The organism is Chryseobacterium sp. SIMBA_028, from assembly GCF_046535285.1.
Taxonomy (GTDB): Bacteria; Bacteroidota; Bacteroidia; order Flavobacteriales; family Weeksellaceae; genus Chryseobacterium.
Genome location: NZ_JAWRWZ010000020.1, coordinates 1 through 53666, shown reverse-complemented (window position 1 = coordinate 53666; position 53666 = coordinate 1). Strand labels below are relative to the sequence as shown.

At 34.8% G+C, this 53666-nt stretch carries 80 protein-coding genes and 1 tRNA gene (1 of these 81 running past the window's edge); 37 read left to right on the top strand and 44 right to left on the bottom strand.

Features of this window, described 5'->3' with window-relative positions; all coding sequences use genetic code 11:
• On the bottom strand, positions 1–441 hold the 5' portion of the coding sequence (locus SCA31_RS21200; protein ID WP_410698988.1) for a DUF4468 domain-containing protein. The gene continues 102 nt to the left of window position 1, outside the view; 441 of the gene's 543 nt are visible here — the first part of the coding sequence; it begins with the start codon at positions 439–441; its stop codon lies off the left edge, out of view.
• Positions 442–660: 219 nt separating this feature from the next.
• Here SCA31_RS21200 and SCA31_RS21195 point away from each other — a divergent pair, with 219 nt between their 5' ends.
• Genes SCA31_RS21195 through SCA31_RS21185 form a run of 3 tightly spaced genes read left to right on the top strand, consistent with a single transcriptional unit; the run spans position 661 to position 1685 of the window.
• The gene (locus SCA31_RS21195) at positions 661–951 is read left to right on the top strand and encodes a hypothetical protein (protein ID WP_410698986.1); all 291 of its coding nucleotides are present in this window, start codon (positions 661–663) and stop codon (positions 949–951) included.
• The gene (locus SCA31_RS21190) at positions 908–1450 is read left to right on the top strand and encodes a hypothetical protein (protein WP_410698984.1); all 543 of its coding nucleotides are present in this window, start codon (positions 908–910) and stop codon (positions 1448–1450) included. Before SCA31_RS21195 ends, SCA31_RS21190 begins: the two co-directional genes overlap by 44 nt.
• A complete protein-coding gene (locus SCA31_RS21185; protein WP_410698983.1) occupies positions 1437–1685 on the top strand; it encodes a hypothetical protein in 249 nt (82 codons plus the stop codon). Before SCA31_RS21190 ends, SCA31_RS21185 begins: the two co-directional genes overlap by 14 nt.
• Here the strand turns inward: SCA31_RS21185 and SCA31_RS21180 are convergent.
• Entirely contained in the window at positions 1678–2115 is a 438-nt protein-coding gene (locus SCA31_RS21180; protein WP_410698982.1) for a hypothetical protein, read from the bottom strand. The two genes, SCA31_RS21185 and SCA31_RS21180, sit on opposite strands and share 8 nt — an antisense overlap.
• Positions 2116–2275: 160 nt before the next feature.
• Between SCA31_RS21180 and SCA31_RS21175 the strand changes: the two genes are divergently transcribed.
• From SCA31_RS21175 to SCA31_RS21105, 15 genes are all read left to right on the top strand, one after another.
• Complete coding sequence (locus tag SCA31_RS21175; RefSeq protein WP_410698981.1) at positions 2276–2548, top strand: hypothetical protein; 273 nt, start codon at positions 2276–2278, stop codon at positions 2546–2548.
• A gap of 20 nt (positions 2549–2568) precedes the next feature.
• A complete protein-coding gene (locus SCA31_RS21170; RefSeq protein WP_410698980.1) occupies positions 2569–2889 on the top strand; it encodes a hypothetical protein in 321 nt (106 codons plus the stop codon).
• Positions 2890–3212: 323 nt separating this feature from the next.
• Positions 3213–3392 carry a hypothetical protein gene (locus SCA31_RS21165; RefSeq protein WP_410698979.1) on the top strand — a complete coding sequence of 60 codons (180 nt, stop codon included), beginning with the start codon at positions 3213–3215 and terminating at the stop codon, positions 3390–3392.
• 15 nt (positions 3393–3407) lie between these two features.
• Positions 3408–3560 carry a hypothetical protein gene (locus tag SCA31_RS21160; RefSeq protein WP_410698978.1) on the top strand — a complete coding sequence of 51 codons (153 nt, stop codon included), beginning with the start codon at positions 3408–3410 and terminating at the stop codon, positions 3558–3560.
• 11 nt (positions 3561–3571) lie between these two features.
• Complete coding sequence (locus SCA31_RS21155; RefSeq protein ID WP_410698977.1) at positions 3572–4153, top strand: hypothetical protein; 582 nt, start codon at positions 3572–3574, stop codon at positions 4151–4153.
• Positions 4150–4914, top strand: a complete 765-nt coding sequence (locus tag SCA31_RS21150; protein WP_410698976.1) for a YqaJ viral recombinase family protein — start codon at positions 4150–4152, stop codon at positions 4912–4914. The genes SCA31_RS21155 and SCA31_RS21150 overlap by 4 nt, the downstream gene beginning before the upstream one ends.
• Positions 4915–5234: 320 nt before the next feature.
• Entirely contained in the window at positions 5235–5690 is a 456-nt protein-coding gene (locus SCA31_RS21145; RefSeq protein WP_410698975.1) for a hypothetical protein, read from the top strand.
• 14 nt (positions 5691–5704) lie between these two features.
• On the top strand, positions 5705–6391 hold the full coding sequence (locus tag SCA31_RS21140) for a hypothetical protein (protein WP_410698974.1): 687 nt from the start codon (positions 5705–5707) through the stop codon (positions 6389–6391).
• 6 nt (positions 6392–6397) lie between these two features.
• Entirely contained in the window at positions 6398–6709 is a 312-nt protein-coding gene (locus SCA31_RS21135; protein WP_410698973.1) for a hypothetical protein, read from the top strand.
• Positions 6710–6723: 14 nt separating this feature from the next.
• Positions 6724–6879: a hypothetical protein gene (locus SCA31_RS21130; protein WP_410698972.1), complete on the top strand. Its 156-nt coding sequence runs from the start codon at positions 6724–6726 to the stop codon at positions 6877–6879.
• A complete protein-coding gene (locus SCA31_RS21125; protein ID WP_410698971.1) occupies positions 6869–7291 on the top strand; it encodes a hypothetical protein in 423 nt (140 codons plus the stop codon). Before SCA31_RS21130 ends, SCA31_RS21125 begins: the two co-directional genes overlap by 11 nt.
• Positions 7292–7550: 259 nt before the next feature.
• The gene (locus SCA31_RS21120; protein WP_410698970.1) at positions 7551–7949 is read left to right on the top strand and encodes an HNH endonuclease; all 399 of its coding nucleotides are present in this window, start codon (positions 7551–7553) and stop codon (positions 7947–7949) included.
• A 4-nt stretch (positions 7950–7953) separates the two neighbouring features.
• Entirely contained in the window at positions 7954–8751 is a 798-nt protein-coding gene (locus SCA31_RS21115; protein WP_410698969.1) for a DUF6291 domain-containing protein, read from the top strand.
• Positions 8699–9613 carry a hypothetical protein gene (locus SCA31_RS21110; RefSeq protein ID WP_410698968.1) on the top strand — a complete coding sequence of 305 codons (915 nt, stop codon included), beginning with the start codon at positions 8699–8701 and terminating at the stop codon, positions 9611–9613. The genes SCA31_RS21115 and SCA31_RS21110 overlap by 53 nt, the downstream gene beginning before the upstream one ends.
• Before the next feature lie 50 nt (positions 9614–9663).
• Positions 9664–10074: a hypothetical protein gene (locus SCA31_RS21105; protein WP_410698967.1), complete on the top strand. Its 411-nt coding sequence runs from the start codon at positions 9664–9666 to the stop codon at positions 10072–10074.
• Here SCA31_RS21105 and SCA31_RS21100 read toward each other — a convergent pair.
• Positions 10046–10306 carry a helix-turn-helix domain-containing protein gene (locus SCA31_RS21100; protein WP_410698966.1) on the bottom strand — a complete coding sequence of 87 codons (261 nt, stop codon included), beginning with the start codon at positions 10304–10306 and terminating at the stop codon, positions 10046–10048. The genes SCA31_RS21105 and SCA31_RS21100 overlap by 29 nt on opposite strands.
• Positions 10307–10564: 258 nt before the next feature.
• On the opposite strand from SCA31_RS21100, the gene SCA31_RS21095 reads away from it, so the two are divergent.
• The 12 genes from SCA31_RS21095 to SCA31_RS21040 all read left to right on the top strand — a co-directional run bounded on the left by SCA31_RS21095 (position 10565) and on the right by SCA31_RS21040 (position 16525).
• On the top strand, positions 10565–11296 hold the full coding sequence (locus SCA31_RS21095; RefSeq protein ID WP_410698965.1) for a hypothetical protein: 732 nt from the start codon (positions 10565–10567) through the stop codon (positions 11294–11296).
• Between the two features lie 240 nt (positions 11297–11536).
• Positions 11537–11842, top strand: a complete 306-nt coding sequence (locus tag SCA31_RS21090; RefSeq protein ID WP_410698964.1) for a hypothetical protein — start codon at positions 11537–11539, stop codon at positions 11840–11842.
• A 2-nt stretch (positions 11843–11844) separates the two neighbouring features.
• Positions 11845–12183, top strand: coding sequence for a hypothetical protein (locus tag SCA31_RS21085; RefSeq protein ID WP_410698963.1), 339 nt, complete (start codon positions 11845–11847; stop codon positions 12181–12183).
• Positions 12180–12473, top strand: coding sequence for a hypothetical protein (locus SCA31_RS21080; RefSeq protein WP_410698962.1), 294 nt, complete (start codon positions 12180–12182; stop codon positions 12471–12473). The genes SCA31_RS21085 and SCA31_RS21080 overlap by 4 nt, the downstream gene beginning before the upstream one ends.
• Positions 12470–13093, top strand: coding sequence for a DNA cytosine methyltransferase (locus SCA31_RS21075; protein ID WP_410698961.1), 624 nt, complete (start codon positions 12470–12472; stop codon positions 13091–13093). Before SCA31_RS21080 ends, SCA31_RS21075 begins: the two co-directional genes overlap by 4 nt.
• Positions 13094–13101: 8 nt before the next feature.
• Positions 13102–13596, top strand: a complete 495-nt coding sequence (locus tag SCA31_RS21070; RefSeq protein WP_410698960.1) for a hypothetical protein — start codon at positions 13102–13104, stop codon at positions 13594–13596.
• 19 nt (positions 13597–13615) lie between these two features.
• Positions 13616–14074, top strand: a complete 459-nt coding sequence (locus SCA31_RS21065; protein WP_410698959.1) for a hypothetical protein — start codon at positions 13616–13618, stop codon at positions 14072–14074.
• Between the two features lie 2 nt (positions 14075–14076).
• The gene (locus tag SCA31_RS21060; protein WP_410698958.1) at positions 14077–14694 is read left to right on the top strand and encodes a hypothetical protein; all 618 of its coding nucleotides are present in this window, start codon (positions 14077–14079) and stop codon (positions 14692–14694) included.
• Between the two features lie 7 nt (positions 14695–14701).
• Positions 14702–15172, top strand: a complete 471-nt coding sequence (locus SCA31_RS21055) for a hypothetical protein (protein WP_410698957.1) — start codon at positions 14702–14704, stop codon at positions 15170–15172.
• A gap of 38 nt (positions 15173–15210) precedes the next feature.
• Complete coding sequence (locus SCA31_RS21050) at positions 15211–15792, top strand: HNH endonuclease (protein ID WP_410698956.1); 582 nt, start codon at positions 15211–15213, stop codon at positions 15790–15792.
• A complete protein-coding gene (locus SCA31_RS21045) occupies positions 15768–16160 on the top strand; it encodes a hypothetical protein (protein WP_410698955.1) in 393 nt (130 codons plus the stop codon). The genes SCA31_RS21050 and SCA31_RS21045 overlap by 25 nt, the downstream gene beginning before the upstream one ends.
• A 155-nt stretch (positions 16161–16315) precedes the next feature.
• The gene (locus SCA31_RS21040; protein ID WP_410698954.1) at positions 16316–16525 is read left to right on the top strand and encodes a hypothetical protein; all 210 of its coding nucleotides are present in this window, start codon (positions 16316–16318) and stop codon (positions 16523–16525) included.
• 28 nt (positions 16526–16553) lie between these two features.
• Here the strand turns inward: SCA31_RS21040 and SCA31_RS21035 are convergent, their stop codons facing one another.
• The 22 genes from SCA31_RS21035 to SCA31_RS20930 form a co-directional block, all read right to left on the bottom strand.
• Positions 16554–16919, bottom strand: coding sequence for a hypothetical protein (locus SCA31_RS21035; RefSeq protein ID WP_410698953.1), 366 nt, complete (start codon positions 16917–16919; stop codon positions 16554–16556).
• Between the two features lies 1 nt (position 16920).
• Complete coding sequence (locus SCA31_RS21030) at positions 16921–17556, bottom strand: SOS response-associated peptidase family protein (protein ID WP_410698952.1); 636 nt, start codon at positions 17554–17556, stop codon at positions 16921–16923.
• A gap of 42 nt (positions 17557–17598) precedes the next feature.
• A complete protein-coding gene (locus tag SCA31_RS21025) occupies positions 17599–18855 on the bottom strand; it encodes a Y-family DNA polymerase (protein WP_410698951.1) in 1257 nt (418 codons plus the stop codon).
• Positions 18852–19325 (bottom strand): LexA family protein, encoded by a 474-nt coding sequence (locus SCA31_RS21020; RefSeq protein WP_410698950.1) that lies wholly within the window; start codon positions 19323–19325, stop codon positions 18852–18854. The genes SCA31_RS21025 and SCA31_RS21020 overlap by 4 nt, the downstream gene beginning before the upstream one ends.
• A 214-nt stretch (positions 19326–19539) precedes the next feature.
• The gene (locus SCA31_RS21015) at positions 19540–20046 is read right to left on the bottom strand and encodes a glycoside hydrolase family 19 protein (RefSeq protein WP_410698949.1); all 507 of its coding nucleotides are present in this window, start codon (positions 20044–20046) and stop codon (positions 19540–19542) included.
• A gap of 18 nt (positions 20047–20064) precedes the next feature.
• Positions 20065–20748: a hypothetical protein gene (locus tag SCA31_RS21010; RefSeq protein WP_410698948.1), complete on the bottom strand. Its 684-nt coding sequence runs from the start codon at positions 20746–20748 to the stop codon at positions 20065–20067.
• Positions 20745–21056: a hypothetical protein gene (locus SCA31_RS21005; protein ID WP_410698947.1), complete on the bottom strand. Its 312-nt coding sequence runs from the start codon at positions 21054–21056 to the stop codon at positions 20745–20747. Before SCA31_RS21005 ends, SCA31_RS21010 begins: the two co-directional genes overlap by 4 nt.
• 48 nt (positions 21057–21104) lie before the next feature.
• Positions 21105–23867 carry a hypothetical protein gene (locus SCA31_RS21000; protein WP_410698946.1) on the bottom strand — a complete coding sequence of 921 codons (2763 nt, stop codon included), beginning with the start codon at positions 23865–23867 and terminating at the stop codon, positions 21105–21107.
• Positions 23868–26114, bottom strand: a complete 2247-nt coding sequence (locus tag SCA31_RS20995) for a hypothetical protein (RefSeq protein WP_410698945.1) — start codon at positions 26112–26114, stop codon at positions 23868–23870.
• A 13-nt stretch (positions 26115–26127) separates the two neighbouring features.
• Positions 26128–27135 carry a hypothetical protein gene (locus SCA31_RS20990; protein WP_410698944.1) on the bottom strand — a complete coding sequence of 336 codons (1008 nt, stop codon included), beginning with the start codon at positions 27133–27135 and terminating at the stop codon, positions 26128–26130.
• On the bottom strand, positions 27132–27620 hold the full coding sequence (locus tag SCA31_RS20985; protein WP_410698943.1) for a hypothetical protein: 489 nt from the start codon (positions 27618–27620) through the stop codon (positions 27132–27134). The genes SCA31_RS20990 and SCA31_RS20985 overlap by 4 nt, the downstream gene beginning before the upstream one ends.
• Positions 27620–32641 carry a tape measure protein gene (locus tag SCA31_RS20980; protein ID WP_410698942.1) on the bottom strand — a complete coding sequence of 1674 codons (5022 nt, stop codon included), beginning with the start codon at positions 32639–32641 and terminating at the stop codon, positions 27620–27622. The genes SCA31_RS20985 and SCA31_RS20980 overlap by 1 nt, the downstream gene beginning before the upstream one ends.
• Positions 32641–32844 (bottom strand): hypothetical protein, encoded by a 204-nt coding sequence (locus tag SCA31_RS20975; RefSeq protein ID WP_410698941.1) that lies wholly within the window; start codon positions 32842–32844, stop codon positions 32641–32643. The genes SCA31_RS20980 and SCA31_RS20975 overlap by 1 nt, the downstream gene beginning before the upstream one ends.
• Positions 32808–33317 (bottom strand): hypothetical protein, encoded by a 510-nt coding sequence (locus SCA31_RS20970; RefSeq protein ID WP_410698940.1) that lies wholly within the window; start codon positions 33315–33317, stop codon positions 32808–32810. Before SCA31_RS20970 ends, SCA31_RS20975 begins: the two co-directional genes overlap by 37 nt.
• 48 nt (positions 33318–33365) lie before the next feature.
• Positions 33366–33872, bottom strand: a complete 507-nt coding sequence (locus SCA31_RS20965) for a hypothetical protein (RefSeq protein ID WP_410698939.1) — start codon at positions 33870–33872, stop codon at positions 33366–33368.
• Between the two features lie 14 nt (positions 33873–33886).
• Positions 33887–34294 carry a hypothetical protein gene (locus SCA31_RS20960; protein WP_410698938.1) on the bottom strand — a complete coding sequence of 136 codons (408 nt, stop codon included), beginning with the start codon at positions 34292–34294 and terminating at the stop codon, positions 33887–33889.
• Positions 34291–34686: a hypothetical protein gene (locus SCA31_RS20955; protein ID WP_410698937.1), complete on the bottom strand. Its 396-nt coding sequence runs from the start codon at positions 34684–34686 to the stop codon at positions 34291–34293. The genes SCA31_RS20960 and SCA31_RS20955 overlap by 4 nt, the downstream gene beginning before the upstream one ends.
• Positions 34687–34700: 14 nt before the next feature.
• Positions 34701–35030 carry a hypothetical protein gene (locus SCA31_RS20950; RefSeq protein ID WP_410698936.1) on the bottom strand — a complete coding sequence of 110 codons (330 nt, stop codon included), beginning with the start codon at positions 35028–35030 and terminating at the stop codon, positions 34701–34703.
• Positions 35021–35341 (bottom strand): DUF6706 family protein, encoded by a 321-nt coding sequence (locus SCA31_RS20945; RefSeq protein WP_410698935.1) that lies wholly within the window; start codon positions 35339–35341, stop codon positions 35021–35023. Before SCA31_RS20945 ends, SCA31_RS20950 begins: the two co-directional genes overlap by 10 nt.
• A gap of 1 nt (position 35342) precedes the next feature.
• A complete protein-coding gene (locus SCA31_RS20940; protein ID WP_410698934.1) occupies positions 35343–36434 on the bottom strand; it encodes a major capsid protein in 1092 nt (363 codons plus the stop codon).
• Positions 36435–36447: 13 nt separating this feature from the next.
• Positions 36448–36819: a hypothetical protein gene (locus SCA31_RS20935; RefSeq protein ID WP_410698933.1), complete on the bottom strand. Its 372-nt coding sequence runs from the start codon at positions 36817–36819 to the stop codon at positions 36448–36450.
• On the bottom strand, positions 36812–37471 hold the full coding sequence (locus tag SCA31_RS20930; RefSeq protein ID WP_410698932.1) for a hypothetical protein: 660 nt from the start codon (positions 37469–37471) through the stop codon (positions 36812–36814). Before SCA31_RS20930 ends, SCA31_RS20935 begins: the two co-directional genes overlap by 8 nt.
• 120 nt (positions 37472–37591) lie before the next feature.
• Here SCA31_RS20930 and SCA31_RS20925 point away from each other — a divergent pair, with 120 nt between their 5' ends.
• The 4 genes from SCA31_RS20925 (at position 37592) to SCA31_RS20910 (ending at position 39041) form a co-directional block, all read left to right on the top strand.
• On the top strand, positions 37592–37897 hold the full coding sequence (locus SCA31_RS20925; RefSeq protein ID WP_410698931.1) for a hypothetical protein: 306 nt from the start codon (positions 37592–37594) through the stop codon (positions 37895–37897).
• A 213-nt stretch (positions 37898–38110) separates the two neighbouring features.
• A complete protein-coding gene (locus tag SCA31_RS20920) occupies positions 38111–38368 on the top strand; it encodes a hypothetical protein (RefSeq protein WP_410698930.1) in 258 nt (85 codons plus the stop codon).
• Between the two features lie 57 nt (positions 38369–38425).
• Positions 38426–38791, top strand: coding sequence for a hypothetical protein (locus tag SCA31_RS20915; RefSeq protein WP_410698929.1), 366 nt, complete (start codon positions 38426–38428; stop codon positions 38789–38791).
• A 10-nt stretch (positions 38792–38801) separates the two neighbouring features.
• On the top strand, positions 38802–39041 hold the full coding sequence (locus SCA31_RS20910; RefSeq protein ID WP_410698928.1) for a hypothetical protein: 240 nt from the start codon (positions 38802–38804) through the stop codon (positions 39039–39041).
• Positions 39042–39052: 11 nt separating this feature from the next.
• On the opposite strand, the gene SCA31_RS20905 is transcribed toward SCA31_RS20910, so the two are convergent.
• The 3 genes from SCA31_RS20905 to SCA31_RS20895 form a co-directional block, all read right to left on the bottom strand.
• Positions 39053–39841, bottom strand: a complete 789-nt coding sequence (locus SCA31_RS20905) for a putative phage abortive infection protein (RefSeq protein WP_410698927.1) — start codon at positions 39839–39841, stop codon at positions 39053–39055.
• Positions 39842–39912: 71 nt separating this feature from the next.
• Positions 39913–40107, bottom strand: coding sequence for a hypothetical protein (locus SCA31_RS20900; RefSeq protein ID WP_410698926.1), 195 nt, complete (start codon positions 40105–40107; stop codon positions 39913–39915).
• Between the two features lie 62 nt (positions 40108–40169).
• A complete protein-coding gene (locus tag SCA31_RS20895; protein ID WP_410698925.1) occupies positions 40170–40580 on the bottom strand; it encodes a hypothetical protein in 411 nt (136 codons plus the stop codon).
• Between the two features lie 335 nt (positions 40581–40915).
• On the opposite strand from SCA31_RS20895, the gene SCA31_RS20890 reads away from it, so the two are divergent.
• Positions 40916–41620, top strand: a complete 705-nt coding sequence (locus tag SCA31_RS20890) for a hypothetical protein (RefSeq protein ID WP_410698924.1) — start codon at positions 40916–40918, stop codon at positions 41618–41620.
• Here the strand turns inward: SCA31_RS20890 and SCA31_RS20885 are convergent.
• From SCA31_RS20885 to SCA31_RS20820, 14 genes are all read right to left on the bottom strand, one after another.
• The gene (locus tag SCA31_RS20885; RefSeq protein WP_410698923.1) at positions 41610–42656 is read right to left on the bottom strand and encodes a hypothetical protein; all 1047 of its coding nucleotides are present in this window, start codon (positions 42654–42656) and stop codon (positions 41610–41612) included. The two genes, SCA31_RS20890 and SCA31_RS20885, sit on opposite strands and share 11 nt — an antisense overlap.
• Complete coding sequence (locus SCA31_RS20880; protein ID WP_410698922.1) at positions 42653–44038, bottom strand: phage portal protein; 1386 nt, start codon at positions 44036–44038, stop codon at positions 42653–42655. Before SCA31_RS20880 ends, SCA31_RS20885 begins: the two co-directional genes overlap by 4 nt.
• On the bottom strand, positions 44038–45378 hold the full coding sequence (locus tag SCA31_RS20875) for a PBSX family phage terminase large subunit (RefSeq protein WP_410698921.1): 1341 nt from the start codon (positions 45376–45378) through the stop codon (positions 44038–44040). The genes SCA31_RS20880 and SCA31_RS20875 overlap by 1 nt, the downstream gene beginning before the upstream one ends.
• A complete protein-coding gene (locus tag SCA31_RS20870) occupies positions 45359–45838 on the bottom strand; it encodes a terminase (protein WP_410698920.1) in 480 nt (159 codons plus the stop codon). Before SCA31_RS20870 ends, SCA31_RS20875 begins: the two co-directional genes overlap by 20 nt.
• Positions 45839–45848: 10 nt before the next feature.
• Positions 45849–46085 (bottom strand): hypothetical protein, encoded by a 237-nt coding sequence (locus tag SCA31_RS20865; RefSeq protein ID WP_410698919.1) that lies wholly within the window; start codon positions 46083–46085, stop codon positions 45849–45851.
• A 179-nt stretch (positions 46086–46264) separates the two neighbouring features.
• Positions 46265–47056 carry a DNA methylase gene (locus SCA31_RS20860; protein ID WP_410698918.1) on the bottom strand — a complete coding sequence of 264 codons (792 nt, stop codon included), beginning with the start codon at positions 47054–47056 and terminating at the stop codon, positions 46265–46267.
• Positions 47040–47753: a phosphoadenosine phosphosulfate reductase family protein gene (locus SCA31_RS20855; RefSeq protein ID WP_410698917.1), complete on the bottom strand. Its 714-nt coding sequence runs from the start codon at positions 47751–47753 to the stop codon at positions 47040–47042. The genes SCA31_RS20860 and SCA31_RS20855 overlap by 17 nt, the downstream gene beginning before the upstream one ends.
• A 4-nt stretch (positions 47754–47757) precedes the next feature.
• Positions 47758–47910, bottom strand: a complete 153-nt coding sequence (locus SCA31_RS20850) for a hypothetical protein (RefSeq protein WP_410698916.1) — start codon at positions 47908–47910, stop codon at positions 47758–47760.
• A 17-nt stretch (positions 47911–47927) separates the two neighbouring features.
• The gene (locus tag SCA31_RS20845) at positions 47928–48272 is read right to left on the bottom strand and encodes a hypothetical protein (RefSeq protein WP_410698915.1); all 345 of its coding nucleotides are present in this window, start codon (positions 48270–48272) and stop codon (positions 47928–47930) included.
• The gene (locus SCA31_RS20840) at positions 48259–48672 is read right to left on the bottom strand and encodes a recombination protein NinG (protein WP_410698914.1); all 414 of its coding nucleotides are present in this window, start codon (positions 48670–48672) and stop codon (positions 48259–48261) included. The genes SCA31_RS20845 and SCA31_RS20840 overlap by 14 nt, the downstream gene beginning before the upstream one ends.
• A gap of 143 nt (positions 48673–48815) precedes the next feature.
• On the bottom strand, positions 48816–49163 hold the full coding sequence (locus SCA31_RS20835; RefSeq protein ID WP_410698913.1) for a hypothetical protein: 348 nt from the start codon (positions 49161–49163) through the stop codon (positions 48816–48818).
• Positions 49160–49660, bottom strand: coding sequence for a hypothetical protein (locus tag SCA31_RS20830; protein ID WP_410698912.1), 501 nt, complete (start codon positions 49658–49660; stop codon positions 49160–49162). Before SCA31_RS20830 ends, SCA31_RS20835 begins: the two co-directional genes overlap by 4 nt.
• 1 nt (position 49661) lies before the next feature.
• On the bottom strand, positions 49662–50075 hold the full coding sequence (locus tag SCA31_RS20825) for an SH3 beta-barrel fold-containing protein (RefSeq protein WP_410698911.1): 414 nt from the start codon (positions 50073–50075) through the stop codon (positions 49662–49664).
• A 36-nt stretch (positions 50076–50111) separates the two neighbouring features.
• Positions 50112–50432: a hypothetical protein gene (locus SCA31_RS20820; protein ID WP_410698910.1), complete on the bottom strand. Its 321-nt coding sequence runs from the start codon at positions 50430–50432 to the stop codon at positions 50112–50114.
• A gap of 162 nt (positions 50433–50594) precedes the next feature.
• On the opposite strand from SCA31_RS20820, the gene SCA31_RS20815 reads away from it, so the two are divergent.
• The gene (locus SCA31_RS20815; protein ID WP_410698909.1) at positions 50595–50840 is read left to right on the top strand and encodes a helix-turn-helix domain-containing protein; all 246 of its coding nucleotides are present in this window, start codon (positions 50595–50597) and stop codon (positions 50838–50840) included.
• A 41-nt stretch (positions 50841–50881) separates the two neighbouring features.
• Here SCA31_RS20815 and SCA31_RS20810 read toward each other — a convergent pair whose 3' ends face one another.
• Together SCA31_RS20810 and SCA31_RS20805 are read right to left on the bottom strand one after the other, a co-directional pair.
• Positions 50882–51997: a tyrosine-type recombinase/integrase gene (locus tag SCA31_RS20810; protein ID WP_410698908.1), complete on the bottom strand. Its 1116-nt coding sequence runs from the start codon at positions 51995–51997 to the stop codon at positions 50882–50884.
• A 92-nt stretch (positions 51998–52089) separates the two neighbouring features.
• A tRNA-Ala gene (locus tag SCA31_RS20805) sits at positions 52090–52163 on the bottom strand.
• Between the two features lie 206 nt (positions 52164–52369).
• On the opposite strand from SCA31_RS20805, the gene SCA31_RS20800 reads away from it, so the two are divergent.
• Complete coding sequence (locus tag SCA31_RS20800) at positions 52370–53416, top strand: hypothetical protein (RefSeq protein WP_410698907.1); 1047 nt, start codon at positions 52370–52372, stop codon at positions 53414–53416.
• Positions 53417–53666: the final 250 nt, after the last annotated feature.

The following is a 53666-nucleotide window of genomic DNA, read 5'->3' as shown; positions in this document are numbered from 1 at the left end:
TGCTTTATCTGTAGGTTTACCCCAGCTTGGTTGTGGAGCCTTTTCATCATTAGTTACTATTCCGTAATCTGTATTTCTACAACCATAACCACCCGATCCTTTGTGATCAAATGAATGGAATATGTATTTATACCTACCACCTTTTAAATAAATACTAAATTTAATTTTAATTGGTCCCTCAACACAAGCTGATCCGAAATAGCTTTTGCGTTTTCTGTAATCTATGATTCCACTAGCACTAATTTCTCCTAAAACTTCATCATCGACATCAATAGAGCTAGTTTTCTTATTAAAGTTTTGTTTAACCCACGTTCTCGCCCTATTATAAAGCTCATTTTTAGTTATGGTTGAATCAACTTTAATCACTTCTTCATATTTTAAATCTTGAGCTGAAATTAAAACTCCAACACTAATTATTAACATTGAAAGTATTTTCTTCATGGAATAATTTTTCCACAAATATAGAAATATTCTAAATACGCTCTTTTATGGATTCCCGTATTTAAACCTATTGCAGGATTAAAATGTTTTATTATAGAAGTAAAATAATTCATTGTTTTTAGATATATAATGTTATATTCGCAATTAAGACAAGGATAAGTATAATAATAGTACTGTAATTATAATTAGTATTTTTGATTTCATTTAAAATCATTAACAATGAAAACAACAAAAATCATTATCATTACTGCAATTGCCGTTACACTACTCTATTCATGTTCTAATGACAGGGACGAAGATGCAAGAAAAGATGCAATTGAACATGTCAAAAACAGTAACCCAGAATTTAAGTTAAACCAATACGGAGGTGCTTCAATTGAAAACATTGAAAGTCCTGTTAAAAGTGATTCAACGCGAATATTTGAATCGTCAGGAACTGTACCCCCTATAATACCCGGATCTGAAGATGGCGGCGATCCTAAAGACGTTCCTAACCCACCTAGGAGATAATGGAGCGATAAAATATTTAAGATTAAAGTTAGGCAAACATAAACTAACTTACTTAAAAATAACTGGCTCGATAATAGTAATATTATCGGGCTTTATACCATTTACAGATAATTTATGGTCATGGTATGACCCTGCTTTTGATCTAATGTTAGATGGAAGAGGGGTTAAATTAAGGTCAGATATTTGGATTGAAAGTCTTTACGTTACAATTATCCTTTGTAGTGTTGGAAGATTTATGAGAGCATACCATATGTGTTATTTTCTTCCTATTTATGCTTCATTATATTCTCTTGCAATGTATGAATTAATGAGATATGGATTTGAAATAGATCCTGATTGGTGGCATCGTTTAGGATTCTTATTAATGCTACTCCCTGTTTTCTATGTTAGTTACAAACTTTATGATTATGTTGGTGATCAGATACTAAAGGACGAAATACAATACAAATCTATAGAACGTAGCGCCAAACAATACAATAAAACCTATGGAAAGAATTAATAGAGAGCAACGGGGTTTTATAAGGCAATTACATCAAAGAAACGAGGCCTTTTTTGACAGTGGTGCAATTGAATATGATGAATATATATTTAATAATCACTTGCTACTAAGACAGGTTAAATACTCTGTTTTGTCAAAAGAACAAAAGATAATATTTTTTGAAACTGTTACAGAAAGTTTCAATTTAAATAAATTTAGATTAGGTATAAAAATAGCTCAATTAGGTTTTAATTAATTGAGCTTTTATTTTCTTTTTTCGTCTTATTATCATCTGCTTTCAATTTGAAATGCCTTAGAATTGGTGCTAATGAAATTTCCATCATAAGGCTTAGATGGTCAACCATATCCTTTAATTCTTCATTTTCTTCACGCAACTCCATATTTTGCTTATGGATGTAATTCAACTTTTCTTCAATAGGAAGTTTTTCAAAAACATATTTTTTAACATCATCGGAGGATACAACACTCTTTTCCCATGTATCTAATTCCGGATAAAGTTTCTTTATCTTTTGTAATGTTTCTTCAGGAATAGGATTTTTACTTATTGCTTGAGAAAAGGCAGATTCACTCTTATACCCAATTTTCAACGCAAAATCCTTTTGATTCTCTACTTTCTGTAACACTTTTAAATGAGAAATAAATCGTTTTATCGAATTTTTATCCATTGTAATAGCAAATTTTCATACTGATTATCAATAATTTAAATCTTAAAGATAAAGTTTCTTTATCTTTTTATTGCTTTAGAATAAAGTTTCTTTATCTTTGTAAAACAATTACAACAATAATATACTGTAATTGAGTACGAAAATACAAATAAAATAAACAATGATAAGAATTAGAGAAACTATTTCACCTGTCTTAAGTGAATTTCTGAAAGAGTTTACGACAAAAGACGATCGTGCAGATGTAATCAATAATGTTTTTGGTGTCGGCACTTCTACTTTGCGAGATTTAGTATACCGTGTAAATCCAGTTACTGATAAAAGCCTACCAGCTTTGAAGTTATTGTTACTAAAAGCAAGTCAAAATGCTGATTCTAAAATTAAGCAGGCCAAAAACTGTAAAAAAGAAGTAAAGAAAGTCATTGACTGTATTTAAATCCAAATAAACCCTCAATCATGCAAACTACTGTCTCAATACCAACACTCGAAAACATTGCTTTTCAAAGACTTGAAAATGAAAATTTCATTACTGGTGAAGTTGATTTCAATCCGACTTATGGGGTTTACACGGGCTATTTGCAGATAACACCGACAATTTGCATCGATTTTACAGATTCAAAGTACTGCTTGGCAGACGAGGGTGAGAAAATCGCAGAAATAAGCTCTGATCTCGAAAATGCTATTGAGAATTACTTAAGAGACAACTACACTATCTCAGATGATGAAAGCGAGTACGATTTTGCAGACATGAGAATTAAACTTCAAAAAGAATATTGATATGAAAACCATCTTAAATCTTTTGATAGCCTCATCAATACTTGTTATGATGAATGATTGCGAAGTAAATGCGGGTAAAACTGCATTAGATTACTCGAATTCAATTTACGCTGCTTTTGGCTTTGTATTATTCGGGTTTTTCAGACTGTATTACAGACAATTCATTGAATTTCTAACTCGGCCACAATGAGACTAAAAAACAGATTTAAGAACCGGTTCATTTCTCATGAAAAATGGATTGAATGGTTTTCGGCCCGTGACTTCAGATCTTCTGTTATCTGTACGCTGGCAAAATTTGAAAAACACAGATTAAAAAAATCAGCATGAAAAGTTTATCAACCAAAATATTAGAGCAAATCCCGATAGAACATATTTATCGATTTCTCGAACAAAAAAACGCTTCCAAAAAGCAAAATGGCGGTGAACGAGTGGGATCGAACACCGCCAGCCGAAAGGCTAAAACAGATGCTCTAACAGCAATGATCAAAGAGTTAGCAAAATAAATAACAATACATATTATGAAAAATTACAAAGAAACTTACAAAGGTTGGGTAATCGTGTCTTACGGCTCTCAGTTCAAATATTATGAAGCTAATAAAAGAACTAAAACAACGATGATCGGTGATGATATTCTAATGATCAGAAAGCAAATTGACCACTTTAACGCTTAAAAACTAAAAGCATGTCAGATATTCAAAAATTACCAACAATAGCAGATTTAACAACCGATTTAGAGGTTGCTTGGAAAAATGATCAGCTGAATTTTCTGCTTAGTCAGAATCCACCTAAAAAATGGATCACTAAACACCCGATCATCAAAAAAGAAGTAATTATAAATGGGCAAAAACAAAAAGTCCCATATGAATACTTACCTATTGACAAGGTAGAACATTTACTTCGAAAGATTTTCAAAGAATATAAAATCGAAATTACTGATCAAGGGTCATCATTCAATGGTGTATGGGTAACGGTGAGAGTGCATTTTAAAAGTCCAATTAATGGTGAATGGTATTTTCATGATGGTATTGGCGCAAGTCAATTACAGACGAAATCCGGCACAAGTCCGGCCGATTTACAAAACATAAATAACAATGCAATATCAATGGCTTTTCCACTAGCTAAAACTTTAGCCGTTAAAGATGCTTGCGATATGTTCGGTAATATCTTCGGGGCAAACCTTAATAGGGCTGATTTAGTTCCATTTATACTTGATACAAATCTTGCAACACCAGGTAAGTCTAACGCTGAAAAAATGGCCTTATGATAAAGTATGCAGTATTTGACACAGAAGAATCATGGTTGGATTTCCGGGCGCCTTATTTTACATCAAGTGAATCATCACTGTTGATGCCAGAACCAAAAAACAAAAGTGAAAAATTATCGGTAGGTGCAAAAACTTACGTGAGAAAATGCGCAGCATCTGTTCTTGCACCACCGCTTTCGCCTCAATACAATCACGCAATGGAGCATGGTAAGAACACAGAACCAGTTGCAGTGATGGGATTAGCAAAGCACTTAGGTAAATCAATAGAAGATGATGATTTCATCTACACTTCAAATAATGGTTTTGTTTTCTTCTATGATGATGAGTTCAATTTAGGTGGAACGCCGGACGTGATAATGAAAGCGCTTAAAATGTCTGCAGAAATTAAATGTCCGAATTCAGATACACACCTTGAACATTTAACCTTGCTTACTCAGGAAGATGTAAAAATCAGTTTACCGAAATACTACGGACAAATGCAAAGTAATATGTACTTGACCCAAACGGATGAGTGTATTTTCATGAGCTATGATAATCGTTTTTACAACGATAAACTACATGAGCATTACATCTACATTCCAAAAGATGAAGAATACATCGAAAGGCTATTAATCAAAGCTAAAGCTGGTAAAGAATACAAAGAACAAATCCTAAAAACCATAAATGAAAAATCATGTCAATCATCCATCATCCGCAAACCTACCAAGCCCCGAAAGTCTACGACAAAGAAGATCACCACAGATTCTGGCTCTGGTATTTAGAAGTAACTCACAGACAGCTCACGAAATCCGAAATGGAAAGCACACGAAAGAATTTCACATACGACATGGATTATTATCTGTCACTCCCGAAACCTAGTAAACACATTGAAATACTATAACCATGAATATTAAGCAGAGAATAACAGAAGTTAGAACTCATATAGACAATCTCCAACTTATAGCAAACAAGCACAAAGAAAATGGCAAGAAACGATGTTTCATTTTGACTTGTGAAGTAATTAAGGACAATAAACAAATCCTGAAAGTCCTTAAAGAAGATCTAAAAAAGCATAACAAAATAATATCCTCCAGAGTTCACCATGTATAGTACAATTAAAGTAAAAACAGGCAAATGTATTGATTGTCCTCGGGATGCTCCTTATCGGCCATTAATAGCTAAAAGATGCCAAAGTCACTACAAGGTTTATCGAGCCAAAGAAAATGCAGAGAAAAACCCTAAGGAAACAAAAGCAAGGAAACCACTTCCAAAGATATCAAAGAAAAAGGCTGTGCAAGATGCAAAGTATATTGCTGCAAAGATTCAATTTATGGGCAAGCCAGAGAACGAGATTTGTCCGGTTACAGGACAACAAACAACTGACGTACATCATAAAAAAGGTCGCGTAGGATTTGCTGATCAGTGGGCAAGAATAAATAACATTACTCTACTACTCGATGAAAGATTTTGGCTCGCTGTTTCCCGAGATGGTCATCGCCAAATTGAAGAAAATCCAAGTTGGGCCAAAGAAAATGGTTACTCACTAAATAGACTTTAACAAATAAAATACACATGGATTTTAACAAAGAAACAAACATCGCACTTGAAAAAGTAATTGCTGAAAAACTACCTCAGATGATTGAGGACAAAACCACAAAAATGATCGAGGATATTGTTTCCGATATTTTTAGATGGGGTAATGTAAAAGACTTAATCAAAAGCAAAATTGAAGAAAGTATCAATGTAAATCTTCAGAAGTTTGATTTAATTGATTACAGCTCTTTGATCGGAAAAGTAATAAACGAAAACTTAGTTAGCCAAGTAAATATACAACCGATCATTGACATGACGCAAAATATTGTCGGATTTGTTGATAAAAAAGAAATTTCTCTTTATGAAATCAACCAAATGTTTATCGAAGCAGCAATGGAGGATCAAGACCAAGATGGAGAAGGTGAAATTACATTTATTGTAGATGATGAAGATGGAAATAGATATAATTGGGTTCGTGTCTATGCTGATATTGAAGCCGATAAAGAAAAAAGACAATGCACTTTTGAATTTACAGTTTCTACAAGAAATGAAGGCGGAAGAATTTTATCAATGTATGTTAATAATTGGCGAGGAAGAAAATCGGCTACACCAGAATTATTATCGCACTTGTATGGTATTGAAGCTAAGATTTTCAGATTGTACTCTGCTCAAGTTAAAATTACTGATTTGGACGGAAGCATGGAAACTTATTGGTCAAGATATTAAAGCACCATGAAAAAATTCAAAAAACGAATCAACATCGATAACGCCACTTCTTTCAAATTAGAATACAGAGATGGCAACGGAGAAATGAAAGAAAAGGAATTTACTTCTTACAAATCAATGGAACAATTTCACAGCCGACAAGAAGCTTTTCTCTATCTGGATTATCACCGCTATGCAATTGTAAATGATAAATGGCATCGGTTCATGAAGCTACGCTCTCCATTTGTTTTCCAAGAAGAATTGGACTTTATAAACAAAACATTCTCAGAAAAGAATGAATCTGAAAATATTCATAATTACAGTATTGAAGAAAATTAAACTCAAAATTAATCATGGATTTAAACAACGGATTTTTCTTAGCAAAAGACAATGAGGGATATTTTATCTACAAAGTAAAGAAGATCGTAAGGCTTACTTCGAAAGATTTTAAGGAGGCCGTAATCGAAGCAAAAATAATCACTAAAAACGAAACGCAAAATGTCAAATAAAGTTATTAAAATAGTTATGGAAGATGGAAGCTCTTTCGATTATGAAGAAAAACCAATTGATCAATTCGGCACCAAAGAAGAAAATTATCCTAAATATAGGTTTTTCAATCAACACAAACATTGGGAAGAAAAAGCACTTTCATACTTCAATTTAGACCTTGAAGAATATGCAAAGGAGAAATTTGATTTAATCGATTCTGACGAGAAAAAAGATCTTGGGGATTTTGATGATGAAGACATAATGGAAGAAGCTGAATCGCGATGCTTGATCACAGAGAATTATCAAATAGAAAATACAAATATCCTAAACGAGGGCTTTATTGAACGGTTTGTAAACATTGTTAACCGTGGAGACATTTCAGAAATAGAAAACATCCTCGAATTGCTTGAATCTAAATACAAAATAGCATGAAATCATTTCCAGCAAACCCAAGAGTAAGAGGTTTTACTTCCTGTGATAATTCTGACAGATATAAGCTACATAAGAAGATTAGAAAGAACGGGATTAATTGTCAAATATTCGCAAGAACGCGAACAGTGATAATTCCTTTAGAAACTGAATCTGTTGACCCGTTATTGATGGAATTATCTTACAAATATGGATATAAAATCCAAACAGAGGCATTTACTTAACCTCTATAATGAAACTTAATCCGGCAAAAATTGAATGAATGTGTAAAAGTCCGGATATTACTTTACAGGCTTACCGTGCCTGGTGTGAATTGCTTTTGAAATTATTAAAAAATGAAGATATGGACATAGTTACTAAAGGATTTAGATTCTATTATGATAAAGATTTGAACTACCTATATAAAGAGGAGCAACAATTTTTACACAATTATTCTGCGTTACGTACTGCTAAACGAAGATTAAGAATGTATGCCAACCTTTTTAACAGAGACATTAGAAAGTTGCTTATTAATGATAATTCTATTTGTGCTAAGTGTTCTTCAAGTCAAAGTTTACAAATTGACCACATTATCCCTGTTGGAAAAGGTGGAAGAAATGAGTTGTCAAACACTCAAATATTATGCTCAAAATGTAATCTATATAAATCTAATAATCCCTAAAACCATGGCAAAGGATAAAAAGTCATTTGTCGCTTACTCAGATTGGAACTCAACTTTTGAAAAGCTGTCAGATGAGGAGGCAGGAAAGTTAGCAAAGATGATGTTTTCTTTTGTAAGCGATTTAAAGCCGGAAGCTCCGGATAGGATTACAGAACTACTCTTCGAACCTATTAAAAATCAATTGGAAAGAGACTTAGAAAAATATAAAGAAGTCAGACAGAAAAGATCTGAAGCAGGACGAAATGGTGGAGTAAAAAGCGGAGAAACGCGAAGCAAAACAGAGCAAAGTGAAGCAAACACAAGCAACAGCAAGCAAATCGAAGCAATTGCTTCAAAAACGAAGCAAAACGAAGCTGTAATTGTTAATGTAAATGATAATGTAATTGTAGATGATAATGTAATTGTAGATGATATTCTTTTAGAAAAAGAATCAAAAGAAACAAAAAGCTTTGATAGAAAAGATTTCAAAAAAAAGCTTTTAACCCTTGGAGTGCTTGAGAAGCATGCAGACGACTGGATACAGGCAAGAAAAAATAAACGAGCTTCTTTCACTGAAAGCGTAATTGATGCAGTAATACGGGAATGTGAAAAATACAACTACTCTTTTCCAGAAGCGATTAGAAACTGTGCTGAAAATAGCTGGCAAGGATTTAAGTATGAATGGCTAAATAATTTAAACAATGGAAAATCAAATAACACTAACCCAAACAACGGCCCTATCAACATCAGAGCGAGTGGAAATAAGGTTGATGGGACAGCCCAATTGCTATCTGGACAAATCCGCTATTTCGAGCCTACCTGAAATTGTCAAAAAACAAGTATTATTCCCATCTGTGAAAGACAAAGAGGTTGGAATCTTCGAAAGAGAGAAAGTTGCTAAGCGATTGATTTCTGCTTTTCAGATGAGCTTTCCAAGACTTGAGGGCGTTATTTACGAAGACGGTATTAATCCGACAGAAGTTGCCATTGCGGAGTTTGGAGCCTATCTCCGGGTATTCCCTTACCATTTAACAGGTGAAGAAGTTCTCGAAGCCTACAGAATGACATCCAGGGGTGAGCTTACGGACTTTCTAGGCAATCGGATTGAATTGTATCCAAACTTAAAGACAGCACAAGCTGGAAAGATCTTAATGGCTTACCAAGATTACAAATGTGAAAGTCAGCAGCATACTTTGGGAATACAAAACCTGAAAAGACTTATAAATCCTGAAACGCCAAGAATTCCAGAAGAAGCCAAGGCCGAAAAACGTAAGAACTGGAAAGCTTTAACACAAGCTGTAAAAGAGAATAAATCATGTGATCATGCCTTTCTATTCTACGAATTAGTGCTAAAAAAAGGTGGGTTAAAAAAGTTTGTTTCAGACCCTATAGCTCAGAAAATAGTCATCAAAAATAAGATGAGAGATATTCTCCAGGCAGAAAGATTAAATAGGAAAGCCGGCCTTTTTAATCAATTCGAAATTAAACACCTTTCAGAGTACTTCAGAGATCCAAAAGAATTTTTACATAAAGACGTAAACTTTGCTTTTGAACGCTTACAAGCAATGGCCACTACCCTTGTCAAAAATGATTTAGTGTATAACTGGATAAAAAAAGAAATCAAGAAAAATGAAACCAGAGTTGAAATGCCTGATACTAACTTATCAGAAGAACCGAATAGATAAATTGACTTACAAACCCAAAAAGAGGAAACTACAACCTAAGATTTATAATCATGAAAACATTAATATTTAAGCTGCTGTTGGCACTTACAATTACTTCTTGTAATCCAGAAAACGATTCTTACGAAAGAGCTTCAAGCTTATTGATTGAGGTTGATTTTAATTCAGGATTTGTAAAAGATGGAGGTTTATTTCTTAATTCCGCAAATGAGTTAGAAGCTGACATTTGTTTTAAAGCTTTAAGAAGCGAAAATCTACCAGATGGGTATTCATCAACAATGCTATGTTTGGGGAGTAATGGAAATATAAGTTACAACTACATTAAAATCATTGGCCCCTCAGGGTCGCAGATCTATTTAGTCACCAGTAGAGAAGAATTAATATTAGTTCATAAAGTAACCTTTTACAATCAAAAAGATTGCCTTAAAAGATGGATTAAAGATTCCTATTTAAAAATCCAATAGACTTGAATTTGCCATTCTCATCCTTAATGAAAAGCTCCTCTCCTTTTTCTTCAACTTCTGCAGGAAAAAGATCACGAACAGGTATTCCAAATGCATCTGCAATTGAATTTAATTTTGCTAAAGTTGGATTTTTCAAATTATCACTTAAAGTGCTTTTTGAAATACCCATTCTTTCTGAAAGTTCGGTTTGAGTCCAACCTCTTTTGCTTAAGTGATTTGTTATATCCAACATAATATTCGACTTTATCGAGACAAAAATATCTATTTATAGATTAATGTTTGATTAAAATAAAATATTTAACAAAATATTAACTATAATAATTTGTTCGATCATAATAAAACATTTTACATTTGCAATACGATCATAGTCGAACTAATTTAAAATTGAGCAGTCCTAGGCAAGTCGAAAAAAGGCCTTTTAAAAATTGAGTTATCAGGCGGTCAGTGGATCGGCCGTCTGATTTTTAAAATTAATCAAAATCAAATTATTATGACAACTGAAGAAATATTACAAAAATGTACAATTGATAACACAGTTGTGAAATTACCAGAAATTCAACTTGAAAGAAACGCATATATGGATGTAAAAAAGAAACTTGAATTGATAGGTGGTAAATGGAAAAGTGGAAAGGTTCAAGGTTTTGTGTTTGAGCAAGATCCAACTGATTTACTTTCTCAAATTCTAAGCGGTGAAAAGAGGAATCTAAAAAAAGAATTCCAATTTTTTGGAACACCGGATAAGTTAGCTGACGAATTGGTGATGTATGCGAATTTACAAAATAACGATACTATCTTAGAACCCTCAGCAGGTCAAGGCGCAATTATTAAGGCAATAAATAAAGTTTGTGATGTAGTGCCAGATTGCTATGAATTAATGGATGTAAATATTTCCATACTACACAAATCAAATTTTGTCTACTCTTTTATAGGTTCTGATTTTTTAAAAAACAATGGCAAATTATATTCAAAAATCATTGCCAATCCACCTTTTACAAAAAATCAAGATATAGATCATTTACAAAAAATGTATAAATGTCTTGCAGATGGAGGTCGATTGGTTTGTATTACTTCTGAAAGCTGGGTAACTGGCTCTCAAAAAAAACAAAGTGATTTTAGAAATTGGCTAAAAGAGAGGGAGGCTAAAGTAATTGATATTCCAAGAGGGGCATTCAAAGAAAGCGGAACAATGGTAGGTGGTAAAATTGTAATTATCAATAAATAAGGCTGACCACCTCTAACGGTCTCATGGTTATTAGTTCCCGGGCTTTCGGGTCGGGGTTTTATTAAAAACAAAAATATTATGGAAACACATATTAAATAGTGGAATAGCTTACCACTTTGGAAAAGAAAGAAATTAGCGTATGATGAACATTGGACGACAATAGAACAAATTACTGATTACCAAATCAAAATGCTTTATGACTATTCACAAAATTACTAAACAACTAAACACACCTTAATTATGAGAACAAAATTTATAAAAGTATCAGTAGAAGAAAGAAAACCAACTATATCAAAAGCGTATCATACGAACTTAGGTATTGTAATGTATGACGATAATATTGGAGTATTTTATAAGCCAGGACACCATAATATACAAATAGATTTTTGGTTAGAAGAGGTCCCAGATATGGAGGATGAAATGATAGAGCTTATGAAAAAACTTGATACTGAATTAGATTATCAAGATAGATGTCGAGAAATGACTGGAGAGCTTTATGAATGTTGGGACGACCTAAAATCTTTACTAACCAAACTAAAACAATAATCATGAACGAATTTAAAGGAACAAAAGGAAAATGGAATATTGACAATTTAACAAGTGAATGTGAGACAAGCATTGTTACAGATGTACACAGAATATGTAATGTTAGTCATTTTGACATTAAAATTGATAAAATTTTAAAAGATACTTCATGGTTAGAGGGAAAGCATAACGCCTTACTAATCTCTAAAGCCCCTGAAATGCTTGAAATGTTAAATCATATATCATGGAAAACAGAACAGATATGTAATGATTCAGGAATGGGATACATAGTTGATTATGATGACATGGATAAGTTGAGAAAATTAATCAAAGAAGCTACAGAACTAAATCCAAAGTCATGAGCCACCAAGAGAAACAAGAGATATTTGACGAAAGATCAAGAAAACAATGGAATTGTAATTTTCAAGAATTTCTGGAAGTTACATTGAGTGAAGTTGAAAACAAAGATATTGGAAGTCAAACGGCAATAAATCAAATAAAAAGCTTGGTTTTCATTGCCTGTGACATGGTCCAAGAGGAACAGCAGAAGAGAATATCGGAGAATGCAGAAATTGGAGGAAATACACATTCACAATGCTGGTGTTTTGTTAACAAAGACTCAATACTTAACCCCGAAAATCTAATCAAATGAAAATACTCAATCTATATGCAGGTGTAGGCGGGAACAGAAAATTGTGGGGAGTTGAACACGAAATAACAGCAGTTGAATTAAAGCCTGATATAGCTGCCATTTACAAAAACTTCTATCCAAATGACAATGTCGTTGTTGGTGATGCTAATGAATACTTGCTTAATCATTATTCAGAATTTGATTTTATTTGGTTGAGTAGGCCTTGCACAAGTCATTCTAGGGCCAACTTCTGGGCTAGTCGGAATAAAGATAACCGTAAAAAAGTAATGCCAGATCTTACGCTTTATAGTGAAATTTTATTCTTACAGAATTGGTACGATGGGCTTTTTGTTGCTGAAAACGTTAAGCCGTACTATAAACCTCTTATAAACCCTACTATTGAATTAGGAAGACATTTATTTTGGTCTAATTTCAAAATATCACAATATCAGGCAATCGACGCTGATATTCACACAGGAAACCAAGAAGAATGGATAAAAACACACGGGATTGATTTGTCAAAGTACAAAATTGAAGGAAGAAAAGATCAATTATACAGAAACCTTGTGCATCCGAAGACTGGTAAACACATAATTGATTGTGCCTTGAAATGTTTTAAGAACAACATTTCACAATTATAGATATTCCAATGAAAGCACTTGAACAACTAACAGCCGATATACGGGAGAAGCTTCCGAGGCTGATGGATCTAACACAAGGCTCAATTATAAAGAGTCTTATTGAGGATAAGCGTAACTACTTAGTTAAAGATTCATTTCTTGAAATTGGCTATAATGAAGATTATACGTGTTTAGTTGACAATCAGCATGTAAATATCAGACAAGTACATCTTGATGGATATACATATAAACTAGAATCATTTGAAATAATAGGCAAAGAACCAATTCTTAATGATGTTCTTGAATGGCATTCAAAGCATCATTCAAAAAACAGCCACTTTGAAGTTTTCAATATTGTAATGAATGATGTAAAGCATCCAGCCGGAGTTTTCCTTGATTATTCAGAAGAAGACACGGCAAGATTTATATGGGACCTCTCGAAGCCTTATCTTAAGGATCAAACCCCTGAACTTATCACTTTTTTACACGGATTGATTAAAAAAGAAAAAATTAGGAAACGATAACCAATAAAAAAACAAAACAATGAAAATACTAGAATTAGAATTAAATAAAAGACTCCTTATTGTGGAGTTTGACGATGTAGAGCATTTTGAAAATGTAATATCATGTGATAAACAAGGGATAAGATTTTGCTCAGATGATGATGAACCGACTAAACTAATTTGCCAATGCTCAGAACTTACTGAGGACATTGCAAAGGTATTTCTGCATCAATCTATTCATACTAAACTATTCGCGCATTATGTCAAAGGTATTCCTGTAAATACATATTGTTATAAATCTTATTTAGACTCATTCATTTCCGCAATAGAGTCGAAAGGCTACCATTGGGGAGATAATCCGATTGAAAAACCAATTAAAGATCAAACCCATTGTGCTAATTGGCAGAAAAAAGCTTTTAATCAAAAGTTTGACAAATATAAAGAAGCCGAATCCCGCACATTCAACCCTGAAAAAACTATAATTTTTGAAATACTTTAACCATGACAAACGAAGATAAATTAAGAATATACGCTGCGTATCTGCCGTATGGGTTGAAAGGAAGAACAATTTACAATATTGATGATGATGAATTAAATGAAGATTGCACACTCGCTTTAAGAGATGGGTTGAATAATGTTGTAGGGATTGATGATTGGTTAAATAGGCGCACATATCCAATTAAACCATGTTTGTATGACCTCTCCTATTTAACCAAGGAGATAGAGCATGAGGGGGAAAGGTTTGTTCCAATGATTAAACTTCTGGAATTACAAGAAACAAATGCTTTCTCTAAAAACCCAATCATTAAAAACGCTAACGCATTCAATCACGATAAGGTTATCGACTGTAAAAGCAAAATATTTAAAATTAGTCCAAATGAAATGACAGAGCACAAGGTTCGATATTTGGTTGAAACGTCAAACATGGGAACGCTTATTTATTCCTTAACCTATGATGAACATTTTGATAGATTTTATCACTATGACGAAACAAGAAACATGGTTTTAGGAGTAGGACATCAAAGACAAATGTTTGAAAAATTATACGAATGGCACTTCAATGTCTTCAACCTCCCTGAATCCGAATACATAAACAAAGCAACTTTAACAAACAAATAATAAAGCAATGGATAACATTTTAAAACAAATACAGGAATTATGTAATGGAATCGAATATTCACGCCACGTACCATATGAGGCTGAAAAATTAGCTAAAGAAAACGGTGTGGTTATCATCGTTGGTGGATCAGATGATCTAATGTATTGCTACGGTGCGGATTGTTATTTGACTAATGAAGTAGAACATGGTGTTGGCTGGGATGGCGAAGATTTAACCGAATATGAGCACGATGCTCAACTTAGAAGTGAAGCAAGGCAATTAGGGCTTAAAATATTCTGGGCTGGGGAAATTTCTAACACTGGTGAAAGAAAAGAAAATTATTCAACAGAAGAAAGCGGAGCATTCTCATATTCTGTCAATCCTGAAATCGAACATTTGGAATTTAAAGTATGTGAGAGTCAAAATGATTTTTCAGACATCTATTGCACTGGTATCATTATTAAACTTCCTGAAAATTTTACACCAGCAAATATTTAACCCCATGCCATCTTAGGGTGGCGCTTTAAAACTAAATTATGGAAACAAAAGAATTTTGTTCAGTTTATGAAATTACACAAAACGGGACCGTAACCAATAAAATAACTGGTAAAGTTTTGAAGCCAGATATTTCAACAGGATACGCAACTTTAGTTTTGTCCAAAAACGGTTTTAAGAAGAAGTATTCAGTTCATCGTCTTGTTGCAGAATTGTACATTATTAACCCAGAAAATAAACCTTGTGTTAATCATAAGAATGGAATCAAAACTGATAATAGTATAGAAAGTTTAGAATGGTGTACCTATGCTGAAAACGAACGTCATTCAATTGATGTATTAGGAAAAAAAAGAATTATCACAGAAACAACAAAGGACCGAATAAGCAAGGCTAATAAAGGGAATGTATTTTCAAAAACTATTAAAAATAAACTATCTTCTTTACGTAAAGGCAAGCCTGCCCATAATAAAGTATCAGTGATTTTAAATAATTCTATTGTATATGAAAGCGTGAGCCATGCAGCAAAGGAAAATAGAATTTCACGGGCTTCTATTACAAATAATATCAACGGCAAAAGTAAAACAACAAAAGTAGGAATATGGAAATATCTTCAAAAGAACTAAAAATAGGAAACTATATGATGGCTGGAAGCTTATTAACCCAAGTAACCACGATCAATAGAAATAATTTTATTGTGACTGAATTAGAAACTTCGGATGGTGAATTTAATTATAACTCCGACCAATGCAATATTAATCCAGTCATTTTAACCGAAGAGTGGCTGATTAAGTTTGGGTTTGAGAAAAGAGAAGTTTATATGCTAGGGGTTAAATATGATGGCTGGTTAAATTTCTCTTTTCATTTAGATATAAATCATATTAAAAATACTTATTTCTATCATTGGATGGGTGGTAATATAGAAGTGAAACACGTCCACCAACTGCAGAACCTTTATTTTGCCCTTACTGGGGAAGAACTTACAGTAAAATAATAGTATGAATTCCGGAAACCCGTAATAACAACCCATTCAACCTAATTAAATTTGAACTATGAAAGAATATGATAAGTTGGAAATAGCAGAGATAATTATGTGGGCTATCGTGGCTATTTACTCAATATATTTGATTTTATAAGTATCTTTACTGCATGGAAGAAATAGAAGAAAAATTCATGGAACTTGTTAAAGAGCAATACGACAAGACTGGAGGCAGTAACGGCTTTAAGCCATATAAAGCAGCGGAAACACTTGAAATTTCAGATGAAGAGCTTTCTACAATGATAAAAAAGTTATTAAATGAAAAGAAAATAGCATATCTGAATCCACTCAACGGAAGAACAATCACTTTACCAAAATAAAGCCCCTGCAAAACAGGGGTTATTTTGTCTAAAATCTGACGCCTTTTTCTTTGAGTAAATATATTTCACGATGTAAAACATTTGCCGTTAAATCTTCATTTTTCACAAGACTCCAAACATAATGTAAAAGATCAAATATATCTTTATTTACTGTTGCTGATAAAAACACATAAAGATTGCCACGGTCTTTATCTTCGAAGTACTCCTGATTGAATGACATTACATTCTCAGCTTCAATCTCCCATTTTGTTCGAAAATACCCATCAAATTCAATTTTCCTTTCTACGGCTTCATAATGAATAATCCCCATAGAGGATTCATAAAAGCTATTTATGTCTTCCGGTGCATCCATCGCTATATTAGCAATAATTGCCATTACATGATTCCTTTCCATATTAAAAAAGTGTTGGTGGTGGTAATTTATGAGGTTCGAGATTAACAGCGACTAGAGCTGGATCATAAGCTGGAAAAACAAACTCTTCAATTGGTTCATCCTTAAGAAATCGATCCGCCATTTTCGCATCCAAGCAAATAGGCATCCTCATTTTTGAATTATGGACTATACTCATTAATTCATTTGCGACGGTCGTAACAATCCCCACTCCTATTTCGTTGTTTTCCCAAACATCATAAAATCCCGCCAAGTATAAGTGATCTGTATTTTTCCATAATACTTCATGTTTTACTTTTGCGGGCGTTTTCTTTCCGGGAATAGAAACATGTTGAAAGTCGTAGAATCCGGATATAGGTACAACGCACCGGTTATGCTCAAACTTCTTATAATAAGTATGAGTGTTTTCGGCAGTTAGGTTCAATCCTTTTGCTGGCTTATCTTTGGGAATCTCAGTGTACAATCCCCAGGTCCCGTGGGTGATTTTACGTCCATTATGTTCTAAAACAATTGGCATTGCCGGTCTTGTGAATGCTGAAACATTTTCCTCCTGAACATAATCACTCTCGTAATTTTCTGCATCCAATTCTTCAGCAATCTTTTTTAGATCGACCTTTTTATTATTGAATGAGTAACACATAGTATAAATTTAATTGAAAAGATACAAAAAGCGTACAAATTATTATGCTTGTAAAATTATAGAGTCGTGAAAGCTTGTTGAGTATCTTTGTGAAAGATGTTTTTGATCCATCTTCCAGGTCTTTTGAACATCCTGTGAAGCAAGCTTTATCTTTTGCTTTCCAAGCCGGTTATTCATTGAATCCATGGCTTCCATAATTGGCGCGTGACGTTCGTGATTATCAACATCAAACATACTTGTCATTCTTTCGTTTTCCGGAACAAATGTACCTGTAATCACGCCTGCCTTACGGTATTTCGGGCCATGAATAAAAATCTTATCAAGGGCTTTTTTAGCATACTTTGAAATCTCAATACTTGAATTGCTTGGGTTTGGGAGTGTTACTGTAAACGAATCGGAATATTGAACTTGATTCTGTTTGAACCGGTCCGTCATGATAAATACGGTTATGTGCCGGCAACAAGACTTTTGCTCCCGGAGCTTTCTGGCACACTCTGATGCAAATGTGGAAACTCGCTCGTGTACATAGTCGTATTCTGCATGACCAGTGTCGAATGTTCTTGTAGTTGATATATTTTTCTTTGGTTCTGAAATAGACATTCCATATTGAGCCTCGCCTAGAAGTTCCTTTTTCATCCTTAGCCCAAGAATCCCCATTTCTTGACGAAGAAAATCATCCGGAAACTGTGTGAAGTCCCAAGCGGTATGGACTCCTTGTGATTTAAGTTTTTCTGAGTATCTGCGTCCCACTCCCCAAATGTCTTCAACTGGAAACCATTTTAACGCTGCTTCGATCTTTTTCCATGAATCGATCATATAAACAGAACCTGTCTTATCTGGAAACTTCTTTGCTATCTTATTGGCCACCTTGGCTAGCGTCTTACTGGGAGCCATTCCGATACTTGTCGGTAAATCTAGCCCTTGAAGAACATCTCTCCGAAGATCAACCATTTTTTGATATTGATCTGAATATCCATCCAAGAAAAGAAATGATTCGTCAATTGAATAAACCTCAATATCATTGCAATATCTACGGGTGATCTGCACCACTCTATTGCTGATGTCTCCGTATAGAACGAAATTAGCTGAACACACCACGAGTCCATGTGTTTTTTCAAGTTGCTTTATTTTGAAATAAGGTTCTCCCATTGGAATACCCAAGGCTTTCGCTTCATTACTCCGGGCTATTGCACAGCCATCATTATTTGACAAAACAACAACCGGACGCCCACGCCACCCGTAATTAAAAATTCTTTCGCAACTTGCATAGAAGTTGTTGCCGTCGATTAAAGCTATCATAATTTCCTCCAGTTTTTAAATGTCCATGTTACGACACCCCACAAGAAGAATTCCGTCTCATCTGTGATGTCAAAATCTGAAAATTCAACATTGGCTGATTGAAGCTTTAGCTCCTTGATTTGATTCTTATCTCCATAACGCGGTCGGAATCGTTTAATGAAAAACTGGTTTTCAATAATAGCAGCTACAAGATCATTTGGCCGAGCTTCTATACCTTTTTGTATCAAACACCAATCTTCGTTTAGAATACCGATGTCCTTTAACGAATCTCCGGAAACTCTTCCTGGAAAAGTCGTCACCGGATCCTTAACCAATAGCTTTAAAAAATCAATCGATTCATCCGGAAAATCAAGCGCAGCACTAGGAAACGCACCATAACCACCAGCGTGTAAACGCTCTTCTAATGGCGTTAACACTACAGGCTCAATGCTTTCCAGTTGATACAATTCTAAACTTCCGCTCGTTTTCATATCGCAAAGTTATGTACATTTTGAACCAAAACATATCAAAACCACGTTAAATTTTCATGAGGCAAAGCAAAAGCCTTTATACGACAGAACTTGACGTGTTAAAAAGTTATCCACAAAAAAAATTATTTTGGAGTGTTATAATGACATTCACATTCCAGACTAAAAAAAATAACGCCATAAAACTTAAATTATCCTTAGTTATTCTAAGGATTTTTCATTTAAAAATAGTTTTGTAGTACTTTAGCTTATTATTCCGGTCCGTAAATCCGTTGGCATCACCATACTGCTCGGTTAACTTACCTTTGTTAATCAAATCTGATATAGAATCTATTCTATCTAAATCAGCATATTTATTTAGTCTATTTCGATTCCAGAACCATAATGCAGATGTCATAGCATCTGCCTCTCTTTCCAACCATTCCGGATTGTTTACATAATCTATACCCGTTTCTTTAGAAAGAATAGTGTAATTGTATCGCCCTGTAATTTGAATGAATCCACGGCCTTTGTATTTAAGCCCGTCACCTTTTTGAGCATTTCCAAGATTCTTCCGGCCCTCATATTTTGCAAAGTAAGAATCATTCCCAACCTCTCTTAATCGAGTAAAGTTCATGCTCTCATGTGCTAATTGAGCAAAAAAATGCGATAACCTCAACGGGGTATTGATTCCGTTTTTATTGAGAAGCGTTTTGTATTTATTTGATAGTTCTAATGCTTTCATTACTTTCTTTTTAAGTATTTATAATCTGATTAAATTGTAGGAAATACCAATTCCAAAACCTGGGTAGAACTGGTTAACACCTGGTATATAGTAATAGCCGGCCTGAATGCCAAAGCCAATCCTTTTAGGCTTTACATCAATTCTTTTTTTGAAATGCTCGACGCCATTGATCTTCATATTTTTATCAGGAGAAGAAATATCAATGAATGTTTTCTCTGCCCCAAATAGCCATTTACGCTCATTATACTTGACAATATCAACTATCGCATCATACTTATAATTTAAAGTGCTATCAGAAGTATTGGATACTATTTTCAAATATTTATTTTCGTAATAAATCCGGTCTTTTTCCCTCTGAATCTTACTCGCTTTTAATTGGCCCTCCAAAGTGAATTTAGCCCGTGTCAACTCGTCAATCTTTTCGGTAGCAATATTAAGCGCCGGCGCAAGAGTATCCTGAACATAGGTGATATAATTTTTAGTAATATGATTTTGTATTACTTCTCCTGGCTTTTCTTCAAATGTCCCGTGCGTTGTACTATCTATCGGATTGATCCATTTGTCAACATAGATAGTATCATGTTTAGCAGATTCGTTTGCTATCCTATCATTTTTACTCAAAGTAAACCATCCGGTAAAAAGGTTTGCAGCTAAAACTATAACCGCCAAAACCAAAATAGCTATAAATGCATTTTTTTTCATTTTGCTTGATTTAAAATTTGTTTAGCCTGCTCTTGCGTTTTCTCCCTTAGAGTGCTGTCTGCCTGCTTAATTGTTTCCCGCTGTATATATCCCGCCTTTGTTAGTAATTGATCTTTCAGAGCATCCTTTTCCCCTCGTTCTTTTTCATACAACTCTTTCCAATATTGTTCTGCGCTGTTATTTTTATTTATGTTTATAAAATACGTTACCCAAAACATTAGAAAGAATACTGCAGCGATAAACGCAACGGGATTCTTTGCAATAAGACTTTGGATTTTACCGATCTCGTTTGTGTTTGGATTCCCCATTTCATTTTTTATGATTATTATAAATATTTTCTTTCATTTAAATTTTATTTATCCTATAAAAAGTCCGTTTTGAAAAAAGCAAATAGTACCTCCAATTGTCTTCTGCCCAGTGAAGCCCTCAAATAGCTGACCTCCTAAAGCTGGAACATAAACTTTGAATCCCTTAAATCCCACTCCCCCTATATTATTTAATAAAACATAACCATCATTAATTGTTAATGCATTATTATTTTCTTGAGGACCAGATGCACTAAGCTCCAAAGCTGTATTGCCTAAGTTGTTACCTGTAGCTGCTATAGACGCCCCTGTATTAATTACATCGCCAGCGTCTTTTGATGAATTTATCATGAAATTTCCTATATACTGGCTGTTAGGATGTACATCATTTGAAATCATTAGTCCGTCAACTAGATCTCCATTGGAGTTTACGGTGCCAAATAATATCTTCCCTGTCGTACTTGTTAAGGTTGATGTAGTGATATACCAACCATTTACACCACCAATTGTTCCGGTTTCAGCCTCAATTACTCCTTTAATATCTGCATTCTCGGCAATCAATTTTCCATTCTGCATCACTTTGAAAACAGCATCATTTTTATGTGCATAGTCTGCACCTGCCCCAAAACGGATACTATCTGAACCGGCATCTGTTACTGAAGAAATAAAGGCGTTTTTTTCTGTGTTGTTCCCGACTTCAATAACTTGCGACATCAATAATCCATTATCAATGGAAGTAAAGCCGTCAGATCCGTCTGTGAATTTGATCTTTCCTTTTATTTCCTGAGTATCCAAGTTGATAGTCATTTGACCATCAAGAGAAGAAATAATTCCAGTCCTGATTAGCCCGCCATTGATAGTAGTTGTTCCTACGGTAATGGAAAGCACACGAACATCATCAACAACTGAGTGAAGAATTCCAATAAGGAAGTAGTAATCATTGGCATCTGAATCGAACTTTATTTGTTCCTGAGAAAATACGATTGATCCGGCTTGATTTGTTTTTGAGCACTTGCCATAAGCATATCTGAATTGATCATCTGGAATTGTTTCTGTATTCTCTGGAATATTCCACTCTTTATCCATCGTTTGAGAATAAATGATCCCCGGATTGACTTTAATCTTATTCTTATTATTTTCAAACATCACGTAGAAAACAACGCTGCAGCTTATCTGCTGGGAACGCGCTCCAACTGAAATCATATTTGTTTCTATCGAATTAGGTCTAATATTCTCCGGATTGAAATAATCATCTGTATCAAACACAAGGTTTTTCAGCTCTTCGGTGGTCTTTACTCCAAGTTTTGAGTAATTTATCTGGTCTAGTTTTGTAATCGAAAGAACATTTTTTATTTCCTTAATTTGCAGAGAAACCTGGGAAGAGTAATCTATTTCATAGGAGTCTGCTATTACAACCTTAATTTTGAAAGGATTATAATCGTACGATTCAATGAAGCTATTAGTAATCTGGTTAACTCTCAAAACTTTGTCAATACCTAATACCTCATCATATACTTGAATGTAATCACCAATATCAAACTTGCCCACTCCTATTTTCTCCATATAGGATGGATCAACATTCAGATCATAGGATACTTTAGCTTTTAAATTCAGATTAAACTGTTCACTTCCTTTGATGAATAATTCATTTTCGGCATTATCAACGTAAGTCTTAGGCATTACAATATCTATCAGAACATATTCGTCGCCCACGGCAAACTGAAAAGCTTCTGTTTTCTCATCTGGGAAGCTTTGACCAGAATCGTTTTTGAACGGGATAATTTCAAAAGTTTTTGTAGAGTGATTGTAACCCCCTTTCTTTATCTCGAATTCATACCCTGCCAAATTACCTGTCTTAACGCTAATCTTCGCTGAAGTTCCGGCAATTAGATATTTAGTTGTGACACCGTCTGCCTCTTTTTCATTCAAATCAAAATCCATGGTGGAGTCAGAAAATTTGAATTTAGTATCTCCTAATGCGGTAATCTTTCCAGTACGATTCGGATAAATGTCATCAAAAGTTATTGAGCCCTCCTTCATACCAAATGCTGCTATTGATCCAGCATCCTCAATGTAGTCAGCATTAGGCAGCTTTAATCGCTTGCTGAAATTTCTATATTCGTTGGGAATATTATTCGTTCCTCCAAAAACATAGAGACGATTTACAATAGCATTATCATCTACATTGTTTCGGTTCCAACCCGTAAGCCCCTTACCTTTTCCATATTCAAATCTTGGAGGAATTTTTTTTCCAAAATCCCCAGTATGTATAACAAAATTTCCATTCTCGTATTTGATCCAGAAATCTGTTTTGAACTCGTTACAAATCTTCTGTAAAGCTGAAAGACAAGTGTCGTTTCCAAATGTCAAAGACTTTGTCTCACCATTAATAAAGTTACCGATCTCCCAGTTTGATGCAAAACGCATCATATTGTTTTTTAAAGCACGTAAGAAAACCTCTATAGTTCCAATCAATGGGAATTCTAGATCTGGACCAAAGCCTGTTGCATCCGCATTGAAATACTTACAACGCTGCATATCGAACATTAACCCCTGAGCAGTAATACTGTACTCATATGACGTGTTACTATTATTTACTAATGCCGGTAATGTATTAATACGATATACAGAATCAAATAAGACAAAATAATCATTAATCAGAATATCAAGCTTTTCCCGGGAATTTAATTTGATCGAAACCGAATCATCCGAAAGCATAACTCTGTTAAGTGTTGCTGATTCTACAGAACGCTTCCCTCGCTCAATCAAATTGAACAAGGGTGATCCGTTTCTGTATAGTGTAATATTATTCATTTAAGCAAAATATTTGATTGCTCCGATATACGCATCTCCTATCTGCTGATAGCCAGGTACGGCCGGATGCACATCATCTGCAGTTACTTTAATAGATTCCGTGTTGTGTGAATCTATATTCTGGGAGTACTTTTGGAAATTATTTTCTCTGTCAATAATTGAAGTTGCCCCAATAAGATATATTTTATTATTCCTCATTTCAGTGTTGTCATATGTTTTTAGCAATTCATTCCACCACGGCACAAGTCCCTTTTTGATGTAGTACTCAAGTGAATACCCTGCGCTATCCAAAAGATTTCCAGTTCCGTCTTGCGACATTGCCGGAGGGATTGTCTGTATAATTCCAATTCTTAGATTACTGTTTACTGATTTGATATTGGCAATCATTTCAGCCAAATATTTTTTTGTGTGAAAAATAAGATCATAGACATTCACAGATCCGTTAAGTAATGCTGCTGAGTATATATCATTTATTCCAAGTTGAATAAATACCCAGTCGTTATTGGATATAGTTTGCGATGTACTGGATAGATAATGACTGAAGCTGAATTGAGACCCGTTCCAAAAAGCGTTACTTTCTCCGTCAAAACTTGCATCATTCATATAGTTTGCAAGCCTCCAACCTGATCGTCCCTCGTGCTTTACACCTTGTGAAGTTCGGGTGCCGATAAATTCGACATGCATATTATCGTTGGCAAAAAAATCACTAATGTATTTAATCGTATGCCCATGCTTTACGGTAGAATCACCAATAACTAATATTTTTCTTGTAATCCCAGCTCCTGAAGTAGTGGATGCAACATTAACCGTGGTTGTTTTTTCAATGAATTGGCTTTTACTTTCTGTTTTTAGCTTAAATGAAAAAGTAGTATCAGGTGAAACCCTATATTTTTCCTGAAGAAACTTACCCTTTTCCGAATACACTGAATTATAGTACGAACTTTTACTTTCTCCTAAGGGCTGGTAAATTGAAGAATCAAAGTAAATGTTCAATTCCATCCCTTGGAGCCAATACATCACGCTAGGAGTGACAATTGTACTTTGAATGTTATTATCAATAATGTTTTCAGGAATCAAATTCTCTATTTGTTTTCCGTACTGGCTTATGAACGGTTCATAATTCGTCTTAACGCTTCCTGATTCAATTTGAAAAATATCAGATAAACCAGTTAACAATGAAGCTCTGCACCATTTAGCGTTACTAGGTACATCAATCGTATCTCCACCATATTCTCTTCCACTTATAAACACCTTGTTAATGTCGTAAAATGCAATATGATAAAGACTCGACAACGTAATTTGAGGCAAATCACCAATAAAACAAAAATCAGATGCAGAATATGACGGGTTATCACCCAACAATCCAGTGAAAGCATTCACATATTTACCTGCAGTTACTTGGGTTTTATCAAATCTGTTTTTACCGTAAACGGTTGAATTAGGATATATAATTTGTTTTTCGTCGATGCTTAAATCCGGGATTGTAATCGCTTCAATTTCATAATATGGCTCATATGCGGTTGCTACTGTTCCATTCTCAATTTGAACTTGATTATTGGAAGCTTCAAGTGATGCTGATAAATAGGCAGCATTACCTGGAGACTTTACAGTTAAACCAGAACCTCCAACATTTGTTCCGGAAATAAAAGTCCCCGTACTGTCATACCACGCAAAATGGCTAACAGCATGCAAATAGTAATCCGTATTACCATCTACTGGAAGCTTTTCAAATGCATTATATCCTGAATTATCATCCAACGTTCCAGTTTCCCAGTTAACGTACTTATTAGCTCGCTTTTTATTAGGATTTGCAATGTTTTTACCAATAGTGACAACCGATTCTGCAAATGATGTTTTATTAGTCGAAACCGATCCGTCCGCAATGATATTTGTTTCAGACTTTAGTTGAGTAAAGTTGGTCCCATCGAAATAAACATAATTGAAAAATCCTGCTGTTGTTGTTACCGGAGTGTTGGATGGTGTAGATTCACCATAATGAATAATGGGAATTAAATTTGCATATATTCCTACTTCTGTTAGTTCATACTTTCCAAACTTCGTTGGTTTAGGATCTGCTATTTTTAATAACCCGACCGTACTGGAACCGACAAGCGACTTAACCTCATCGATTCTCTCAGTGAATTGCTCCTTGGTATAAACATTACCAACTTTGTTGTTTTTATCAACTGTTCCCAAATTGTCTGGCGGAATTGAATCCGTTACTTTGATAATAACTTGATCATTCATTTCTTTATATTTTTTACCAAATTATTTCCGCTGGCGTCTGAAGATTTTTCATGTCCTCGATGTTTCCAGCGATTATTATTATTTTTTCTTTTCCTAACATATCTTGCCATTCTCCCACTATCTCAGTTGTTTCAATACGTGGATTTTCATATTCTATCCCCGGAATCTCATTTCCGTATGTGTCCAAAATTTTATAGATGAATTTTCCGTAGTCAGACATATTAAGTTCATGAATTACTGAGATCATATTTTTACCTGGTAAAACCTCGTAAATACTACTTATTGCTTCATATGTATTGTCCAGTTTCCTACCGATTACATACAGTTTTATGTTTTTCGGAGTTTGTAGAGTTACTTCAACGGAGAATTGGTAAGCGTTAGATTTTTCCGGAACTGAGTACACTTCAAAGTATTCAGCATTTACCGCGCTTACACTTACGAGAGACAATCCGGAATTCTCATAAGACGGTGCCGAGTAGTCTTTCATAAGGTTTACATTTCCTCTGCCGGTCTGCTTAGTTCCATCCCCGAAAAAAATTTCTGTCTCGGAATCTATTTCGTACGAAAGTTTGAATGTGTCCAGAGTGGTTTTAAGAACTTTCTTTATTGGATTAGGTTCGATGAACTTCAGAGAAAAGGTTGCAAACATCTCCCCCGTCGAAAATGTCTTTTCCGGCTTAACCTCATCTTTCATAAACACCTCATATGGCAGTGTTTTGAATCCGAAAGGCTCGACATGAAGACGCTGAGTTCCAGACTTTGAAAACTCACCAATTACAAACTCCATGAAACTATTAAAAAGCTCTTCCCAATCTTCACCACGGATGAAACACTTTAATTCAATAGTTCGCTCTTTAAACTTTGGCTTTCTTAAATTCGGAGCAATACCATGATATTCTGCCCAATCATATTGAGTGATATTTTTTGACTCCAATAAGCCGACAAGCCCGAGAGAATCCGAAACATACACTCCGAAATCTTTGAAAGACTTACCGTTTAAAGAATATTTTACTTCACTCATTTTTTAAAACTTGTTTTTGTGATCCTTACATCACCTGTGCTTTTTATTTTTCCTCCGTATTGGAAAACCTCTACTCTGGCATTTTCGATACATTCTATATCAACCTCAGCGTTATCAAGGATATTGATGATAAGGATTGCGTTTTCAGATACAGAGATCTTTGCTTTACTTTCATGTCTAAGCACTAATTGAGAAACAGAGAATGCGTTGTAAATCATCTTTACATCTGAGTTTCCGAAAAAAGCTGCACGTGTTAGATTATTTGGCATTCCGACATAATCAGTAAATATTCCTTGTACCTCACTTTTGCCTTTGAACTGCCTTAGAACCTCAACCTTTGGAAAATCATATTCCATTGACCAATCATCACCGTCAAAGTACATCTCGCAAAGATTCTTTATTGATAAATCAGAAGTCATCCTTTCATTGCACTTGCGGGAAAGACCTATCTGTTTTGCCTGTATATATATTTCTTGTAAATTCATTATGGTATTCCAGCTAAAGAGTTTTTAATTTTTGAATTCATTGATTTTATCTCGTCATAGATGCCTTTAAGAGGTCTTGTGTTCTGCTCTATCTGAACCTGCACCAATAGTTGGTTACGTAGAATGTCCATACTATCCTTTTGACGTTTAAGTGCTTCAGCCTGCATAATACGCATGGCATTAATCTGTCCCTCCAAAGCACCCGCAGTCTTTTCAGTAATTCCCTTTATATCGCCCTTAAGGCCCTGAGCATTTTCCGCAGACTGACCGAAAAGGCCTTGATATTGCTTGAGGGCTTCCATGTATTTTTTCATGGCATCCTCTCCCATGGCCTTAATCCTCTCCCTTTCTTCTGGGGTTAATCCGTCAAACCCGCCTGCTGATTGAGTCTCTGAAATTTGTTGTTTCAGTGTATTAATTAGCTTTTCTAGCTTTTCTTTTTCAAACCTTGCCTCTATAGCAGCAACACTATCAACAGCAGAATTATTTATTAGGTCAGATAAATACTTATACCTTTCTTCAGTGTTCTTTAGCTGCTTTTCAAAATTTGAAGTATCACCGGTTCCAAATCCCATTGAATTATATAACTCATCAACCATTTTTTGAGCTGTTTCATCTAGGAATTTCATTTTAAGAGCATTTTGAACTGCATTTCGCATAACATCATCTACAACATTGTCAAATGATTTCGCAGCATCCTCGCCTTTCCCAAATGCTTCCACTAATGCTTCAGCCATTTTTTGTGATAAATCCTTAAACTCTGTAGTTGTAATTGATTTTTTAAAATTATCCGCTATTTCAGCTATTTTATCATTGATCTCATTTATTTGCTGTGAATAAGATGCAATTTTATCTGTATCAGAATTCTTTTTTTCGTTCTCTGTTCTTCTCATTTTAACCAATAAGGCTTGTTGCTCCTTAAGGTTTCCAATCAAATCCCTTTGCATTTTCAATTGTGCCTCTCCAGCTGTTTTTTCAATCACCTTATTTAATTGATCATATGAATACTTTAATTCATCTATTGCACGAGACCATTGTTTAATTGTTTTTTCGCGATCAACATCTCCATTCATAGCCTTAGAAATAGCGGTAATCATTTGAAGAATTCCTCCAGCCATTTTTGCATAATCACCAGATAAATATCCAGTAACGGCATCAATGATTCCATTGAATAATTTTTGAGCACTCTTTAAAGCCTCTTGTGATTCTTGTGAAAGAAAGCCTAAAGCATCTCCTAATGCAGAAGAATAATCTATCACAGCATTTGCTGCATCTTGTGCGTTTTTAAAAATATTTGATAAAGCTATTCTAGTTGATTCAAGTTGATCATTATACTCCTTGCTATTTTTTCCATACTTTTTTTCAGCATCAGCAAGCTTCTTTTTTTCTTCAGAATACTTTCTTATTGCAATTCCAATTGCTTCAAAAGGATTTTTGGATTTAACCGTTTCATCAAGTTTATTGTATGCATCCTGTACAATTTTAAGGTCTTCTGGCTTCAATGACTTGGCAGCATCAGAGTCTAAAAATTTTTTAAACTCATCACGCATCTTTCTAATAGTTTTAGGTCCTATTTTTTCAAGATCTCCAAATGCTTTTACCCATAAATCTGTCTTCTGAAATAACTCAACAGACATAGTCGAGATTTCTTTTGCCTGATCTTTGTTGGCTAATTCAGTCTGTCTTGCTTTCTCCTCATCAGATGCTTTAGATTCTTGAATACGCTTTCTTAGCTCATTGTATTTTGCCTCAATTATTAGCTTCCTTTGTTCAAATGTTTCTTTGTCCTTTATGAAAGAATTATGAAAATCTCTTTGCTTGTTAAGTTCATCTTCAAGAGCTTTATTAATTGCTATGTTTTTAGAATTTCTATCTTCTCCGGTTGTCCCGTCTAGGTTTGCCTTTCTGAAATCTTCCAATTTTGCAATAAGCTCATTTCCCTCAAACTTTGCTTTTAATTGGTCTATTTGTTTGTTTACATTTTCGATGAATGTAGCAGACCCTTTATATTCAGAAAGTAATTTTTGAATTTTCGTTAAGTTTTCTGCCGCTTCATTCCCGGAAGTTTTTTCAAGTGATACAATTATTTCATTTAAATATTGTAAAAATGACTTGTCTTTTACTTCAGGGAACATCTTATCTGTAATTTCTTTATTGTATCCTAGCCCAAGTAACTTGTCCCTAACTTCAATTTGGCGTTTTGCTTCATCAATACTATCTTGAAAGGATTTAACCTCAATTAGCTTCTCTCGCTCTGCTCGTTTCTTTCGTAATTCATAAAGCTCATCTTGTACAGCTTTTACACTTCTTATTTCGTTGCTAAATCTCTCTTTCCCATATTTATCAACATATCGCATTCTAACGGTATCTCCTGAAGACTTTCTAAGTGCATCCTCTAATAGACTTATTTTTTGCTCATATCTTGAAACGGAACCTGTTAAATAGCTTTTTTCAGCACCTTTCTCTAATTTAAGGCGTTCTTTTTCGCGTTCTTTTTGTGCTTTGAGTAATTCCTTATCTGAATAATCATATTTTTTCAAAGCCTCTTCTGCTTCTCTATATTTTTTTATATTCTCATTCCATGCAGATGAGTTCATCTGCTTTCCGCTCATTGCGTCATTAGCATCAGTAGCTGCTTTCTTCTGGGCCTCCCAATAAGCTTTGTTTTTATCAACAGATGCACCTGTTTGTGCATTGTTGATCTTCATTATTTCAGACTGTGCTTTATTAAGTTGTGATAGTAGAGGATTAATATTCCAATTAATCAGGCTGATTGAAGTTGATTTAACTAGAGCATGGATATTATTAACTTTATCTAGGGCTTCAGCCTTTTTTGCATTACTTTTTTCTAAAGCCGAAATCTGCTCATTGATTGACTTTACTTGTCCCTCCCAATACTTCTTTTGTTCTGCCAAAGACATAGAGGAAAGCTTTTCGTTTTCTAATCTTTGTCTTAGTTCATTATTATACTTTTCAAGGTTTATTCTTTGGGCTTCGAGATTCTTTTTAGCAATTTCCAATTTGTCAAGATATATACCACTATCTCCATTTCTTTTAGATAAAATTCTGTTCAGCTCCTCAATCTTAGCAGTATACTCTTCAATGCTTTTTTTAGCTTTTTCAATATTAGATCGGATATTCTGAGTGCTGAATTTATCCATTTCAGCATTCAGTTTTTTCTGAGCTTCAGTGGCTCCAAGCTTTTTAAATGTCTCCAAATCCATACTGTTCAAAAGTGCTGGATACATTTTTTGCATAGCCTTGTAGGCTTCTAATTGTTGAAGCTTAGTAGAAGTGTCAGAATTAATTACTGAAGTTAGTTCTTGGGTTTTGGTTTTAAGTTCCTCAATAAGTTTGCTGGATCTTTGTCTTTCATCATTCAACTGTTTTTCTGCAATTGATGCAGCAGTGGAAGTATCTCTTAATTTTAAATAGGCATATGTCAATGCTACAGCAGCTGCAATTACTAAAACGATAGGATTGTTGAGCATGGTAGCATTAAGCAAAGCCTGTGCTGTAGTAGCTAACCTAGTTGCAGCAGTCCTAAGAGTTGTAGCCAGAGTAAGCCTTGTTGTCGCAATTGTATTAGCTGTTTTTGCTGCGGTTTGAGCTGTCTCTGTTGCTGTTTCTACTGTGTTAGCTGAAGCTGACAACGCTGTTGCAGTAGTTTTAAGCTGCACCTGTTTTGTTTGAAATTCTGTAGCTACAGTAAGCGCACCTTTACGAGCGATGGTAGCTTCTTCCTGTGCAGCTATTACAATATTCTGAGCTTTTTCAACATTCTTTGTAGCGATTAACACTTCTCTTGCAGTCCCGTTAGCTGTTACAGCCCTTAATTCAGCTTTTGCCAAAGCTAATTGCACTTGTGCATTGCCTAAAGCTTGAGCCTTTTCCATTGCCAATGCTATAGCTTTTTGCTTTTTAACAGCAAGTGAAGCAACTTCAGCTTGAAGTGTTGCATATTTAGTTTGTAGTCCAGCTCTTTCTGCTTGGGCTTCTGCTAATGTGGCTTCTGCTTGTCTTTTAGTAACCAAAGCGCGGCCAAGCTTCATCTTTTCAGAAATACTTAGTAACGCTATTTCTGACTGGATTGTTCTATTTCCTAAAGCCTGCGCTGCAGATGTTACAATTACAGCTGCTTTATAGGCACCATAGGCAACAACTAGAGTTTCTATAATTTCAAGTACCTTTTGATAATGTTCAATAAGATACGTAAGCCCCTCTATTCCACTATTAAGAATTCCCTCGTTACCCTCGCCAATCTTATTCAACATCTGGTCCCAAGTATCACCAAGGTTGGCAATTTTTCCTGAAAGAGATGCAGACTGTTTCTCCATCAAATTAAAGAACATTCCACCCTCGTTTGTAAGGCCAAATAAAACATCCTGAACATCTTTAAATCCAATCTTTCCGGCGCTTACCATCTCAGATATTTCTGACGTAGTTTTATTGAATTTTTTGGCAAGTTCTGCAACCATTGGAATACCTGCCTCTGTAAACTGTCTTAGATCATCTCCGGCTAATTTACCCTTGGCTTTAACCTGTCCGTAAACAAGGTTAATTCTTGAAAGCGGTACGCCAAGACCGGCCGCGATATTCCCCATTCTTGTAAGGACATCTACAACTTCATTTGCCGGCACTTGAAAAGCGAGCAATTGTTTTGCTCCTGAGGAAACATCCTGTAATCCAAAAGGTGTTTTAGCTGCGAGATCAACCATTTGCCCCATTAAGACCTTTGCCTGATCCGCATTCCCTAACATTGTAGTAAATGCAATCTCTGTTTTCTGGAACTCACCTCTAACATTGATCAACTCCATAACAAAGCTCTTGACTGCTCCAAGAGAGAAAGCTCCTGCAATTCCTAATGAAAGATTTTTGAAAGCAGAGTCCATTTGTTTTGTTTCCGTAACCGTAGTCTGAGTAAGACCTAAAATATCTCTTCTCATAGAGTCGATATCTCTACGAAATTGCGCAGTGTCTATACCTGCTCCGAAATACAAGGCTCCGTTATTGGTGTTCATTATTTGAATTGCTGTAGTTGTGCGATTAAGTCCTCAGAGTTTTGTTCAGTCATCTTTACGGACTTGGTATTGTTTTTTGTGTCTTTTTCGTCTTTCGACTCGTAACTTGGAGCGTCTATCAGCATTCGCTGTACAATTCTCCAATCTATTTCCCAAAGCAGGTAGTCTAAAGTCCATCCGAAGTGGTGGCAGATTTGCCCCATTGCTCCGTAGATGGTTTTAAGTCCGGTTTCTCTATCGGCATCGCTTTGGTCGGACGATTCCCGTTCATTAATACCGTAGAGGTCATAAAATTTTGATAGTTTGAGAATTTCAATAGTTCCAGAGAGAAGTTCATTATCTCTTCGCTATTAAGGGAGTTTAAGAAGTGCCATTTAAGGAACCATTTAGGTAGCTTACTTTCTACAGCTATTGCAACGGCTGAGGCACATAAATGAGCATTGTTCCGTACTGCTTCATATTGTGCAGGTAACTGGACTGAGAGGTCTGTATTTGAAAGCGACTCTTCATCTACTTTGATCTGAATAAAAACCTTAGATAGTCTAAGCATTTTGCCCATGGAAAGCTTTCCTATGTTCCAAATCCTTTTTTTACCTAAAAATGTTGTTTCAAAACTGTATCCTTTTCCAACCAACAATTCTAACTCCTCTTTCTCTAATTCAATATTGTTTTCCATATAGAGTTTTGTTAAAAAAGCCTACCCCGAGATAGGCTTTCGATTGTATTATGGAGTTGTTGGATAATGTGGATTTTCGAAGTTGGCCAAACCGTCTTTTGTTGGTTTTAGAACCGTTGCAGTAACGATGATACCTAAAAGAGAATCTTTACCCATAGCATCCGAAAACCGAGCAGATATTTGAGCTCTCGGCACATCAAACCCATAACCAAATTCGGGGGTAATCTTTAAGGATCTTTCGATTGGAAACAGATTGGTTGGCGGTGTGTATTTACCACTTGTAGCATCTACAGTACCACCCCATACCTGTTTAAATGTTTTTGCATCCGGATTGTGAATCTCAAATTCAAAAGCAAGCGTCCCTTTTTTCTGTCTGATAAAAATAGGATCATCGTGTTCCTCTACTTTGAATTCAGTTTTATCTCCCTCTGCCTGGTTTACTTTGAAAGTTCCCTCTTTCACTTCACCAAGTCTTTCCAGTGTTGTTCCCATACCTCCATCTGTTGCAATGGAGCTTATTTCAATTTTGGCTAAGCCATTGTTAATTGATGACATTGTTTATATTTTTTTTAGTTATATGCTTTTAAATTGATTCTGAAATTGATGTAATTAGCTTTCTCATCCTCTTCCTCGAATGTGTTGTGATTAACTACAGTGAGATTGAATTGAGGTCTGAAAATGTTTTCAAAAATTGGATAAACAGCTTTGCTTATTTCAAGCATACGATTGTTATTAGGCATGTCCTGTGTGATACCATTCATGCTAACCGACTGCATAGGAACATAGCAATTCACATTAAAGACTCCATCCTGAAGAAATGATCCATCCATTGAAATTGAATTGATTACTATATCTTCTTTGGTACTTCCCGAGGGTCTTTTGTCTTTGTAAATATTTCCTGTGATCAGAGATTTAATGGGGCTTTGCAATAACAGTTCTAAAATCCATTGCTTGCCCTCTAAGACTGTCTTTTTCATTTAAGCTGCTTTAATAAGTTTGGAATCATAGTTTTTGCCAGTTGCTCGGCACTCGTAAGAACATTTCTACCACGACTTTCTACTTGTGAAGCGTATTTCATTCCCGCAACTACTACCAAGGCAATATCAGGCTGCCCAGAAGCTACCTGTTGAGCCAAAGATTTACCTTTAGAAACTCCCTCAGCTGCTCCAGTGAAATTTTCTTCAACGATTCGCCCATTTATAATGATGGCATATCCTTTTGAAGCCCTAAGATTCCCTGTGACATCTCGATAAGAACCGTTAGCTCTGGCTTCATTTATGACTGTTTCCCCACAGTATCTCAATACTCGAATGAATTTCTCTTCAATCTCTTTCTGAGCATCTACGAATCGCTGATTTATAGCGTTCATATTTCCTGTAAATCTTAGAGCCATAATCTTGCGTGTAACTGTTCTTTCTTGAATAGCTTATTATCTCCCTCAAGCCTTGTATTTCCGTCTTTGTCTACCACCCTAACCCTTGCGCCTAATTCAACAGGTAAACTGTTTTTTGGTAGGTAAATGACGGCTCCAAAAACATATACTTCTCCATCTGTGGTGACTATCCTGTTTCCTCCTCCATTACCCTCGTCTCTGCACTCTGAAACGACTGCCCATTCTTCCGATCCGAGAGTCCAGCTTCCGTCCGCTTCATTGTAAGTTGATTCAGACTTGTGAAATACCCATAGCGTGTAAGGAAATTGCTTTATGCCCATTTCGCTGTGATGTCTGTGATTGTATTTTCTGTGAGCAAATCAGGCTTTCCAAGTTTTCTTGCTAACATTGAGTAGTATTTCAAAAGAGTGGCTTTATTATACGAGATAGAAAAACCACCCTCAGAAATACTTGTAGGCATAGGAATGAGATCAGGGATTACGTTGTAAAAGAAATTATCAAGGTTTATTTCATTCGTTATGGTTTCGGATGGATTAAGGTTAACGCGAGCTAATTCTGCTGCAACCATTCCATCGGAATACTCAACCGACCAAAGAGAAAATTTTTCTTGTATGTACTCCCCGATAGTCATTTTATGCTAATTTCGTTTTCAGAATTACGTTTTTCTTAGTATCATTCAATACTGGTAAAGCAAAGGCTGTTGCTTTCGTAGAAACCAAAATTGGATCCTGTACCCCAAATGTTTTAACCAGGATAAACCCATCACTTACTGTTTGAGAAGTTGTATTACCAAACGTCATAGAAAATTCAGGTGTAGTAGTATACTGGGTATTCCCTAATACTGGTGATACTGACAATAACACATTACCTGGCTCCCAACCGTTCGTTGCTGTCAAAACACCTGCTTTGCTTTCTGCATTAACAAAAGTTTCCCAGATTCTGATCGTAGGCAGACCGTACAGAGCTAATCTTGTATTGATCATTTCAAGTGTTGGCCTAAACATTTGAGTTGTTCCTCCGTTGTTTGCAACTCCATATACAAACTCCTGCATTGATTTAATCATCGGAATTTGATTTGCAGTTGCTTGATCTACAGTGATTGTAGAAAAACGATATCCTTTACTTAAAGCCTCTGTTTGCAATGCCTGAATGTCTTTTACTGGATCTGCATCAGCAGCCGTAAACCAATCTTTTGCAGCATTTACAATTCTTACTTTAAAATCTACAGAAATATCAGCAACTCCCCCAGCATTATCACTAACAGTTGTCTTATACTTTCCAGTTGAAGCAAGCCTTTTAGCAACATATTCAGCTCTAGCATTTACACCATCAAGCACGAATGTAGAATCACCGTAGATTTTATCAATCATTTGGTTCTTAATCGCTGCATTAGTAGGATTTAACTGTACTGCGTTTCTCAATTGCTGGATCTTAATCAAATCATGTTCGTCAATGTCTCTGGCAATTTCAATCTTTGGTATTTCACCTTTCATAGCAGCGATGAAATCACGTCCTTTTCTTGGTGCTTTAGATCCGATTGCAACAATGTCGGCCATAACTTTGGCAGATGTTGTTGATTCAAGGTTTTGAAAGGTTAAATCAGTCTGATACTGAAGCGGGAAATAGTTTCTATACTGTAAATCTCCCAAAGTGTACGCATTGATAATTGCGTTCATATTGGATGCTGAAAATTCAGGTACAATATTGTTTGCGTTTATGATCATTGTTCGTTATTTATTAGATGAAAGAGATTCTTGGTAAAGCTTTAGCTAATAAGGCTACTCCCGTTTTTTCAAGGTCAGGCAAAGCGTCAATTCTTGCAGTTCCTGCCATGATAATAGATGCTAAAGGGAAATCATCCACTTTAATATCGTGACTTACCAAACCAATAGCTCCTACAAGTAAGGGTGCTGTCAAAGCCACATTTAAGACTTTATATCTTCCATCAGCATCTGGAACAACTACGGTTCCCGCTGGAATTACTTTTAATGGGAATCTTGTCGCTGCATCTGTTTTTGAGATATGGACACCGCCCGGATAGGTAGCGTCAATCTGATCAAATACAACAATTTGTCTTCCTGCTTGAAAGTCATCATTAATATTATTCATTTGCTTTTACTTGTTTTTTAGAATCCAAATAAGCTTGAACATCAGGTGAAACTTCTCCCTCTTTTTTTGACTCACCAAATAATGGTTTAGGCGCTTGACTTAATGCAGCATTTCCGAATTCCTGAGCAATACCATCATAGTTTGCTTTTTGTTCGTTAACAAACGCTTCCATTTCTTCCGGTGTAGCGAAAACTTTATCCATAGGGATAAGCTTCTGAAAAGATTGAGGTATTTTCAACTCTGTGAATTTTGCTTGCAGTGTTTGTGCTGTTGTTTGCTGAGCTTCCTTTGTTTTCATGGCTGTTAAGCTTTCAGAAAGTGTTTTATTGCTTTCAATGATTGCTTTTGCCCATTCTGGAACATCGCTCGCTTCTTTCTTTTCTTCACCCTCCTTTTTTTCTTCTTTCTTCTCTTCGGTTTTAACCTCTCCTGCTTTTTTAAGGTTTGAGATTTCGGTTTGAAGCGTTCTATTTTGATCAGCGAAAGACTGATAGATTTTCATCTGTCCCTCTACCCCTGCAACTGCAGTTTCTACTTCTTCCTCTTTTTCAACCGTCTTGGCTAATGTTTCAGCCATTACTTTCAAAATAGTTTCACTTAACCCCAGATTTGCATATTTGGTTTTAAGTTCTTTTAGGATTTTTTCAAACATTACTTAGATTTAATTATTATGTTCAAAAGTAGCTTAGTTACTATTGCATAACAATAACGTATTTTGTATTTTAGCGATTATTAATTAAAGTTTTACTTTATAACCATATAAATTTTAATTATGGATGATTTACTAAGGAAAAGAACCGCTGATTTACTTGTGATTGATATGATGGAAACGGCATATAGAATAGAGAGAGTAAAGAAAATCACTCTCACATTTGAAGAATTTTGCAGAGTAATTGGGAAAGATAGAAGCTCTATTCATAAACTATTAAAGAATAAACTTCTCCCGGAGAGTATAATCCTTGGGGGTTACGAAAACCGGAAACAAAAAACAAAGGTTCTATTTGACACGGAAAGAGTCCTGGAATGGCTAAGAAACAAAATGGAAACAGAATTCCCCACAAGGAAAATAATAATCTAAAATTCAATCTCCCACTCATAAGGTAATTGAGTGGCTTAAAAAATGAAAGACGATGACCGAAATATTTAACTGCATAATGCAAGGGTTAATTGTTACAATTACAGGTTGCCTTACAATTATATTGATAATCCTAACTATATGCATTGTAGCATACTTTACTGACCTGATACGTTCAATTTTTGCAGATATTAAAACTGAAAGAAAAACTAAATTATGAGCAAATTTAATTTCTACAACTTCCTAGAAGAAAACGGATATCAAAAAGACTCTATTCGGACCGCTAACGGAACTACTTTCTGTACCAACTACCAGAAAGAACTATCAGAGAACATTTGGAACTCCTTAACGGTTCATAAAGACAAAACAATTACCGGAGCATCACCGAAGTCTGGAATTGTATTTAAACAGATATTTCAGCCGGAAACAATTGAAGATGCAAATCTTCGTTTAAAACAAATTCAGGAATTCTAACTTCATATACCATATTTCCAGACTGAAAAATAGTTGTATAATTGTAAAAATTATAACATGGATAGTAAACAATTTAGAATAGGGAATTATATAAACTTCGGAAGTACATTATCTGAAATAACTGGAGTTATGGCCGAGGAAATAATGTTTAAGTATAACACAGGAGGAGAAGACCGATATGCATTGCTTCAAACACCAGGCATTAACTTAATTCCAATAAGCGAAGAGTGGCTTCTAAAATTTGGTTTTCTAAAAGTATTGGATCATCCGGTCTACAGACTTGATGGCATTCAAATAGAATTCAATGGAGTTGATTCAGAATGGGCAGTGGATTTGTTTTCAGGTAAAACAGATGTTGATTATATCCACCAATTGCAAAACATTTTCTTTGCAATTAAAGGAAAAGAGTTAACTTTGAAATAAAATTTTAAATATGAGAATCAGAATTAAAAACGAAACAATTAATCATCTTCTCGAATTTGAAGAACAAGGTGATTATGAAGGGTTTAAGAAAGAAGTTAAAAAGGCTCTTCTTGACGAAAATAATACCCAAACAGTAGTACATAAAAGCGATGGTCACTCTAGGTTGTATCCGGCTTCTTTTCTGAAAAATAGTTATATCGAATTTTTAGACAATCCTCCCATATATGAGATTGAATCCGAATCCAACTAATAAAGCCTCAATTAAGAGGCTTTCCTATTAAATGCTTTTTCAGAGTAAAATTTCTTTATTTCATTAAATAATAGTTGATCATTTACATCTTCAAACAAACTGTATTTTTCTATTATGAATCTAAATCCTGGCATAAATTTACAATGTGCAGAATGGTAAAAAATCATTGCAATTTCGTTATCAGATAGCTGATTCCATAAAATTTCTATATATTTTCTTTTTACTTGAAAATCTTCATTTTCTTGCTTCTCAAATTTTTGATTGTCCACATAGTTTAGTATTTGATATAAATTTTTTAAACAGTGCGCATATTCATATCCATTGTTTTTAAAGAATTCTGAATATTGTGATTCAAACGTATCAATATCATCGTCTATATTGAGTAATAAGTATTCAATATGTTGCTTAAATACCTCTCTTGAAATATAGTACGTGTATATTTTTACTCCATCTTTCGTTGTATAATCTTTCGATCGTAAATCAGATACTATTTGATGATGATTGCTAACTAAATTGAAGAAAATTGTTTCAAACCTCTGCATCATCAGCGTTTTATTCTGATTAACAACTTCTTCCTTTGTTTCTTTCAAGTCTTGCCTCTGAAGTAAAATAGCAATAATAACCCCTACAAAAGAAAGCCCGGTAAATACTGCATTTGATGCCCCAAACATATCCCCGAAAAGCCCTTGATAATCTTTGCCTAGGTTTATGGCGTGCGAATAATTTAACCATAAAACAATGGCCATAAATATTATGGAAACCAACCCTATAATCCAGAAAACCCAGTTATTATTTTTCATGTAAAAGTAGTTTTCTGGCAAATATAACAAAAAAGCTTACTCAAAAGAATAGCCCTTAATTGGGGCTATTCTTATCTAAATTTCTGTGTAATTGTTTTTAAGTGTTCTTCCGTAAGTCCAGGATGTTCTAAAATAAATTTTTCTTTTAATTCCTTAATTTTATTATCAAATATTACTTTTTGACCTGAATTTAGAGAGGCTTTTAATGCCTCTATTCGAGAATTTAAGGATGCAATAGAAATTTCAAAATCTAATAAATCTGCCATAATATTATAATTCCACATTTGGGTGGTTGCTCTAAGATAATAATTAACTTTTAGTCTACAAATTATAAAACTATTAAATACTTCCTAAAACTTCCATTATGAGCTAAAGCTGGATCCTGCAATACCTGATTTCTCCAGTATACAAAATTCACAGCTTTGTATTCCTGATCATTTTCTCTGGCAATTGGTTCTTTTAGGTAAATTAAAAGATTAGCAAATCCGTTTGATAGATTCGGAAACTGACTTGAGTCCATTTCCTTGTATAGTCGTTCTATTCTATAAGATAGTTTCTGGTATAGATGAGAAAGGTAGTTGTCATTGTAAAAGTGAAAGCAGTAATACCTGAGATCTTCTATTTCTTCACCGAAAATAACATCTTCACAATATCCCATAAACAAAGGAGTAAGAGCTATAAAGTTTAGCTCCATTCCGTATGTGAGACGGTCATATTCTGTATATTCTGATGAGATCATATGATAATCCCCATTTATAGTGGGATGCTTTATTATTTATCTTTAAAGATGCTTTGATAAAATTTATTATCATGTACAAATAAATTACCATGCAGCTTCCATCCTTGTCTTAAATAACGACTTACCTCTACTTCTAATGATACTGGTGAATGATTATCTAAAATTTTGTATTCCATTTTTTTTACCTTTTTTATTTTTCGAATATACAAAAGATTATTTACTCAACAGAAAGCACGCTCATGATTATTAGTTTTACACTTGACTACAACAGATTCTTTACTTTAAAATTATAGGATTTCATTATCTTTGAAAAAAAACCAATGCCTCGTTCAAAAATGGAACAATTGAAATCATTTCTAGATAGTAGTATTGCTTTTATTGGTGTAGCCGCCGCTTTAATAGCTGTTGTAAGTTGGTATGCTGGTAAAAAAGTAGATGCGGAAAAGGCCATCGAGGAGGAAAGACTTAAAACACGTATTGCTGAAGCTACCGCTGAATCAGAAACAGCAAGAAAGGAAGCAGCTAAAGCAAACGAAAGTATTGCCAAAACTGATTTAAAAGCTCAAGAACTCGAATTAGAAATTTTAAATCAAAAAGACAAAGCTGATCATCTTTCTTTAGAATTGGAGACGCAAAAAGAAAAAACCGTTAATGCAGAAAAAGAACTACTATTATTACGAAAACAAGTAAAACAAAGAACAATATCTGAATCTACGAAAGACTCTATTGTTCATGAATTGAGTAAACATACTTCTCAGAACATAAAAATAAGTAGTCGCTGGGGAGATGGTGAAGCAAGAACTTATGCAAGCGAAATAGCTAATCTTTTTATAGCTGCAGGATGGAAAACTAACATTAATGGAATTGATGCATCTCCTTTAACAGGATCTGGCATAGTTCTTTTAAATAAAACTTTATTAGATAACCGTATAGAAATTATATCTGATGTTTTTAGTCACAATGAAATTGAGTTTCAATTTCACGAAGATCCAAAGATGGACATGCTTATATTTGTTGGGACTAAAGTTATTACATCGTAAATTGCGTTTTATTTTCCTCTAAGAAATAAGGTTTACTTTTTATCTTCTCCAGACTCTCGCGATTTTCTGAGAGCCATGAGGTAAAATTATCGGGAACACCTGAAACGAAGTTCGATGATGATTCGGGCGATAGGTTTTGACCGTTGTTTATTTCGGTTATGAGTTCCGTGGGTGATTTGAGTATCATAGTTCGGAAGCATTTACACAGAACATGCCAACTACTCCATTGAAAGTCTTTTGGATAGCTCCCTGCCAGTTCATCACAGATATCATAAACCTTGTGCTGAGGGCTTAAATTGATCTTCTGTCCTACTACATCGTTATTTCCCTGAATCCGTAATTGTTCCGCTTGTCTATAGGCTGTATTGATTTCATTAGCTGCTAACCTCATAGCATTTTTATGAGCGGACCTGTAAACTCCTTGTCCGGGATGAAAAGCTTTTGCGTTTTTGCTCAATTGCAGGTTTCCGTGCTTATCCCGAACCCTACGAAACAATGCATCAGGATTATTTAGATTCCCTTTTATTTTGCGTGCAAGGTCCTGAGCAGACATTCCCTCTCTTAAAGCATCATCTATGGCAAATTCAAGGTTTTCCTTTGCTTGCTTGGTAATATTCCAGACTCTTTCCGATACTGTAAATTTGCCGCTCTTTCGTTGTTGAAACGCTTCAAGTGCTGACTTGTTGACTGACTGGGTAGAGATTTCTTTCAATTTAGCTTCATAAGCAGTTCCAGAAACCTTTCCTTTTACTTTTGCCAGGTTCTCTATAAGCAATTCACTTACTTTAGCATTTCCATAGTCCCATTCGTACTGAGTATAGGTTTTGATTGAGGACAGTAGATTGTCATTGTAGTTCTTTAACGCTCTACTTACCTCTTTCGTTATGGTACCATAATCCCTAAATCTAAATAGCTTATCTCCTACTTTTAATCTAACTACTACTAATGCAATTTCTCTTACTAAATCATCATATACCCCATTGATTGCAATGAGATATCTGTTTATTCTCTTTAGATGACGTTCGTCTGGTGTCATAATAGGTCATTACCTGCTTTTTTTTCCATTTCAGAGCTGATTTCTCGTATCTCTTCATCTATATTTTTTACTCCTGCTCTTTCCATCGTCGATTTTTGGCTAAATAGTGGTTGATTTCCATTGACAGTCATTAGCATCTCGTAGAACTTAGCTTCGTTGTTGATTATGAATGGAGTAATAACTGGTTCAGCATCTAAATCACTATTCCGGTAAGAAGTATTCATTAGCTGAAGAAAAGACTTCACGATAGATATTCTTCGCTTAAGTGCCGGTACATAAACAGACATTTTATCCATAACCTTTAGATGTGGTAGCATGAATAGAAAGGCTGCATTTTCTGTAGCAAGCATATTACCGAGTCCCTCCAGAGCTTCAGGAGAGATATTGACAGAATTTGTCATTTTGTAGATGATTGTTTCTAAATCGTCTTTCTCATTTGATAGCGACTCACTTGCATTTGGTGGTTGAACAAAATCAGCCGTTGCATGATCTCCTTTTAGTTGTAAGACCTTACCTGTTTTATCTTTGCTAAAACTTCCTGTAACTTCTCCGGTTAATGCTAAAATAGGTGCTGAGAACTTCTTGTTTACTTCTCCTGCATCGCTCGCAATTTCTTCTAGTCTTTCGATAGCTTTCTGAGCTTTTGACCACTCTACATTTTCAAATTGATACCAGACAATAGGGATTTTACCTATTGAATTAACGGTTTCGGACACAAGCTCAAATCCTGAATTAGCCTCACGTAATATAGCAATCCTATCTGAAGTATATATTTCATAATATTTGACCTTGATACCATTGATACGCTTCTCATATTCTCTTAGGAAAGCAATCATATCACCCTGATCATTAAAATAGGGATACATTTTGTTTTTATTAGGAGAAAGTAAAGACACTTTAATTCGGAACTGAGAATTAAATCCATAGTATTGATTGGGTTCTTCAGCCACCCACCAGAGTTCAGCACACTGTGTAAATCTTCCGTTAATCTTGGCTATTTCTCGGTCAATAAAAATTACTTTTTCCTTATCAAGAATTTTCAAGTATGCATCATACATTGAGGTGTCTTCAATATTATTGGTGTACTTAACCGGATTGCCGTATAGGAAAGTAACAGCGTTACCTACAATCTCCTTTTGATATGCCAAAGGAATACGGTTGAGCTTTTCAATTCGTTTACCCTCTCTTTTCTTACCATCTTCATCAGTATATTCATACTCAACAATCCTATCGGGATAATTATACAGATCAGTCATTATTTTATGCCGGGTTTCATCCCATTCTGCATTAAACTGCTCTATATTCGGCAAGGGAATTCCATTATCTTTAAGATAGGCTATTTTCTCTCCGATGGTCTGTAGTTGGTAATATTTCTCGTCCATTATATTAGTGATGCTATTCTGCTGAGGTTATTGTTTGGTGCTTCTGTAAGTTCTAATACAACATATCTGATTGGATCGATAAGGTGATTCCAGTCGTCAATAGGAGTATTTGACTTTTTATCATGCCACACGTAATTATTTAATTCTTTTTTGAGGTTTTTACTATCCGGATCTACAACCAGAGTATAATCAAGCATTCTGGCTATACCTCCACTTACTGAGCCTGGTCCTTTTTCCGCTGCAATCACATTGTTACCTTTCTTTCTTAATTCTTCAATCAATCTCGGTTCTGCTGAATCTGCAACAATCAATGTTTCTCCGGCTGTTTCTTTATTGAAATCGTAAATCTGGGATGTCGTCATTTTCGGACGGTACAGATACTCTTTCAGATAAATCTTTTTCAGAGATTTTTCAATGCAGACCTTTATCAATGTTGTTGGATCAATTGAGAATCCATAATCTTGACCGAAAATTGCCTTTCCATTGTCTACGAATGTTCCTATCTCCCAATCCTCAAAGATTACTCCTTCTGCTTTGTTGAGCCATCCACCCATGATGGTGTGAAGAAAATACTTTGCTTTCTTTACGATCTTTGGATCCATTTCCGCCTTTTCTTTCGGCGATGCTTCTCTCCATGCTTCGTAAATCAGTCTTAACTCTTCATATTCCTGCCAGGTATCATCTGATATAAATTCACGCTCAATATCTCGATACGTTGAATGGATGTAAAGAACATTTCCGACTATTCCATTGAATCCTGCCTCTACTCCTTTTCCTTCAAATAATTCCTCGTGAATCCAATGTTCTTCCGTTGCCGGGTTTAACGAGAGAATAGATAGATTTCGCACATCTAAGGCTCTCATGGATTTCTTTATCTTATCCCATGTAGTGAAGTCTGGCATTTCCTCCGCTTCATCAAGAATAAATATTGAGAAATTCTTCAGGGATTTTAAAGAAGCGGTTTGATTTCCGGAACCAGTCTTAATCCCTTTGAAAACAATTTTACTATCATTGTGAATACCTTTTATGCTATCTTTTGTTACTTTAAAATCATCGTGACAATTAAGCAATGATAATTTTTCCTCAAATTCTGGAATAATAGAATCTTTTGCTGAGGTTAAAGTGTATCGGGTATAGAGGATCCGGTGATTAAAATCTTTCGTAGCAATACCGGAAAATGTACCAATACCAAAAGACTTCTGAGAATATCTACCTCCTGTGATAACAACTGTATTGACAGAATAAAGTGGATCTCCTTTTTCTGCACTCAACCATTGGAATAAGGGCTCGTACTTATCCGATAAGGTTAACACTTCTTCCTCAGTCTTTTCCTTTAGCACCTTTTGAGAATACAATTGTTGTTTTACCTTTTATTTCTCCTGAATGTTCAGTCTCTGTCTTATCTCTCCATGTAGATGATTGCCTATTTTTCAACCAGAAAATTGTAGCTGTAATATCTGGCGGAAAATATATTTCTTCATCAGCAAATTCTATTGTGTCATACAATTTACCTGTACCTGGATCAACGTGCTTAACCTTAAACGCTTTTCTGTTTTTCTGGGTATGCCCTAATGCTCTTTTGTAAAGAGTGGAAACAACATTAGCATCGGCTTCAAATTTTCCCCTTTTTATGGACTCCGAAAATTCAGGATGCTTTTTCTTCCAGAGGTTTAAAGTTGACTCAGTAATTTCCAAAGCACCTGACATCTGCACATCAGTTAATCCTAGTAATGAATACTTCAAAACTTGCTTAGGATGATAATTAGGATCGTACTTTGTCTTTCTACCTACTGTTGCCATAACTCTATTTTTACCACTCAATTATCCATGCATCTACAAAGCCCATCATATTACCTTTGTAAACCTTAAATCCGTCTTTCATTATACTTAGAATTACTTCTTCTGAAATGTGGCATTCTGGAGGTATAGCATGTTTAAATGTTGGAGTGTTATTACTTCGTGAAATGTTATCATAAACATCTTCTTTTGTCAACGATTTCTTTGTAAGATCTGAGGCTTTTCTCAGAATGAATTTTTCTTTTTCCATACTATTGAAATTTTGATTTATTCTTTTGACTTGTTACATGCCATCCGTGACATTCTTTGCAGTAATAATGTCTCTTTGGGATCTTACTTCTACTGCTGGCTGACTTGCATTTGGTGATGATTTCCTGCGCTTCTCTCTCTGTGGTGTACATGAACTTACTACATGTACTGGCCTGCTTATCAACTCGCATAGACTTCATCTATTTTCTCCTGTAGCTCTTCTCCTTTGATGAACTTATCTTCAGGATTGAACCCCAGGTATTCAAGAAACATCACTTTTGCATCATAATCTGAGAATGAAACCGTGAAATATGGATCGCCGTCTAAAATGGCGCCTTCTTTTACCTTTTCCTTAATCTCTTTTATCTTGGCTTTCTTCTCTTCTGGTGTCAGTTCAGCAACTTCTTTACGCTCCATTTCTGAAATGCTCGTTTCTGGGTGATTTACAGCGTTTGAAAGTTCTTGAGTGATGCTTTTCTCGTATTCAGCATCTATTCTCTTAGATTCCTGTGGCTCGAAACTTTCAATTACGATATCCTGCATATTTGGCATTTCAACTTCAATCATTGAAATATCAACATCATCTAGACCTGATAAAGCTGCATCAATATCTGGGAAGATCTGTGCGAGCTTCTTGTAATCCATTTCACCCTGAACCGCTTTTGAGTTGAAGAAAATATTTAATTCCTTCTCTTTCTTCAGGTCTACATCTATAACCTCTACTTTGATGTCATAATCGTTTCCTGCTTCGTATTTGTTAACTTCGTCAGCAATGCTCAATTTTTGGTGGCCAGATACGAGATTGCCTGTTTGTTTATTCCATACCATTCCACCAATGATACCGTTTTCTTTAATACTCTTTTTAAGTGCTTTCCTTGCATCATCGGTAATAGTTCTGGGATTGTAATCGGCCGGCGTTATCTCTGAACGTTTCAGGATAATGGTTTCGCTCTGTTTAATCTTGTTCTGCATGCTGTTTTAGTTTTTGTGAATGATCGTATTCAAATAGCTTTCTTTCTGTGTCTGGGAACTCTTCAATAATTTTCCTCAGGTCTCCGGCATAATTCTTTCGGCACCAAAGAAGAAAAGAAATATCATTTACATCATTGCCTTGACTTCGGGTGTTTCCGGTATTGCCGTACTTGAGAGGTTCGATTAAACGATTTTTTTTAATATAGGCGATCACCTGCTTGTTATTCCAATCCGCCAAGGGATAAAGCTTTTGCCCTGCTTCGCTCGTCATTGAATCTGGATATGAATTCAGCATCAATCTACGGTTAAGAGAATCGTTTTTCTTGAAACCTAAAACCGACCATTCAATTCCAGTTTGTTCTTTTACCTTGTCATTAATTTTTGAAAGATTCCATTCAGAATATTTAACCTTTTCAGCACCGTTTACTCCATGCTTCTTATTGTTATAGTATGCGTAATGCGGGGTTTGCATAAATCTACAGTTTGGATATTTCTTTTCTGCCCAGTGGATGTACCGGTTCATGTGTTCCAGATCTTTTACCATGTACATGAAAACACAAACGATTTCTTTAAGGTGCGGAGCCATCATGTTTAAAAGGCAAATACTATCCTTTCCCGCGCCTGAATGAAACAGAATAACTCTATCCACTTTCGTGGACAGAGCTTTAATACTGTTTAAAGTAACTGACAAGTCCATAAGATTATGTATTTCTCATAGTCCTTATTGCAGCTCTTCTAGATTGGAAGTTTCTTGCTGTAAAATTTGTACCAACTCCTCTTGATCTCGCTCTAGCCCTTGCAGGGGTAAAACTTCTTCTTGATTTTTCCGTTTGTTTGGAAGCACCTTCAGCCATTGTTTTTGTTTTTAAGGTTAATTATTGAGATTTTCACAATTTATTTTTTCAAGTATCTTGCCCAGGTGAATAGTAAAATTACAATTCTCATATGTGTAGAACTCCGAACCGTCCTCATCTGCGTCTATTGAGATTCCCTCACATTCGACTACCATTTGTGGTGCATTTTTTCGATATCCCATTTGAAAGCGAATTGTTTCGTAATTTTTAGGTTTTGTAAGCTCTCCTTCATCATCTGTATGGAATAATCTGTTTATATAATATTCAACAAAGTCTCGATATTCTTCAATCTTCTCTCCTTTTATAATTTCGAGAAAGTATTTTTTTTGTATAATTAAATACAGTTCTTTAGTATTTTTCATGCTTATATTTTTCTATTTGTTCAATCAAAAAGTCACGGTTAAATTTGAAGTTTTTTAAGGCTGCTTTTTGCTCTAATTGCCGTAAACGATGCTCACCTATCTTTAAAAGTAAATTAGTGCGATATGGTATCAAATTGGCACTTAAATAATGGTTGCACCTTTTGCATTGACCATGAATATTATCTAAATCAAATCGCACTGATTTGTAAAATTCTTTAGCAAAATAATGCCCAGCATCGAGCTGATTTACTGGCTTCAGTTCATCACATGATATGCAGATGAAATAACCGTTTTCGCTGTCTCGCTTACGCACTTTAGCGTTTACAAGCTTCTGAAAAGTCTCAATTAAAGCCTCAATGCTTTTGCCCTTATATTTTCTTCTTATTTCGGCCGTTACCATCTTAATCAAAGATATTTATTACTTTGATTTAATGAAACATATAAATAACAATTAAAGCATTACTTTATATATATTCGTTTTTTAAACCACAAAAAACCACCCTAAAAAATAGAGTGGCTGATTTATGATAAGTTTGCTTTTAACTAGAAATTGATACGCTCGATGATCTTGCCTAAATGAATAGTGAAATCTCGTTTTAATGTAATTTTTTCAATTTCGATCATCATACGCTTTGCGTCGCTATTATAGCCTATTTGAAGTATTGCGGTACGATAATTTTTAAAGGCTGTTTTAGACTTGTTTAGCAGTCTTGATTGATAGAATTCGGTATTGCTTCGATACTCTTCTGTTTTTTCGCCAGATTCTATTTTATCAAACCAAACCTTTTGTATGATCAGAAATAACGGCTTTTCTTGCTCTATTTTTTCAGTAGATAGATTTACTTGTGGTCTTGATACTTTTGTTCGGTGACGTTGGGCGGTGCTTCTCATAGTTTAATTGCTTTATTATCTGTTGCCGAAATATATTCTTCGTGCCAATGACCCAATCTCATTTCACCATTTTTAAATGGTATAATGTATTTTCTAACATAACATTCAACACCTTTTGAAAGAAGAAATCCATGTCTATCAGATCTATTTATACCATCTGAAAAGTCCATCGATATATAATTTGCCTTTAAGGTACCCTGTCTGTCTTTTTTGCAAAAAAACACAATCGTATTAATGCCCGTAAAACAATATATGTAGCCTTTATTTGTCTGTTTAATTTCAATGACATCGTCTTTGTATTCTTCTCTAAAGTGTCTTTCTGTTTCTTTAAGATCTTCTTTAGAGAAATAGAACCAACCTCTACCCGAATGAAAACTAACATTTTTATCAAACGTCGTTTCTACTTTTTGTAAGGTTTTAAATGTGAGAATACCTCTAATTGGATATTTTGATAACATTTCATCTATCAAATCTGGCGTTATTTCATTAAGTTTCATATTATCTAGCTTTTATAAATTTAATTCTTTTTCTAATAAGTTTAGCAGGTGATTTCTTCAATACTTCAACCACTTTTATTTCAGGGGTTTTGGTTTGCTCAACCATGATGAAATTTTCGATTTTAAAGCATCTGAAAGATTTCGCTTCAACATCAAAATAAGTGAATGTAGTAATGTTCGGTTGACTCTGGGTTTTGAACTCGTAATCGATTTTTAAAGTTGCAACTGCTTTACGAATAGAACCATCTTTTTTCTCGAAATAAAACGTTACTTCGCCACAATGAAGCTCTTTGTTCAATCGGTGTAATTGCCAAGATTTTTTAAGGCATACAGACCATTCTTTGCCCGTTACAAACATGATGTGATAAGCCCTTAACATCACCGTTTTTCTGAAAGAAATATTTTGCGTTTTCATATCGTTGATTTTTGCTTTTACCACCAAAAGCGGGCATTACCCCGCTGTTTTAAATTCTCTTACTTTTCTAACCTGTATTCTACCAGCCTCTCTTGATGAATTATAAGAATGAGTAACGTATAATACTTCATAAATGCCCTTACTTGTTGCATAAAACTCACCTTTCATAGGTGGGGTAATGAAACAGTCACTAGCTATTAATTCTTTAGTATCAAGATCTGAGAAGATGAATTCACGTTCTAATCTTACTGCGATTGATTCTTTATAATCATCAAGTAAATCGTGAAGTTCTTGGGCCGTATCTTCTTTTGTTGTTAAACCCAGTAGATCAAGTAATCTTTGTTTGAGTGTTTTCATATCGTTTCGTTTTGATGTAGCAAATGTAAGCACTAAATGCTAATATTACAAATTAATATTATCATTTAATGATAATTTATACTGATTATAAATAAGCATTAAATGATAATATGCTTTGATGTATTAGTATTATATGTTAATTTTGTAAAAAACAGCAACCTTATGCAATTACGGATAAAAGAAGTAGCCAAAAGAAAGGGCCTGACCATGCGCAGCCTTTCTGAAAAGAGCGGTATTGATACAGTGGCATTAAGCAGGTATAACACTGGAGTCGTAGAACCTCCTATAAGTAGGCTTCAAAAAATAGCTGATGTTTTAGATTGTGAAATTGCTGAACTTCTGCCAGTAGGTGAAAATTTCGGTCATTGGGAATTAGATGGCGAATGGTTAGGAATAAGAAAAAAGTAACGACTGGTAAATAAAAGAGGGACTATTTAAAGTCCCTTTTGTTATTTTGATACACTATTAATTTTAATTTGTTTTTGTGCTTCCAGACGCCTTTTTTCGCGTCCTACAGTGTAGATTGATGTGGTTCTGTCGTCTCGGTGTCCAGCCATTATTTGTGCGTTGTAATGAGCTTCCTCTACCTTATCAAGCCATGTATACTTTAATTGGTAAATTGTACCTATTCTTATTTTTTTTTTCCAGAATTTATAAACGTAATCACGAGTTAGCAATGTATCTCCAGGAATAAACCCATAAGAAAAAATGTATTGATCGCCTTTTACTTTTTTCATTTGTCGCTGCCAAAATTCCATAGCATCAGGAACGATAGCTCTCTTTTCTCTAACATACAAATCTCCTTTCTTCAGTAATATGGTATATTCTTGCTTCTCTAAATTAACGTCTTTCGCCTTTAACCCTATCATTTCCGGAACACGGCATCCTGACATATAGAATATTTGAAAGAAATTATAAAATAACGGCACATCTCTAAGTATTCTTTCGGAAATCCTTTCAAGATCTTTATCTGTGAATATTTCTTTCTTTTCTACTATGTGCTTCTTTGGCTTTATTCCAGTACAAGGATTGACTTTTAAACATGATTCATCTACCAAATCCGTGAAAAGCGATGAAAGTACTTTTCTGTTTTGGTTATAACCGTAATTAGAAAGGTTGCAAGCTTCCAGAATTTTTTTAATATGGATAAGCTCAACATCTTTGATTTTAAGATAATCTAATTCCAATTTAATGGTATTAGTTTTAAACCTATTCAATATAAACTCCACCAGCTTCATATGTTCTGGTGTGTAGGTCTTACTCGCTAATGCTTTTTGTAAAGCTTCACAAAGTGATAGATTGGGGTTAAGTTCCTCTTCAAGAAACATGAATTGTTTTGTCCTTGGATTGTAATCTTTTTCATCAAGCAAAGACTTCATTTGCTTAAGAAGTAATTTTGCAATTTTTGTCTTCTCAATTTCATCTTTGAATCGGTTGAGTCTCCTACGGTATGTAAAAGGTTTTTCTCTATCTGGCTCGTAAAAACGACATTGAATAAACCAATCATCCTTTGAATTGGTCACTAGAAAGTCGGATCTTTTGCATCCGAAGTTTAAATTTTTCATACGTATTAATTGTTACTGATTTTGTTACTGATTAATACGCTTCCAAAAAGTCTGAATCTGAAAAAACCCTTGTGGGAAAGGGCTTACTGTAGTGGAGAATACGGGATTCGAACCCGTGACCTTTTGACTGCCAGTCAAACGCGCTAGCCAACTGCGCCAATCCCCCATTTTTAAGTGGTACAAAAGTAAGTATTTAATTGGTATATGCAAATGTTTTGGTGAAATTTTCTTTACAATAAAGATATTCTATGTTTTAGGCTTACTTAAATAACAATACAACAGTCTTTAATTTTACTATATTTGGATTTAATGTTGGTAGTAACATACTTGAAAGTACCAATTTGAATTTCACCAATGATTTAAATAAAGAATATGAAAAAAAGTATACCCTACCCCCTATGTAAACCCATCTCATTTTTAACCCTCATTTTAGTTTGCTGTATGATGATTATTGGCAAAGCACAGGGGAAAAATTTTTATATTGTTACACCATTTGAGGAGGATGATTATTTTACAAAAACCGTTTTTCCATTCAGTCCTACTTTTATGAAGACTCATAAAGTAAAAAGTATTCTGCTTAAAAGTGACGAAAAAATCGGGACGAAATATCTCTACAATTTTAATCCTGACGGCTTTATAGAGAGTATGACTACTATACGCTATGATAAAGTAAAAGCTGACACTGCTTTTTATACCCGATATTACTACAAAACACAGGGGTTAATTGATAAAAAAGCAAGAATAGATTATCGGGATGGCATTGTAAAAGTCAACGTTTACCAATATGATAAGAAAAACAAAATTAATATCATCCGAATCTTTTCATTGAATTCACAAATGCCCAATAGGCTGCAAAACAGTGATTGGCAGGGAGAACCTTTTCCCGGTGTAGACAAAATGATTCTTAAGGGATCTTTGCCGAATGAAAGCCTTTGGAAAAAACTGACAACTGAAAACGAATTTTCTTCCTGGCAGTATCGATATTATACCGAAAATAAATTCGAGGCAGAAGAGCGTACAGAATATTTCAACTTTCGAAAAAAAAACGACAATCCGGAGACTTGTTATCAAAAAAAGACGTATTACTATTTGAATGGTCTTCCGGCAGGTTTATTTCTGCATAATGGCTGTACTGCCAAGAAAACAATTTCCGAGTTATACCAATTTAAGGAAGAACTTCTGATGCAACTCACCGATGCGCCCTCCAGCCCTGAATCTAAAATCGAAAAATATACGTATGACAATAACAAGAACCTTATACGAATGGAAGATATATGGAGTGGGCAAAAAGTAAGTGAGCTGGAAATGACCTACGATGAAAAAGGTTTTCTGATCTCAATACAGCGAAAATCTGAAGCAGCAAACATGATTCAATATTTTCAAGATCGTATTCTAAAAGCAACCTACAGCTTTTACTAAGCCAAACATCACATTACATTTCATTGAGTGAGCGTTTCTCATATTCAGATCCGTCCAGACAGATGACTATAAAAACTTTCTTCGTAGACATGATCATAAAATAGTTCTCAATTTTACTATATTTGAGTTTAATTTTAAAACCAAAATTACATGGAATTAAAAATAGGTGATACCGTTGTAAATCGTCAGCAAAAAGTGTACTGATTTAGGCTTTCACTTAAGGAGTGTTTCATAAGAGATTAATTTTTAA

Bases quoted from the DNA above. Each gene is read 5' to 3' on its own strand.
- SCA31_RS21010 (WP_410698948.1), bottom strand. From the start codon at position 20,748: ATGAAAAAAAATGCATTTATAGCTATTTTGGTTTTGGCGGTTATAGTT.
- SCA31_RS21070 (WP_410698960.1), top strand. From the start codon at position 13,102: ATGAAAGCACTTGAACAACTAACAGCCGATATACGGGAGAAGCTTCCG.
- SCA31_RS20810 (WP_410698908.1), bottom strand. From the start codon at position 51,997: ATGAAAAATTTAAACTTCGGATGCAAAAGATCCGACTTTCTAGTGACC.
- SCA31_RS20865 (WP_410698919.1), bottom strand. From the start codon at position 46,085: ATGGAAAAAGAAAAATTCATTCTGAGAAAAGCCTCAGATCTTACAAAG.
- SCA31_RS20990 (WP_410698944.1), bottom strand. From the start codon at position 27,135: ATGAGTGAAGTAAAATATTCTTTAAACGGTAAGTCTTTCAAAGATTTC.
- SCA31_RS20995 (WP_410698945.1), bottom strand. From the start codon at position 26,114: ATGAATGATCAAGTTATTATCAAAGTAACGGATTCAATTCCGCCAGAC.
- SCA31_RS20850 (WP_410698916.1), bottom strand. From the start codon at position 47,910: ATGGCTGAAGGTGCTTCCAAACAAACGGAAAAATCAAGAAGAAGTTTT.
- SCA31_RS21055 (WP_410698957.1), top strand. From the start codon at position 14,702: ATGGATAACATTTTAAAACAAATACAGGAATTATGTAATGGAATCGAA.
- SCA31_RS21140 (WP_410698974.1), top strand. From the start codon at position 5,705: ATGGATTTTAACAAAGAAACAAACATCGCACTTGAAAAAGTAATTGCT.
- SCA31_RS20840 (WP_410698914.1), bottom strand. From the start codon at position 48,672: ATGGTAACGGCCGAAATAAGAAGAAAATATAAGGGCAAAAGCATTGAG.
- SCA31_RS20885 (WP_410698923.1), bottom strand. From the start codon at position 42,656: ATGACACCAGACGAACGTCATCTAAAGAGAATAAACAGATATCTCATT.
- SCA31_RS21195 (WP_410698986.1), top strand. From the start codon at position 661: ATGAAAACAACAAAAATCATTATCATTACTGCAATTGCCGTTACACTA.
- SCA31_RS20980 (WP_410698942.1), bottom strand. From the start codon at position 32,641: ATGAACACCAATAACGGAGCCTTGTATTTCGGAGCAGGTATAGACACT.
- SCA31_RS20925 (WP_410698931.1), top strand. From the start codon at position 37,592: ATGGATGATTTACTAAGGAAAAGAACCGCTGATTTACTTGTGATTGAT.
- SCA31_RS20940 (WP_410698934.1), bottom strand. From the start codon at position 36,434: ATGATCATAAACGCAAACAATATTGTACCTGAATTTTCAGCATCCAAT.
- SCA31_RS20855 (WP_410698917.1), bottom strand. From the start codon at position 47,753: ATGGACTTGTCAGTTACTTTAAACAGTATTAAAGCTCTGTCCACGAAA.
- SCA31_RS21185 (WP_410698983.1), top strand. From the start codon at position 1,437: ATGGAAAGAATTAATAGAGAGCAACGGGGTTTTATAAGGCAATTACAT.
- SCA31_RS20910 (WP_410698928.1), top strand. From the start codon at position 38,802: ATGAGAATCAGAATTAAAAACGAAACAATTAATCATCTTCTCGAATTT.
- SCA31_RS21040 (WP_410698954.1), top strand. From the start codon at position 16,316: ATGGAAGAAATAGAAGAAAAATTCATGGAACTTGTTAAAGAGCAATAC.
- SCA31_RS21180 (WP_410698982.1), bottom strand. From the start codon at position 2,115: ATGGATAAAAATTCGATAAAACGATTTATTTCTCATTTAAAAGTGTTA.
- SCA31_RS21020 (WP_410698950.1), bottom strand. From the start codon at position 19,325: ATGAAAACGAGCGGAAGTTTAGAATTGTATCAACTGGAAAGCATTGAG.
- SCA31_RS21190 (WP_410698984.1), top strand. From the start codon at position 908: ATGGCGGCGATCCTAAAGACGTTCCTAACCCACCTAGGAGATAATGGA.
- SCA31_RS21155 (WP_410698977.1), top strand. From the start codon at position 3,572: ATGTCAGATATTCAAAAATTACCAACAATAGCAGATTTAACAACCGAT.
- SCA31_RS20800 (WP_410698907.1), top strand. From the start codon at position 52,370: ATGAAAAAAAGTATACCCTACCCCCTATGTAAACCCATCTCATTTTTA.
- SCA31_RS21175 (WP_410698981.1), top strand. From the start codon at position 2,276: ATGATAAGAATTAGAGAAACTATTTCACCTGTCTTAAGTGAATTTCTG.
- SCA31_RS21135 (WP_410698973.1), top strand. From the start codon at position 6,398: ATGAAAAAATTCAAAAAACGAATCAACATCGATAACGCCACTTCTTTC.
- SCA31_RS20955 (WP_410698937.1), bottom strand. From the start codon at position 34,686: ATGAACGCTATAAATCAGCGATTCGTAGATGCTCAGAAAGAGATTGAA.
- SCA31_RS21060 (WP_410698958.1), top strand. From the start codon at position 14,077: ATGACAAACGAAGATAAATTAAGAATATACGCTGCGTATCTGCCGTAT.
- SCA31_RS20895 (WP_410698925.1), bottom strand. From the start codon at position 40,580: ATGATCTCATCAGAATATACAGAATATGACCGTCTCACATACGGAATG.
- SCA31_RS20970 (WP_410698940.1), bottom strand. From the start codon at position 33,317: ATGGAAAACAATATTGAATTAGAGAAAGAGGAGTTAGAATTGTTGGTT.
- SCA31_RS20975 (WP_410698941.1), bottom strand. From the start codon at position 32,844: ATGGGGCAAATCTGCCACCACTTCGGATGGACTTTAGACTACCTGCTT.
- SCA31_RS20890 (WP_410698924.1), top strand. From the start codon at position 40,916: ATGGAACAATTGAAATCATTTCTAGATAGTAGTATTGCTTTTATTGGT.
- SCA31_RS20950 (WP_410698936.1), bottom strand. From the start codon at position 35,030: ATGGGCATAAAGCAATTTCCTTACACGCTATGGGTATTTCACAAGTCT.
- SCA31_RS21000 (WP_410698946.1), bottom strand. From the start codon at position 23,867: ATGAATAATATTACACTATACAGAAACGGATCACCCTTGTTCAATTTG.
- SCA31_RS21150 (WP_410698976.1), top strand. From the start codon at position 4,150: ATGATAAAGTATGCAGTATTTGACACAGAAGAATCATGGTTGGATTTC.
- SCA31_RS20905 (WP_410698927.1), bottom strand. From the start codon at position 39,841: ATGAAAAATAATAACTGGGTTTTCTGGATTATAGGGTTGGTTTCCATA.
- SCA31_RS21015 (WP_410698949.1), bottom strand. From the start codon at position 20,046: ATGAAAGCATTAGAACTATCAAATAAATACAAAACGCTTCTCAATAAA.
- SCA31_RS21100 (WP_410698966.1), bottom strand. From the start codon at position 10,306: ATGTTGGATATAACAAATCACTTAAGCAAAAGAGGTTGGACTCAAACC.
- SCA31_RS20965 (WP_410698939.1), bottom strand. From the start codon at position 33,872: ATGTCATCAATTAACAATGGCTTAGCCAAAATTGAAATAAGCTCCATT.
- SCA31_RS20815 (WP_410698909.1), top strand. From the start codon at position 50,595: ATGCAATTACGGATAAAAGAAGTAGCCAAAAGAAAGGGCCTGACCATG.
- SCA31_RS20930 (WP_410698932.1), bottom strand. From the start codon at position 37,471: ATGTTTGAAAAAATCCTAAAAGAACTTAAAACCAAATATGCAAATCTG.
- SCA31_RS20935 (WP_410698933.1), bottom strand. From the start codon at position 36,819: ATGAATAATATTAATGATGACTTTCAAGCAGGAAGACAAATTGTTGTA.
- SCA31_RS20835 (WP_410698913.1), bottom strand. From the start codon at position 49,163: ATGAGAAGCACCGCCCAACGTCACCGAACAAAAGTATCAAGACCACAA.
- SCA31_RS21075 (WP_410698961.1), top strand. From the start codon at position 12,470: ATGAAAATACTCAATCTATATGCAGGTGTAGGCGGGAACAGAAAATTG.
- SCA31_RS21160 (WP_410698978.1), top strand. From the start codon at position 3,408: ATGAAAAATTACAAAGAAACTTACAAAGGTTGGGTAATCGTGTCTTAC.
- SCA31_RS21110 (WP_410698968.1), top strand. From the start codon at position 8,699: ATGGGACAGCCCAATTGCTATCTGGACAAATCCGCTATTTCGAGCCTA.
- SCA31_RS21165 (WP_410698979.1), top strand. From the start codon at position 3,213: ATGAAAAGTTTATCAACCAAAATATTAGAGCAAATCCCGATAGAACAT.
- SCA31_RS20915 (WP_410698929.1), top strand. From the start codon at position 38,426: ATGGATAGTAAACAATTTAGAATAGGGAATTATATAAACTTCGGAAGT.
- SCA31_RS21105 (WP_410698967.1), top strand. From the start codon at position 9,664: ATGAAAACATTAATATTTAAGCTGCTGTTGGCACTTACAATTACTTCT.
- SCA31_RS20845 (WP_410698915.1), bottom strand. From the start codon at position 48,272: ATGAAAAATACTAAAGAACTGTATTTAATTATACAAAAAAAATACTTT.
- SCA31_RS20860 (WP_410698918.1), bottom strand. From the start codon at position 47,056: ATGCAGAACAAGATTAAACAGAGCGAAACCATTATCCTGAAACGTTCA.
- SCA31_RS21115 (WP_410698969.1), top strand. From the start codon at position 7,954: ATGGCAAAGGATAAAAAGTCATTTGTCGCTTACTCAGATTGGAACTCA.
- SCA31_RS21025 (WP_410698951.1), bottom strand. From the start codon at position 18,855: ATGATAGCTTTAATCGACGGCAACAACTTCTATGCAAGTTGCGAAAGA.
- SCA31_RS21035 (WP_410698953.1), bottom strand. From the start codon at position 16,919: ATGGAAAGGAATCATGTAATGGCAATTATTGCTAATATAGCGATGGAT.
- SCA31_RS20960 (WP_410698938.1), bottom strand. From the start codon at position 34,294: ATGAAAAAGACAGTCTTAGAGGGCAAGCAATGGATTTTAGAACTGTTA.
- SCA31_RS21045 (WP_410698955.1), top strand. From the start codon at position 15,768: ATGGAAATATCTTCAAAAGAACTAAAAATAGGAAACTATATGATGGCT.
- SCA31_RS20825 (WP_410698911.1), bottom strand. From the start codon at position 50,075: ATGAAAACGCAAAATATTTCTTTCAGAAAAACGGTGATGTTAAGGGCT.
- SCA31_RS21005 (WP_410698947.1), bottom strand. From the start codon at position 21,056: ATGGGGAATCCAAACACAAACGAGATCGGTAAAATCCAAAGTCTTATT.
- SCA31_RS21125 (WP_410698971.1), top strand. From the start codon at position 6,869: ATGTCAAATAAAGTTATTAAAATAGTTATGGAAGATGGAAGCTCTTTC.
- SCA31_RS20945 (WP_410698935.1), bottom strand. From the start codon at position 35,341: ATGACTATCGGGGAGTACATACAAGAAAAATTTTCTCTTTGGTCGGTT.
- SCA31_RS20900 (WP_410698926.1), bottom strand. From the start codon at position 40,107: ATGGCAGATTTATTAGATTTTGAAATTTCTATTGCATCCTTAAATTCT.
- SCA31_RS21170 (WP_410698980.1), top strand. From the start codon at position 2,569: ATGCAAACTACTGTCTCAATACCAACACTCGAAAACATTGCTTTTCAA.
- SCA31_RS21090 (WP_410698964.1), top strand. From the start codon at position 11,537: ATGAGAACAAAATTTATAAAAGTATCAGTAGAAGAAAGAAAACCAACT.
- SCA31_RS21120 (WP_410698970.1), top strand. From the start codon at position 7,551: ATGTGTAAAAGTCCGGATATTACTTTACAGGCTTACCGTGCCTGGTGT.
- SCA31_RS21130 (WP_410698972.1), top strand. From the start codon at position 6,724: ATGGATTTAAACAACGGATTTTTCTTAGCAAAAGACAATGAGGGATAT.
- SCA31_RS21080 (WP_410698962.1), top strand. From the start codon at position 12,180: ATGAGCCACCAAGAGAAACAAGAGATATTTGACGAAAGATCAAGAAAA.
- SCA31_RS21065 (WP_410698959.1), top strand. From the start codon at position 13,616: ATGAAAATACTAGAATTAGAATTAAATAAAAGACTCCTTATTGTGGAG.
- SCA31_RS20880 (WP_410698922.1), bottom strand. From the start codon at position 44,038: ATGGACGAGAAATATTACCAACTACAGACCATCGGAGAGAAAATAGCC.
- SCA31_RS20870 (WP_410698920.1), bottom strand. From the start codon at position 45,838: ATGGCAACAGTAGGTAGAAAGACAAAGTACGATCCTAATTATCATCCT.
- SCA31_RS21095 (WP_410698965.1), top strand. From the start codon at position 10,565: ATGACAACTGAAGAAATATTACAAAAATGTACAATTGATAACACAGTT.
- SCA31_RS20830 (WP_410698912.1), bottom strand. From the start codon at position 49,660: ATGAAACTTAATGAAATAACGCCAGATTTGATAGATGAAATGTTATCA.
- SCA31_RS20920 (WP_410698930.1), top strand. From the start codon at position 38,111: ATGAGCAAATTTAATTTCTACAACTTCCTAGAAGAAAACGGATATCAA.
- SCA31_RS21145 (WP_410698975.1), top strand. From the start codon at position 5,235: ATGTATAGTACAATTAAAGTAAAAACAGGCAAATGTATTGATTGTCCT.
- SCA31_RS21030 (WP_410698952.1), bottom strand. From the start codon at position 17,556: ATGTGTTACTCATTCAATAATAAAAAGGTCGATCTAAAAAAGATTGCT.
- SCA31_RS21050 (WP_410698956.1), top strand. From the start codon at position 15,211: ATGGAAACAAAAGAATTTTGTTCAGTTTATGAAATTACACAAAACGGG.
- SCA31_RS20985 (WP_410698943.1), bottom strand. From the start codon at position 27,620: ATGAATTTACAAGAAATATATATACAGGCAAAACAGATAGGTCTTTCC.
- SCA31_RS20820 (WP_410698910.1), bottom strand. From the start codon at position 50,432: ATGAAAACACTCAAACAAAGATTACTTGATCTACTGGGTTTAACAACA.
- SCA31_RS21085 (WP_410698963.1), top strand. From the start codon at position 11,845: ATGAACGAATTTAAAGGAACAAAAGGAAAATGGAATATTGACAATTTA.